At 66.0% G+C, this 57,529-nt stretch carries 50 protein-coding genes (1 of these 50 cut by a window edge); 19 read left to right on the top strand and 31 right to left on the bottom strand.

Annotation, left to right across the window (positions count from 1 at the left end):
- The 3 genes in view from XnspCFBP7698_RS19690 to XnspCFBP7698_RS19680 are tightly spaced (at most 60 nt apart) and all read right to left on the bottom strand, a layout consistent with a single transcriptional unit that may run on beyond the window.
- On the bottom strand, positions 1–203 hold the beginning of the coding sequence (locus tag XnspCFBP7698_RS19690) for a hypothetical protein (protein ID WP_104581290.1). 682 nt of this gene lie to the left of the window's left edge; only the first 203 of its 885 coding nucleotides appear in the window; the start codon lies at positions 201–203; its stop codon lies off the left edge, out of view.
- 60 nt (positions 204–263) lie between these two features.
- Complete coding sequence (gene aceK / locus XnspCFBP7698_RS19685) at positions 264–2,003, bottom strand: bifunctional isocitrate dehydrogenase kinase/phosphatase (RefSeq protein WP_047694618.1); 1,740 nt, start codon at positions 2,001–2,003, stop codon at positions 264–266.
- Positions 2,000–2,947, bottom strand: a complete 948-nt coding sequence (locus XnspCFBP7698_RS19680) for a LysR substrate-binding domain-containing protein (protein WP_123137711.1) — start codon at positions 2,945–2,947, stop codon at positions 2,000–2,002. The genes aceK and XnspCFBP7698_RS19680 overlap by 4 nt, the downstream gene beginning before the upstream one ends.
- A gap of 102 nt (positions 2,948–3,049) precedes the next feature.
- On the opposite strand from XnspCFBP7698_RS19680, the gene XnspCFBP7698_RS19675 reads away from it, so the two are divergent.
- Positions 3,050–3,310, top strand: coding sequence for a hypothetical protein (locus XnspCFBP7698_RS19675; RefSeq protein WP_123137710.1), 261 nt, complete (start codon positions 3,050–3,052; stop codon positions 3,308–3,310).
- Between the two features lie 73 nt (positions 3,311–3,383).
- Here the strand turns inward: XnspCFBP7698_RS19675 and XnspCFBP7698_RS19670 are convergent, their stop codons facing one another.
- From XnspCFBP7698_RS19670 to XnspCFBP7698_RS19650, 5 genes are all read right to left on the bottom strand, one after another.
- On the bottom strand, positions 3,384–5,615 hold the full coding sequence (locus tag XnspCFBP7698_RS19670; protein ID WP_123137709.1) for an NADP-dependent isocitrate dehydrogenase: 2,232 nt from the start codon (positions 5,613–5,615) through the stop codon (positions 3,384–3,386).
- A gap of 350 nt (positions 5,616–5,965) precedes the next feature.
- A complete protein-coding gene (locus XnspCFBP7698_RS19665) occupies positions 5,966–6,526 on the bottom strand; it encodes a hypothetical protein (RefSeq protein WP_047694610.1) in 561 nt (186 codons plus the stop codon).
- An 82-nt stretch (positions 6,527–6,608) separates the two neighbouring features.
- Positions 6,609–6,902: a LysM peptidoglycan-binding domain-containing protein gene (locus XnspCFBP7698_RS19660; protein WP_123137708.1), complete on the bottom strand. Its 294-nt coding sequence runs from the start codon at positions 6,900–6,902 to the stop codon at positions 6,609–6,611.
- A gap of 102 nt (positions 6,903–7,004) precedes the next feature.
- Entirely contained in the window at positions 7,005–7,820 is an 816-nt protein-coding gene (gene queF / locus XnspCFBP7698_RS19655) for an NADPH-dependent 7-cyano-7-deazaguanine reductase QueF (protein ID WP_123137707.1), read from the bottom strand.
- A gap of 170 nt (positions 7,821–7,990) precedes the next feature.
- On the bottom strand, positions 7,991–9,298 hold the full coding sequence (locus XnspCFBP7698_RS19650; protein WP_123137706.1) for a M20 family metallopeptidase: 1,308 nt from the start codon (positions 9,296–9,298) through the stop codon (positions 7,991–7,993).
- Positions 9,299–9,555: 257 nt separating this feature from the next.
- Here XnspCFBP7698_RS19650 and XnspCFBP7698_RS19645 point away from each other — a divergent pair, with 257 nt between their 5' ends.
- The 3 genes from XnspCFBP7698_RS19645 to XnspCFBP7698_RS19635 all read left to right on the top strand — a co-directional run bounded on the left by XnspCFBP7698_RS19645 (position 9,556) and on the right by XnspCFBP7698_RS19635 (position 17,422).
- The gene (locus XnspCFBP7698_RS19645; RefSeq protein WP_123137705.1) at positions 9,556–10,797 is read left to right on the top strand and encodes an efflux RND transporter periplasmic adaptor subunit; all 1,242 of its coding nucleotides are present in this window, start codon (positions 9,556–9,558) and stop codon (positions 10,795–10,797) included.
- 99 nt (positions 10,798–10,896) lie between these two features.
- The gene (locus XnspCFBP7698_RS19640) at positions 10,897–14,145 is read left to right on the top strand and encodes an efflux RND transporter permease subunit (protein WP_123137704.1); all 3,249 of its coding nucleotides are present in this window, start codon (positions 10,897–10,899) and stop codon (positions 14,143–14,145) included.
- Positions 14,146–14,278: 133 nt separating this feature from the next.
- Positions 14,279–17,422, top strand: a complete 3,144-nt coding sequence (locus XnspCFBP7698_RS19635) for an efflux RND transporter permease subunit (RefSeq protein WP_047694601.1) — start codon at positions 14,279–14,281, stop codon at positions 17,420–17,422.
- Between the two features lie 52 nt (positions 17,423–17,474).
- On the opposite strand, the gene XnspCFBP7698_RS19630 is transcribed toward XnspCFBP7698_RS19635, so the two are convergent.
- The 10 genes from XnspCFBP7698_RS19630 to XnspCFBP7698_RS19585 all read right to left on the bottom strand — a co-directional run bounded on the left by XnspCFBP7698_RS19630 (position 17,475) and on the right by XnspCFBP7698_RS19585 (position 25,001).
- Positions 17,475–18,842, bottom strand: coding sequence for a VOC family protein (locus XnspCFBP7698_RS19630; protein ID WP_123137703.1), 1,368 nt, complete (start codon positions 18,840–18,842; stop codon positions 17,475–17,477).
- Positions 18,843–18,984: 142 nt separating this feature from the next.
- Entirely contained in the window at positions 18,985–19,602 is a 618-nt protein-coding gene (locus tag XnspCFBP7698_RS19625; RefSeq protein ID WP_039405385.1) for a hypothetical protein, read from the bottom strand.
- A gap of 31 nt (positions 19,603–19,633) precedes the next feature.
- Positions 19,634–20,203 carry a hypothetical protein gene (locus XnspCFBP7698_RS19620; protein WP_104581282.1) on the bottom strand — a complete coding sequence of 190 codons (570 nt, stop codon included), beginning with the start codon at positions 20,201–20,203 and terminating at the stop codon, positions 19,634–19,636.
- Positions 20,204–20,452: 249 nt separating this feature from the next.
- The gene (locus XnspCFBP7698_RS19615; protein ID WP_104581281.1) at positions 20,453–21,211 is read right to left on the bottom strand and encodes an HAD family hydrolase; all 759 of its coding nucleotides are present in this window, start codon (positions 21,209–21,211) and stop codon (positions 20,453–20,455) included.
- A gap of 37 nt (positions 21,212–21,248) precedes the next feature.
- Positions 21,249–21,656, bottom strand: a complete 408-nt coding sequence (locus XnspCFBP7698_RS19610; protein ID WP_184384903.1) for an EF-hand domain-containing protein — start codon at positions 21,654–21,656, stop codon at positions 21,249–21,251.
- A 236-nt stretch (positions 21,657–21,892) separates the two neighbouring features.
- Positions 21,893–22,270: an EF hand domain-containing protein gene (locus XnspCFBP7698_RS19605; protein ID WP_047694591.1), complete on the bottom strand. Its 378-nt coding sequence runs from the start codon at positions 22,268–22,270 to the stop codon at positions 21,893–21,895.
- Between the two features lie 220 nt (positions 22,271–22,490).
- Entirely contained in the window at positions 22,491–22,874 is a 384-nt protein-coding gene (locus XnspCFBP7698_RS19600) for a hypothetical protein (RefSeq protein WP_123137701.1), read from the bottom strand.
- Between the two features lie 193 nt (positions 22,875–23,067).
- Positions 23,068–23,262 (bottom strand): CPXCG motif-containing cysteine-rich protein, encoded by a 195-nt coding sequence (locus XnspCFBP7698_RS19595; RefSeq protein ID WP_039405377.1) that lies wholly within the window; start codon positions 23,260–23,262, stop codon positions 23,068–23,070.
- 143 nt (positions 23,263–23,405) lie between these two features.
- Complete coding sequence (locus XnspCFBP7698_RS19590) at positions 23,406–24,089, bottom strand: M15 family metallopeptidase (RefSeq protein ID WP_123137716.1); 684 nt, start codon at positions 24,087–24,089, stop codon at positions 23,406–23,408.
- 105 nt (positions 24,090–24,194) lie between these two features.
- Positions 24,195–25,001, bottom strand: a complete 807-nt coding sequence (locus XnspCFBP7698_RS19585) for an N-acetylmuramoyl-L-alanine amidase (RefSeq protein ID WP_123137700.1) — start codon at positions 24,999–25,001, stop codon at positions 24,195–24,197.
- A 353-nt stretch (positions 25,002–25,354) separates the two neighbouring features.
- On the opposite strand from XnspCFBP7698_RS19585, the gene XnspCFBP7698_RS19580 reads away from it, so the two are divergent.
- The 7 genes from XnspCFBP7698_RS19580 to XnspCFBP7698_RS19550 all read left to right on the top strand — a co-directional run bounded on the left by XnspCFBP7698_RS19580 (position 25,355) and on the right by XnspCFBP7698_RS19550 (position 33,096).
- Positions 25,355–26,767: an SH3 domain-containing protein gene (locus XnspCFBP7698_RS19580; protein ID WP_123137715.1), complete on the top strand. Its 1,413-nt coding sequence runs from the start codon at positions 25,355–25,357 to the stop codon at positions 26,765–26,767.
- Positions 26,764–27,861 carry a dipeptide epimerase gene (locus tag XnspCFBP7698_RS19575; protein ID WP_123137699.1) on the top strand — a complete coding sequence of 366 codons (1,098 nt, stop codon included), beginning with the start codon at positions 26,764–26,766 and terminating at the stop codon, positions 27,859–27,861. Before XnspCFBP7698_RS19580 ends, XnspCFBP7698_RS19575 begins: the two co-directional genes overlap by 4 nt.
- Before the next feature lie 274 nt (positions 27,862–28,135).
- On the top strand, positions 28,136–28,912 hold the full coding sequence (locus XnspCFBP7698_RS19570; RefSeq protein ID WP_123137698.1) for a L,D-transpeptidase family protein: 777 nt from the start codon (positions 28,136–28,138) through the stop codon (positions 28,910–28,912).
- Entirely contained in the window at positions 28,909–30,216 is a 1,308-nt protein-coding gene (locus XnspCFBP7698_RS19565; RefSeq protein WP_047694581.1) for an APC family permease, read from the top strand. Before XnspCFBP7698_RS19570 ends, XnspCFBP7698_RS19565 begins: the two co-directional genes overlap by 4 nt.
- Positions 30,217–30,303: 87 nt before the next feature.
- Positions 30,304–30,801: a hypothetical protein gene (locus XnspCFBP7698_RS19560; RefSeq protein WP_039408598.1), complete on the top strand. Its 498-nt coding sequence runs from the start codon at positions 30,304–30,306 to the stop codon at positions 30,799–30,801.
- Between the two features lie 144 nt (positions 30,802–30,945).
- A complete protein-coding gene (locus XnspCFBP7698_RS19555; protein WP_047694578.1) occupies positions 30,946–31,275 on the top strand; it encodes a hypothetical protein in 330 nt (109 codons plus the stop codon).
- A gap of 642 nt (positions 31,276–31,917) precedes the next feature.
- A complete protein-coding gene (locus tag XnspCFBP7698_RS19550) occupies positions 31,918–33,096 on the top strand; it encodes a PQQ-dependent sugar dehydrogenase (RefSeq protein ID WP_123137697.1) in 1,179 nt (392 codons plus the stop codon).
- A gap of 126 nt (positions 33,097–33,222) precedes the next feature.
- On the opposite strand, the gene XnspCFBP7698_RS19545 is transcribed toward XnspCFBP7698_RS19550, so the two are convergent.
- The 3 genes from XnspCFBP7698_RS19545 to tsaD form a co-directional block, all read right to left on the bottom strand.
- Positions 33,223–35,394: a glycoside hydrolase family 3 N-terminal domain-containing protein gene (locus XnspCFBP7698_RS19545; protein WP_123137696.1), complete on the bottom strand. Its 2,172-nt coding sequence runs from the start codon at positions 35,392–35,394 to the stop codon at positions 33,223–33,225.
- Positions 35,395–35,611: 217 nt separating this feature from the next.
- Entirely contained in the window at positions 35,612–35,968 is a 357-nt protein-coding gene (gene folB, locus XnspCFBP7698_RS19540) for a dihydroneopterin aldolase (protein ID WP_039408607.1), read from the bottom strand.
- 84 nt (positions 35,969–36,052) lie between these two features.
- Positions 36,053–37,111 (bottom strand): tRNA (adenosine(37)-N6)-threonylcarbamoyltransferase complex transferase subunit TsaD, encoded by a 1,059-nt coding sequence (gene tsaD, locus XnspCFBP7698_RS19535; protein ID WP_123137695.1) that lies wholly within the window; start codon positions 37,109–37,111, stop codon positions 36,053–36,055.
- Between the two features lie 280 nt (positions 37,112–37,391).
- Between tsaD and rpsU the strand changes: the two genes are divergently transcribed.
- The 6 genes from rpsU (at position 37,392) to XnspCFBP7698_RS19505 (ending at position 44,479) form a co-directional block, all read left to right on the top strand.
- Positions 37,392–37,607, top strand: coding sequence for a 30S ribosomal protein S21 (gene rpsU / locus XnspCFBP7698_RS19530; protein ID WP_002808376.1), 216 nt, complete (start codon positions 37,392–37,394; stop codon positions 37,605–37,607).
- A 226-nt stretch (positions 37,608–37,833) separates the two neighbouring features.
- The gene (locus XnspCFBP7698_RS19525) at positions 37,834–38,280 is read left to right on the top strand and encodes a GatB/YqeY domain-containing protein (RefSeq protein ID WP_039408646.1); all 447 of its coding nucleotides are present in this window, start codon (positions 37,834–37,836) and stop codon (positions 38,278–38,280) included.
- A gap of 513 nt (positions 38,281–38,793) precedes the next feature.
- A complete protein-coding gene (locus XnspCFBP7698_RS19520; protein WP_104581268.1) occupies positions 38,794–39,750 on the top strand; it encodes a YihY/virulence factor BrkB family protein in 957 nt (318 codons plus the stop codon).
- A 92-nt stretch (positions 39,751–39,842) separates the two neighbouring features.
- The gene (gene dnaG, locus XnspCFBP7698_RS19515) at positions 39,843–41,591 is read left to right on the top strand and encodes a DNA primase (protein ID WP_123137694.1); all 1,749 of its coding nucleotides are present in this window, start codon (positions 39,843–39,845) and stop codon (positions 41,589–41,591) included.
- A 152-nt stretch (positions 41,592–41,743) separates the two neighbouring features.
- The gene (locus tag XnspCFBP7698_RS19510) at positions 41,744–42,745 is read left to right on the top strand and encodes a bile acid:sodium symporter family protein (RefSeq protein ID WP_123137693.1); all 1,002 of its coding nucleotides are present in this window, start codon (positions 41,744–41,746) and stop codon (positions 42,743–42,745) included.
- Between the two features lie 153 nt (positions 42,746–42,898).
- A complete protein-coding gene (locus XnspCFBP7698_RS19505) occupies positions 42,899–44,479 on the top strand; it encodes a thioredoxin family protein (protein WP_123137692.1) in 1,581 nt (526 codons plus the stop codon).
- Between the two features lie 70 nt (positions 44,480–44,549).
- On the opposite strand, the gene cyoE is transcribed toward XnspCFBP7698_RS19505, so the two are convergent.
- Genes cyoE through XnspCFBP7698_RS19485 form a run of 4 tightly spaced genes read right to left on the bottom strand, consistent with a single transcriptional unit; the run spans position 44,550 to position 47,946 of the window.
- Entirely contained in the window at positions 44,550–45,446 is an 897-nt protein-coding gene (gene cyoE / locus XnspCFBP7698_RS19500; protein WP_104581265.1) for a heme o synthase, read from the bottom strand.
- A gap of 2 nt (positions 45,447–45,448) precedes the next feature.
- Entirely contained in the window at positions 45,449–46,612 is a 1,164-nt protein-coding gene (locus tag XnspCFBP7698_RS19495; protein WP_123137691.1) for a COX15/CtaA family protein, read from the bottom strand.
- 5 nt (positions 46,613–46,617) lie between these two features.
- Positions 46,618–47,193 carry a hypothetical protein gene (locus XnspCFBP7698_RS19490; protein WP_123137690.1) on the bottom strand — a complete coding sequence of 192 codons (576 nt, stop codon included), beginning with the start codon at positions 47,191–47,193 and terminating at the stop codon, positions 46,618–46,620.
- A 27-nt stretch (positions 47,194–47,220) separates the two neighbouring features.
- The gene (locus XnspCFBP7698_RS19485; RefSeq protein WP_123137689.1) at positions 47,221–47,946 is read right to left on the bottom strand and encodes an SURF1 family protein; all 726 of its coding nucleotides are present in this window, start codon (positions 47,944–47,946) and stop codon (positions 47,221–47,223) included.
- Positions 47,947–48,006: 60 nt separating this feature from the next.
- Here XnspCFBP7698_RS19485 and XnspCFBP7698_RS19480 point away from each other — a divergent pair, with 60 nt between their 5' ends.
- Positions 48,007–48,225: a twin transmembrane helix small protein gene (locus tag XnspCFBP7698_RS19480; protein WP_123137688.1), complete on the top strand. Its 219-nt coding sequence runs from the start codon at positions 48,007–48,009 to the stop codon at positions 48,223–48,225.
- A gap of 102 nt (positions 48,226–48,327) precedes the next feature.
- On the opposite strand, the gene XnspCFBP7698_RS19475 is transcribed toward XnspCFBP7698_RS19480, so the two are convergent.
- From XnspCFBP7698_RS19475 to XnspCFBP7698_RS19450, 6 genes are read right to left on the bottom strand one after another with little or no spacing between them, the layout of a single operon-like run.
- The gene (locus XnspCFBP7698_RS19475) at positions 48,328–49,203 is read right to left on the bottom strand and encodes a cytochrome c oxidase subunit 3 (protein WP_039408675.1); all 876 of its coding nucleotides are present in this window, start codon (positions 49,201–49,203) and stop codon (positions 48,328–48,330) included.
- Positions 49,204–49,239: 36 nt separating this feature from the next.
- Positions 49,240–49,848 carry a cytochrome c oxidase assembly protein gene (locus tag XnspCFBP7698_RS19470; protein WP_104581261.1) on the bottom strand — a complete coding sequence of 203 codons (609 nt, stop codon included), beginning with the start codon at positions 49,846–49,848 and terminating at the stop codon, positions 49,240–49,242.
- Complete coding sequence (locus tag XnspCFBP7698_RS21850) at positions 49,845–49,979, bottom strand: hypothetical protein (protein WP_008577456.1); 135 nt, start codon at positions 49,977–49,979, stop codon at positions 49,845–49,847. Before XnspCFBP7698_RS21850 ends, XnspCFBP7698_RS19470 begins: the two co-directional genes overlap by 4 nt.
- Before the next feature lie 19 nt (positions 49,980–49,998).
- Positions 49,999–51,603 carry a cytochrome c oxidase subunit I gene (gene ctaD / locus XnspCFBP7698_RS19460; protein WP_123137687.1) on the bottom strand — a complete coding sequence of 535 codons (1,605 nt, stop codon included), beginning with the start codon at positions 51,601–51,603 and terminating at the stop codon, positions 49,999–50,001.
- A gap of 41 nt (positions 51,604–51,644) precedes the next feature.
- Positions 51,645–52,604 (bottom strand): cytochrome c oxidase subunit II, encoded by a 960-nt coding sequence (gene coxB, locus XnspCFBP7698_RS19455; RefSeq protein ID WP_047694549.1) that lies wholly within the window; start codon positions 52,602–52,604, stop codon positions 51,645–51,647.
- A gap of 16 nt (positions 52,605–52,620) precedes the next feature.
- Positions 52,621–53,097, bottom strand: coding sequence for a DUF2244 domain-containing protein (locus XnspCFBP7698_RS19450; protein ID WP_039408691.1), 477 nt, complete (start codon positions 53,095–53,097; stop codon positions 52,621–52,623).
- A gap of 276 nt (positions 53,098–53,373) precedes the next feature.
- Here XnspCFBP7698_RS19450 and putA point away from each other — a divergent pair, with 276 nt between their 5' ends.
- Positions 53,374–56,574, top strand: coding sequence for a bifunctional proline dehydrogenase/L-glutamate gamma-semialdehyde dehydrogenase PutA (putA, locus tag XnspCFBP7698_RS19445; RefSeq protein WP_123137686.1), 3,201 nt, complete (start codon positions 53,374–53,376; stop codon positions 56,572–56,574).
- The last annotated feature ends 955 nt before the right edge of the window (positions 56,575–57,529 follow it).

Below are 57,529 nucleotides of genomic sequence, written 5' to 3'. Positions count from 1 at the left end.
CGAACGACTGGCGGCAACGTTGCTTCATCGGTAAGTTTTACTGCGGTAACAGTGCCATCCGGGGTCAGCGTCAGTTCGCCCGCGACATTCATGCTGGCCTCCATCTGCGCCTGCATTTGCGCGGCGCTGGGACGCGCCTGCACGCCGCTGACACTCGCCATTGCCAACAACATCCCCAGACCCAGGCATTGCTTCCACTGCATGACCGCACTCCATCCTTATTGAGTTCTCGTTGTACCAGCTTGGTGCATACGCGTAAATCGTCAGGCGAGCCTGCGCGACTCCGCATACGGCGGCGTGTCCGGGTAATCGTCTTCGCGCAGCCGGGCCTGCAGGTTGCGCCACCATTGCGGGTCGAACAGCTCGGGGTGGATTTGCTTGACCGCTTCCAATTGCGAGGGGGGCAAGCCCATGAACAAGGCGAAACGTTCGGGGAAGACGTCGCGCGGGCCGACGTGGAACCAGGGCTCGGCGGCCATCTGTTCTTCGTAGGTGGTGGGTGCAGGCCAGTCGCGGAACGTGCATTCGGTGATCAGGCACAGCTCGTCGTAGTCATAGAACACCGCGCGCTGGTGCCGGGTGATGCCGAAGTTCTTCAGCAGCATGTCGCCGGGAAAGATGTTGTTGCGCGCCATGTCCTTGATCGCCTGGCCGTAGTCCAGTGCGGCCGCATGCGCGGCCTCGGGCAGCTGTTCGCGCAGGTACAGATTGAGCGGGCGCAGGCGCCGTTGCACGTAGCACAGCGCGATCAGCACATCGTCGCCATCTTCGCTCAGGCTCATCGCGCAGCTGGTCTGCAGCTCTTGCAGCAGCGCCGGTGAAAAGCGCGACCTGGGAAACCGCAGGAACCGGTAAGGCTGTGCGTCGAGCAGGCGGCCGATGCGATCGAGCTGGAACACCAGCTCGTATTTGCCTTCCACCTGCGCGCGGCTCATGGTCTTGGGATAGGCAAAGCGGTCGCGAATGAGCTTGAACACCAGCGGATAACTGGGCAGCGTAAACACGACCATGACCATGCCGGGCGTGCCGTCGGCATGCACCAGCTGCTCCGACGGCTGCGCCTGGAAATGGCTGAAGAACGTGCGATAGCGCTCGGTCTTGCCCTGCTTGGCACGGCCCAGCATCGTGTACAGCTCGTCGACCGGCTTGTGGGTGAGCAGGCTGCGCAGGAACACCACCGCATCGCCTACCGTCGACAGGTCGGCCTGGAAATAGCTGCGCGAATTGCTGAACAATTGCGCGACATCGCTGCGCCGGGTCAGCACCGCTTCGGCGCGCAGGCCGGCATCGTCGTTGATCAAGGCGATCACGCACGGCGAAAAGCGATGCTCGCCGAAGACGCGCCCGACCAGATAGGCGCGGCGCTCGCGATAAAACACGGTCTCCAGCAGCTCCACGCTGCGTACCGGATGCTCGCCCCAGTGCGCAAGATCGTCGAGCAGGCGCACCGCAATCGCAGCAGCGCAGCGGGTGCGATGCGCATACGGCACGGCGAATGCGTAGTCGCCCAGCACCCGCACCAGCATGTCGGTCAAGCGGCCTGGCGAGACCGCATAGGTGTGCCGAGCCACAGGCACGGTAATGGCATCGGTGGGCTCGATATCCAGCGCAATGAACTCGATATCGGCGTCCACGCCATGGGTGCCGAAGTAGCGGCGGGTCAGGGTGTTGTAGAAGGTCTTGTACAACTCCTGATCGATCAACCCGCTCAGCAACGCGGCGTAATGATCGCGCGCGCGCATCCACAGCGCACGGTCGTGCGCCTGGCCCAGCAGTACTGCACGCAGACGCAGCATGCATTCGGCGATGTATTGATCGTAGAGCGCGATGCGTGCAACTGCGTCGTCGCGCGCGCCGCTCCAATCGCGTGTTTCGAACCGCTGTTTGGCGCGTGCGGTGATCTCTGAAAACCGCGCGTGATAGTCCTCGAATGCTTCATACACGGCCTGGGCGATCGCCAGCGCGCGGCGCTCGGATTGCGGCGGCAACGGTGGGTGGCTCATGGTTGCACTGTCCTCGCGCGCTTGCGGCCACGCGCGGCAGGTGGCACGGCAGTGGCCTGTTGCGCGTGCGCGGCGTGTTCGCGCGCCTGGCCCTGTAGCCACGTACGAAATGCAAGAAACCCGCCATGCGTACTGGAACGCGGCGGATACACCAGGTAATGCGACCAACTGGTCTTGAGCCGTTGCGTGGACAGCGCCACCAGTTGGCCGGACGCCAGCAACAGGCGCGCACGCGTCACGCGGCCCAAGGCAACGCCGACGCCATCCAGCGCAGCACGGTGATGCGCCTCGGATTCGTCGAGCACGGCGACATAGCGCCGCGGCGCATCACCGCCGAACGCGGCAAACCAGCGCAACCAGGCATCATCCGGGTCGCCCAGCAATGGCCAGTGGTGCAATGGCGGCGCCTCCACGCCGCCCATGCGCGCGATCAGCGCCGGGCTTGCCATCGGCACCAGCCATTCGTCGAACAAGGGTTCGGCGATGACGCCCGCCCATTGCCCGGCACCGATGCGCATGGCGGCGTCCACCTGCTGCTGGCGTTCGAAATCCACCAGTCGCTCGCTCGACAGCAGGTTGATTTCGATGGTGGGATGGACCGCCAGGAATTCGCCCAGCCGCGGCACCAGCCAGGCCGACGCCATCGACGGCGTGATACTGAGCGTCAGCGTATCTTCGCGGCGCGCACCGAAGGGCTCGAACGCTTCGGCAATCGCATCCAGATGCGGTGCGATGCGATCGAGCAACTGCTGCCCCTGCGGTGTAGCGGTGACGCCACGCGCATGCCGCTGCAGCAGTGGATACCCCAGCCGTTGTTCAAGCGCGCGCATCTGATGACTGAGCGCGCTGACGGTGAGATGCATTGCGCTTGCGGCGCGCGACAGGTTGCCCAGGCGCACCGCGCTGACGAAACCCTGCAATGCGTGAAGCGGAGGACGCGCCATGGCCAACCCTTGAATAGGATTCAACACTCACTTGCAAAAGCATCGCTTTTACGCCCCCTAGCCTGCACCTACTGTGGGTTTCACTCAAGTGGAGGCCAGGGCATGCGCATCTTTACCGACTTGTTGTTCCAGCACGGCCACATTGCCGACGCGGCGCTCGCTCGATGCCTGGCAGAAGCCGACGCGCCAGTTGAATCGGCTGAATCGGTTGAGTCCGTGGAATCAACGACGCCCCTCGCGCCGACAGTGCAAGGCGCCCAGCTGACGGCCGAAGCACGCCAGCGCCTCCGGCGCGAACGGCGCATGGCGCGGCTCAGCCGACGCCTGCTTCGGGCCATGACGGCGCTGTCGCCATTCCGTTGAAACGACAAAGCCCGCCTCTGACGAGACGGGCCTTGATGGCAGCGTGCTCCGCACCGACAGGCGGTGCGGGGACTCAGGCCTTCAGCGTCGCCAGCACATCATTGAAGGTCTTGCTCGGGCGCATCGCTTCGCTGACCTTGGCCAGGTCCGGATGGTAATAACCGCCGATGTCCACCGGCTTGCCCTGCGCGCCGTTGAGCTCGGCCACGATGGTGGCTTCGTTCTCGGTCAGGGCCTTGGCCAGCGGTACGAACTTGGCCTGCAATGCGGTGTCTTCGGTCTGTGCGGCCAGGGCCTGCGCCCAGTACATCGCCAGATAGAAGTGGCTGCCGCGGTTGTCGAGCTCGCCCACCTTGCGTGCCGGCGACTTGTTGTTGTCCAGGAACTGCCCGTTGGCCACATCCAGCGCCTTGGCCAACACCGTAGCCGACGGATTGTCGTAGCGATTGCCCAGGTGTTCGAGCGAGGCCGCGAGCGCCAGGAACTCACCCAGCGAATCCCAGCGCAGGCAGTTCTCTTCGACGAACTGCTGCACATGCTTGGGTGCCGAGCCACCGGCGCCGGTTTCGAACAGGCCACCACCGGCCATCAACGGCACGATGGAGAGCATCTTGGCGCTGGTGCCCAGTTCCATGATCGGGAACAGGTCGGTGAGGTAATCGCGCAGCACGTTGCCGGTGACGGAGATGGTGTCCTGGCCCTTGCGGATGCGCTGCAACGAGAAGGTGGTCGCTTCCACCGGCGGCAGGATGCGGATATCCAGGCCGTTGGTGTCGTGATCCTTCAGGTAGGTCTCGACCTTGGCGATCACCTGCGCGTCGTGCGAGCGGGCCTTGTCCAGCCAGAACACGGCCGGCGTGTCGCTCAGACGTGCGCGCTCCACGGCCAGCTTCACCCAGTCCTGGATTGGCGCGTCCTTGACCTGGCACATGCGCCACAGATCGCCAGCCTCCACTGCATGTTCGAACACCGTCTCGCCATTGCCATCGGTGACCTTGACCGTGCCGGCAGCAGCGATCTGGAAGGTCTTGTCGTGCGAGCCGTATTCTTCGGCCTTCTGCGCCATCAACCCCACGTTGGGCACCGAGCCCATGGTGGCCGGATCGAACGCGCCGTGCGCCTTGCAGTCGTCGATCACCGCCTGATACACGCCGGCGTAGCAACGATCCGGGATCACCGCCTTGGTGTCCTGCAGCTTGCCGTCGGCATTCCACATCTGGCCGGAATCGCGAATCATCGCCGGCATCGATGCGTCGACGATCACGTCGCTGGGCACATGCAGGTTGGTGATGCCCTTGTCCGAATTGACCATCGCCAGGCCTGGGCGCTGTGCGTATTCGGCCTGGATATCGGCTTTGATCTGCGCCTGCTGGTCTTCCGGCAGCGTGCCGATGCGTGCGTACAGATCGCCGATGCCGTTGTTGGGATCGAAGCCGACCGACTTCAGCGCATCGGCATGCTTGCTCAGCGTGTCCTTGTAGAACTCGCCGACCACCACGCCGAACAGCACCGGGTCGGAGACCTTCATCATGGTGGCTTTCAGATGTACCGAGAACAGCACGTTCCTGGCCTTGGCATCGGCAATCTGCGCATCGATGAAGCTGGCCAGCGCGCGCTTGCTCAACACGGCGGCATCGACGATCTCGCCGGCCTTGACCGCCACCTTGTCTTTCAGCACGGTGCTGCTGCCATCGGCAGCGACGAGCTCGATCTTCAGGCTGCCGGCCTCGGACAGCGTGGCGGACTGCTCGCTGCCGAAGAAGTCGCCATCGTCCATGTGCGCCACGTGAGATTTGGACTCGCCACTCCACTTGCCCATGCGGTGCGGATGCTTGCGGGCATAGTTCTTCACCGACAGCGGTGCGCGGCGGTCGGAATTGCCTTCGCGCAGCACCGGATTCACCGCGCTGCCCTTGACCTTGTCGTAGCGCGCCTTGATGTCTTTTTCCGCGGCATCCTTGGGCTCGTCCGGATACGCCGGCAGTTCATAGCCCTGCCCTTGCAGTTCCTTGATCGCGGCCTTGAGCTGCGGCACCGACGCGCTGATGTTGGGCAGCTTGATGATGTTGGCTTCCGGCGTGGTGGCCAGTTCGCCGAGCTCGGCGAGGTCGTCGGCGATTTTCTGCTGCTCGCTCAGGTGCTCGGGAAACAGCGCCAGGATGCGACCTGCCAGCGAGATGTCGCGCGTCTCGACCACGATCCCGGCGGTGTCGGTGTAGGCATCGATGATCGGCAGCAGCGACTGCGTGGCCAGGAAGGGAGCTTCGTCAGTGAGCGTGTAGAGGATCTTCGGTGTCTTCGACATGAGGTGCGATGGCTCTTGTGGTCGGGAGGAGCGCCGACGTCCAGCGATGGCGAGGTTGGCGTGCGCGACGGGGGTCGGTGATGGCACGCTGCTCGGCCAGCGCACTGAACGCGGCATTGATCAGCACGGCATTGTCGCGTCTGAGCCGCGCCCGGGTAAAGCGACCACGGGCGGACGCTTCATCCCGCCACGTGGTCAATGGGATGGATGCAGCTGTAACGAATGCGACGTGCATGGAAAAGGCGCGACCTTGCGGCCGCGCCCTGTCTGGTGCCCTGCAGAACCGGGTGTCTGCTACGAAGGTGTGCAATACAGCGCTGCACACCATCCGATGCCTCAACCAGCGCCGCTTACTTGACGGTGATGGTCTGCGGATTGCCTGCAGGCTTGCCATCCACCATCACCTGCGCGGTGTAGGTGCCGGCCGGCCAGCCATCGGGCTTGCTGAAGCTGAGATTGGTGGTCTCGGCCCCGGACGTGGTCAAGGTGGCGTTCTGTTCGCCCGCCACCTGACCATCCTGATAGGTGAGCTTGGCCGATACCGGCACGTTGCTCGCACTGCCGTCGGTCTTGACCGAGACGATGATGGTGTCCTTGGTGCCGATGTTGGCAGATGGTGTGACTGTCTTGTCGGCAGCTGCCTTGGTTCCTACCGCAACGCTGGAGACGGTGACGGCAGCGCCGGTGCCCGTTGCGGTATCGGTGCTTGCAGCGCCGGTCGCGGTGCTCTGCCCGGCCTGGTCGCTGGCCGGCGGCGTCGCGGCCGGGCCCGGCATGGCGTCGGTGGCAGCGCCGGAGGTGGGATCCTTCGATACGTTGGAATCGTCGTTGGCTTCTTTACGGCAGCCCGACAAGGCCAGGACGCCGGCAAGGGCGAGCACGAGGGAGCTGGAAACGGCTTTGCTACGCATGGATCATTCTCCAAAGAGCGAATGGGTGGTGACGAATGACTCGCCTTGTCTAAATCGAATGCATGAATGACGCGGTAGCTGCTTAAGCCTTCGGTGGCAAGTGCAGCACCTGACCCGGGAAGATCTTGTCCGGGTCCTTGAGCGTTTCGCGGTTGGCTTCGAAAATACGCGGCCACAATGCGCCATCACCCAGGTGACGTTTCGCGATGCTGGATAGCGTGTCGCCTGCCTGCACGGTGACCGACTCGTCGACCAGCTGCGCTGTGCTTTGCACGCTGGTGCGCACGTTGGAAAAATCCGCTGCCGGCCTTACCTCGGCCGTGCTGTCGACCGATGCGGTGACGTTGGAAAAATCTGCTTTTTTATCGGCGCTCATTGCTGCAACCCTTGTGCCTCACGATGGCTGCAGGGTGCGCGGGCGGCTGTTAAGCGTGGATCGCGCCACCGTGAAGCCGGCGCGATCCTGTGCAGGCGCGACTTACTGGCGCAGGTCGCGGAAGATCGACAGCGGTGCTGGCACGCTGGGCGAGCTGCGCAGGGGGTTGATGTCCAACCCACCGCGACGTGTATAACGCGCTTCCACCACCAGCCATTCGGGTGCGCAACGGATCAGCACGTCATTGAAGATGCGCTCCACGCACTGCTCATGAAACTCGGCGTGGTCGCGGAAACTCACCAGATACCGCAGCAAGCCTTCGCGATCGATTGGCGCGCCGCGATAGCGCAGCGTGACGCTGGCCCAATCCGGCTGGCCGGTGACCGGGCAATTGGATTTGAGCAGCGCGGAGGTCAGCACTTCGTCCACTGCAGCGCCTGCATGCGCACGCAGATAATCGGCGTTGGGCGGGCCGTAGTCGTCGATGCTGACATCCAGCGTATCGATCGACTCACCCTCGCCCACCGCATCGATCGGCGGCAGCCCGAACTCCACCGATACATCGGCACCTGCGCGCGTGGACAGGTCGGTGGCGATGCGTGTGCGTACCGCTTCGGCGCTATTGAAGCGGGTGGCATTGAGCGAGTTGAGATACAGCTTGAGCGACTTGGATTCGATCAGCGATGGCGAATCGCAAGGCACATGCACGGTGGCCGTGGCCACGCACGGCTTGCCTTGCGCATCGAGCCAGCTCAACTCATATGCATGCCAGCGATCACGGCCGATGAACGGCAGTGCGCCGGTCAGCCCGATCGCCTCGCGCCCGGCCGCACGCGGAATCGGAAACAGCAAGGACGGGTCGTAGCCGCTCGGGTAGGCAACCTCGCGACCAAGGGTGGAATCTTCTGGGGTATTCATGCCGCCATTTTAGGCCGCACGGGCTGGCCGTGAGGTGTATGGCAGCCGCTGGAACACCGAGCCGACGAAAGGAGCAGCTGACCTCTTCACGCAGCCCATCGCCCTACTTGATCGCCAACGGAGTGGGGAATCGCGCAACTGCACCCGATTCCCGATTCCCCATTCCCGATTCACCCCTGCTGCAGATAATCCAGCGACACCTGCAACAGCGCACGCAAGCCCACATCCAGCGAGGACTCATCCAGCAGGAACTGCGGCGAATGGTTGCTGGGCGCGGTGGCCGGGTCGATGCCCTTGGCGGTGGAGCCGACGAAGAAGAACATCGACGGCACCTGCTGTGCATAGAACGAGAAATCTTCCGCGCCCATCTGCAACGGCGGCTCGTACACATTCTCGGCGCCCACCACGGCCTGCAGGCTGGGCAGCATCCTGGCAGTCAGTGCGGGGTCGTTGACGGTGGCCGGGTTGCCGGGCTGGTCCGGCACCTGCGCCTCGACCTTGGCGCCATGGGCAGCGGCGGTGTGTTCGGCCACGTTCTTGAGATCGGCAAAGATCTGCTGGCGCATGCCCTCGTCGAAGGTGCGGATGGTACCGACCATGTCCACATCGTCGGGGATGATGTTGTAGCGGATACCGCCCTTGATCGCGCCGAAGCTGAGCACCGCCGGCTGCTTGGACAGGTTGGCGCGGCGGCTGATCACCGTTTGCGCGGCGCCGATCATGTCGGCGCTGGCCACGATCGGGTCGATGCCGTTCCAGGGCGCCGAGCCGTGGGTCTGGCGGCCGATCATCTTGATCGCAAACCGGTCCGAGGCCGCCATCAGCGGGCCGCTGCGCACCGCGATCTTGCCGGCCTGCACGCTGGAGAACACATGCAGGCCGAACACCGCCTGCGGCTTGAAGTCGGCGAACAGGCCTTCCTTGAGCATCAGCGAGGCGCCGCCTTCCTCGTTGCCGGGCGCGCCTTCTTCGGAGGGCTGGAAGATCAGCATCACTTCGCCGGGCAGCTGCTCGCGCATACCCACCAGCGCCTCGGCCACGCCGAGCAGGATGGCGGTATGGGCGTCGTGGCCGCAGGCGTGCATCACCCCGACCTGCTCGCCGCGGTACTCGGCGGTGGCCTTGGAGGCAAATGCCAGCCCGGTCTGCTCTTTCACCGGCAACGCGTCCATGTCCGCGCGCAGGGCGATCTTCGGGCCGGGCTTGCCACCCTTGATGATGGCCACCACGCCGTGATGGGCGACGCCGGTGCGCGGCTTGAGGCCCAGCTTGCGCAGCTGCGCGGCCACGGTGGCGGCGGTGCGCTCCTCGCGGTTGGACAGCTCCGGGTGCTGGTGGAAGTCGCGGCGCCATTGCACCACCTTGGCCTGCAGCGGGGCGGCGGCGGCCTGAACTTCGGGCCGTTGCGCAGTCTGCGCGGCGGCGAGCGTGGGCAGGGCGAGCAGCAGCGCGCTGGTCAGCAGGCGGGAGTGGCGCATCGGCAATCCTCTCAAGGTGGTTGCTTAATGTAGTGCAGGTGCGCGCCCGATGGGCTGCAGTGGGGCCCGATTCAGCCCGGCGGTCAACCGCCGCGGCCGTGGCGCGTTGCCGCTGCAGTGCCTCCATGACCGTTGCGGTCGTTTCGCCGGCCGAGCCGTTACTTCAGTAACGCTCAATTGGTGGAACGCAACGATATGCTGCGCACAGCCGCCCCACGGTCGCACCACGCGCCCGGCCCGCCATCAGGAGTTGTCGCATGTCGCGTTTTTGGAAGATCACACTGCTGGTTGTAGCGGTGCTTGTCGTGGTGTTCGTCGCAATGCGGATGATGGGTGGGGGCGACCAGGGCAAGCGCGCAGGCGCGCCGGACGGCACCGGCACCGAAAACAGCGGCCCGGTGCCGGTGACGGTGGTGGCCGCCACCACCCAGGATGTGCCGGTGTATGCCAGCGCGCTGGGCACGGTGACCGCGCTCAACACGGTCACGGTCAGCCCGCAGGTGGGCGGCCAGCTGATGAGCCTGAATTTCAAGGAAGGCCAGGAAGTGAAGAAGGGCGAGGTGCTGGCGCAGATCGACCCGCGCACGCTGCAGGCCAGCTACGACCAGGCGCTGGCGGCCAAGCGCCAGAACCAGGCGCTGCTGGCGACCTCGCGGGTAAATTACCAGCGCTCCAACGACCCGGCCTACAAGCAATATGTCTCGCGCACCGATCTGGACACCCAGCGCAACCAGGTGGCGCAGTACGAGGCCGCCGTGGCCGCCAACGATGCGCAGATGCGCTCGGCCCAGGTGCAATTGCAGTTCACCCGCGTCACCGCGCCGATCGACGGCATCGCCGGTATCCGTGGCGTGGACGTGGGCAATATCGTCAGCACCAGCTCCACCATCGTGACGCTGACCCAGATCCGCCCGATCTACGTGTCCTTCAACCTGCCCGAGCGCGAGCTGCAGGCGGTGCGCAGCGGCCAGGCGGCGGCACCGCTGGGCGTGGCGGCGCTGGACCGTGGCGATGCGCATGTGATCAGCGGCGACGGCAAGCTGGATGTGATCGACAACCGCATCGCTGCCGACAGCGGCACCTTCGGTGCGCGTGCGATCTTCGACAACACCGACAACGCGCTGTGGCCGGGCCAGTTCGTCAACGTGCGGTTGCAGCTGCGCACCATCTCCGGCGGCACCGTGGTCCCGACCCAGGCAGTGCAGCGCGGCCCGGATGGCGATTACGTCTACGTGGTGGGCAACGACAACACCGCACAGATGCGCACCGTGGTGCAGGGCGTGGAAGTGGACGACAGCCATGTGCAGCTCACCAAGGGGCTCAAGCCCGGCGAGCGGGTGGTGACCGAGGGCCAGTTCCGGCTCAAGCCAGGCAGCAAGGTCAGTGCGCTCAAGCCGGGCGAAACCCCGCCGGAGCCGACCGAAGCCGAGCTCAAGGCCGCCCAGAACAAGCAGGAGCGCGGCGGCGGCGGTGGCCGTCGCGGCGGCGGCCCGCGTTGATGCCGGCCTGACCGCTGGCGACGGGCCTGCCCCGTCGCCAGTGCGCGTCGGCGCCGTGTGCGCCGGCATCGATTGACGTCTTCAGCAAGGACACCCCCCGTGGGCTTTTCGACCATCTTCATCCGCCGCCCGATCGCCACCTCGTTGTTGATGGCGGGCGTCCTGCTGCTGGGCATCCTGGGCTACCGGCAGTTGCCGGTCTCGGCGTTGCCGGAAATCGACGCGCCCAGCCTGGTCGTGACCACCCAGTACCCCGGCGCCAACGCCACCACCATGGCCTCGCTGGTGACCACCCCGCTGGAGCGCCAGTTCGGGCAGATCTCCGGCCTGCAGATGATGACCTCCGACTCGTCGGCGGGGTTGTCCACGATCATCCTGCAGTTCTCGATGGACCGCGACATCGACATCGCCTCGCAGGACGTGCAGGCCGCGATCCGCCAGGCCACGCTGCCCTCGTCGCTGCCGTACCAGCCGGTCTACAACCGGGTCAATCCGGCCGATGCGGCGATCCTCACACTCAAGCTCACCTCCGATTCGCTGCCGCTGCGCGAGGTCAACCGCTACGCCGATGCGATCCTGGCCCAGCGCCTGTCGCAGGTGCCGGGCGTGGGCCTGGTGTCGATCGCCGGCAACGTGCGCCCTGCGGTACGCATCCAGGTCAACCCGGCGCAGCTGTCGAACATGGGCCTGACCATGGAGTCGCTGCGCAGCGCGCTGACCCAGACCAACGTCAGCGCGCCGAAAGGCTCGCTCAACGGCAAGACCCAGTCCTACAGCATCGGCACCAACGACCAGCTGGTGGACGCCGCGCAATACCGCGACACCATCATCAGCTTCGCCAATGGTCGCCCGGTGCGGCTGGCCGATGTGGCCAAGGTGGTCGACGGGGTGGAGAACGACCAGCTCGCCGCCTGGGCCGATGGCAAGCCGGCGGTGCTGCTGGAAATCCGCCGCCAGCCCGGCGCCAACATCGTGCAGACGGTGGAGCAGATCCGCAGCATCCTGCCGCAGCTGCAGTCGGTGCTGCCGGCCGACGTGCATCTTGAGGTGTTCTCCGACCGCACCGAAACCATCCGCGCCTCGGTGCACGAGGTGAAGTTCACCCTGGTGCTGACCATCGCGCTGGTGGTGGCGGTGATCTTCGTGTTCCTGCGCCGGCTGTGGGCCACCATCATCCCCTCGGTGGCGGTGCCGTTGTCGCTGGCCGGTACCTTCGGGGTGATGGCATTTGCCGGCATGTCGCTGGACAACCTGTCGCTGATGGCGCTGGTGGTGGCCACCGGTTTCGTGGTCGACGATGCGATCGTGATGATCGAAAACATCGTGCGCTACATCGAGCAGGGCAAGAGCGGGCCGGAAGCGGCTGAGATCGGTGCCAAGCAGATCGGCTTCACCGTGCTGTCGCTGACCGTGTCGCTGGTGGCGGTGTTCCTGCCGCTGCTGCTGATGCCCGGCGTCACCGGCCGGCTGTTCCACGAGTTTGCGTGGGTGCTGTCGATTGCGGTGGTGATCTCGATGCTGGTGTCGCTGACGCTGACGCCGATGATGTGCGCCTACCTGCTCAAGCCCGATGCGCTGCCCGAAGGCGAAGACGCGCACGAGCGCGCCGCAGCCGCCGGCAAGACCAACCTGTGGACGCGCACCGTCGGTACCTACGAGCGCAGCCTGGACTGGGTGCTGGCGCATCAGCCGCTGACCCTGGCGGTGGCGATCGGCGCGGTGGCACTGACGGTGGTGCTGTATGTGGCGATCCCCAAGGGCTTGCTGCCCGAGCAGGACACCGGCCTGATCACCGGCGTGGTGCAGGCCGACCAGAACGTGGCGTTCCCGCAGATGGAGCAGCGCACCCAGGCGGTGGCTGCAGCGCTGCGCAAGGACCCGGCGGTGACCGGCGTGGCCGCCTTCATCGGCGCCGGCACCATGAATCCGACCATCAACCAGGGCCAGCTGTCGATCGTGCTGAAGACACGCGGCGACCGCGATGGGCTGGATGAGGTGCTGCCGCGCCTGCAGAACGCGGTGGCCCGCATCCCCGGCGTGGCGCTGTTCCTCAAGCCGGTGCAGGACGTCACCCTGGACACGCGCGTGGCGGCCACCGAATACCAGTATTCGATGTCGGATGTGGACAGTACCGAACTGGCCACCTGGGCCGGGCGCATGACCGAGGCGATGCGCAAGCTGCCCGAGCTGGCGGATGTGGACAACAACCTGGCCAACCAGGGGCGTGCACTGGAACTGAGCATCGACCGCGACAAGGCCAGCATGCTCGGCGTGCCGATGCAGACCATCGACGATACCTTGTACGACGCGTTCGGCCAGCGCCAGATCTCCACCATCTTCACCGAGCTCAATCAGTACCGGGTGGTGCTGGAAGTGGCGCCGGAATTCCGCAGCAGCACCGCGTTGATGAACCAGCTGGCGGTGGCCAGCAATGGCAGCGGCGCACTGACCGGCACCAATGCCACCAGCTTCGGCCAGGTGACCTCGTCCAACTCGTCCACTGCCACCGGCGTGGGCGCGCAGAACACCGGCATCGTGGTCGGCGCCGGCAACATCATTCCGCTGGCCGCGCTGGCCGAAGCCAAGGTCACCAACACGCCGTTGGTGGTGAGCCATCAGCAGCAGCTGCCGGCGGTGACCATCTCGTTCAACCTGGCGCCGGGGCATTCGCTGTCGCAGGCGGTGGCGGCAATCGAGAAGGCACGCGAAGATCTCGAGATCCCCAGCCAGGTGCATGCGCAATTTGTCGGCAAGGCGGCCGAATTCACCGGCAGCCAGACCGACATCGTGTGGCTGCTGCTGGCGTCGATCGTGGTGATCTACATCGTGCTGGGCGTGCTGTACGAAAGCTACATCCACCCGCTCACCATCATCTCCACGCTGCCGCCGGCCGGTGTCGGTGCATTGCTGGCCCTGATGATGTGCGGGCTGAGCCTGTCGGTGGACGGCATCGTCGGCATCGTGCTGCTGATCGGCATCGTCAAGAAGAACGCCATCATGATGATCGACTTCGCCATCGACGCACGCCGCGAAGGTGCGAACGCGCACGATGCGATCCGGCGCGCCTGCCTGCTGCGCTTCCGCCCGATCATGATGACCACCGCCGCCGCCATGCTGGGCGCGCTGCCGCTGGCGCTGGGCACGGGCATCGGCTCGGAACTGCGCCGCCCGCTCGGCATCGCGATTGTGGGTGGCCTTCTGCTCTCGCAGCTGGTGACGCTGTACACCACCCCGGTGATCTACCTGTACATGGAACGCGCCGGCGAGCGCATGCGTGCCTGGCGCGCGCGGCGTGCAGCGCGCCATGACGGCGCAACCCCGGCATCCACCTCGGAACGATCGGCATGACGACTGCTGACGTCTTCGCTGATCGCTGTGCCTGCCCACGGCATCGCCTGCCCACACGCACGCGTGGAGGCCGCGCTGGCTGTTGCCTGTACCGATTCCCGAATCCCGATTCCCGATTCCCGGCACCACACCCATGAACATCTCCGCGCCCTTCATCAAGCGCCCGATCGGCACCTCGCTGCTGGCGATCGGTTTGTTCGTGATCGGATTGATGTGCTACCTGCGGCTGGGCGTGGCGGCGTTGCCGAACATCCAGATTCCGGTGATCTTCGTGCACGCCACGCAGTCCGGTGCCGATGCCAGCACCATGGCCTCCACCGTCACCGCGCCGCTGGAACGCCACCTGGGCCAGTTGCCCGGCATCGACCGCATGCGCTCCTCCAGTTCGGAGAGCAGCAGCATGGTGTTCATGGTGTTCCAGAGCAACCGCAACATCGATTCGGCCGCGCAGGACGTGCAGACAGCCATCAATGCGGCGCAATCGGATCTGCCGTCCGGGCTTGGCACGCCGATGTACTCCAAGGCCAATCCGAACGACGACCCGGTCATCGCCATTGCGCTCACCTCGGACACGCAGTCGGCCGATGAGCTGTACAACGTGGCCGACTCGTTGCTGGCGCAGCGGCTGCGCCAGATCACCGGCATCAGCTCGGTCGACATCGCCGGCGCCTCCACCCCTGCGGTACGCGTGGACGTGGACCTGCGTGCGCTCAACGCGCTGGGGCTGACCCCGGACGATCTGCGCAACGCGGTGCGCGCGGCCAACGTGACCTCGCCCACCGGATTCCTGTCCGATGGCAACACCACCATGGCCATCATCGCCAACGATGCGGTGGCCAAGGCAGCCGACTTTGCGCAGCTGGCGATCTCCACCCAGTCCAACGGACGCATCGTGCGGCTGGGCGATGTGGCCACCGTCTACGACGGCCAGCAGGATGCGTATCAGGCGGCCTGGTTCGACGGCAAGCCGGCGGTGGTGATGTACGCCTTCACCCGCGCCGGGGCCAACATCGTCGAAACCGTGGACCAGGTCAAAGCGCAGATTCCCGAGCTGCGCAACTACCTGCAACCCGGCACCCGGCTCACGCCTTACTTCGACCGCACGCCCACCATTCGCGCGTCGTTGCACGAGGTGCAGGCCACGCTGATGATCAGCCTGGCGATGGTGGTGCTGACCATGGCGCTGTTCCTGCGCCGGCTGGCGCCGACCTTGATTGCCGCGGTGACCGTGCCGTTGTCGCTGGCCGGTTCGGCACTGGTGATGTACGTGCTCGGCTTCACCTTGAACAACCTCAGCCTGCTGGCGCTGGTGATCGCCATTGGGTTCGTGGTCGACGATGCGATCGTGGTGATCGAAAACATCATGCGTCATCTCGATGAAGGCATGCCGCGCCTGGACGCGGCACTGGCCGGTGCGCGCGAGATCGGTTTCACCATCGTCTCGATCACCGCCTCGCTGGTGGCGGTGTTCATCCCGATGCTGTTTGCCAGCGGCATGATCGGCGCGTTCTTCCGCGAGTTCACCGTGACCCTGGTGGCCGCAATCGTGGTGTCGATGCTGGTGTCGCTGACCTTGACGCCGGCGTTGTGCAGCCGCTTTCTGTCGGCACATACCGAGCCGGAAAAACCCGGCCGTTTCGGCGCCTGGCTGGACCGCATGCACGCGCGCATGCTCGCGGTGTACACGGTGGCACTGGATTTCTCGCTGCGGCACGCCTTGCTGCTGTCGCTGACGCCGCTGCTGCTGATCGCCGCCACCATCTTCCTGGGTGGCGCGGTCAAGAAGGGGTCGTTCCCGCCGCAGGACACCGGCCTGATCTGGGGGCGCGCCAATTCCAGCGCCACGGTGTCGTTTGCCGACATGGTCAGCCGCCAGCGCCGCATCACCGACATGCTGATGGCCGACCCGGCCGTCAAGACCGTCGGCGCGCGCCTGGGCTCCGGCCGGCAGGGCTCCAGCGCGTCGTTCAATATCGAGCTGAAAAAGCGCGACGAGGGCCGCCGCGATACCACCGCGCAGGTGGTCGCGCGCCTGAGCGCCAAGGCCGACCGTTACCCGGACCTGGACCTGCGCCTGCGCGCAATCCAGGACCTGCCCAGCGACGGAGGCGGTGGCACCAGCCAGGGCGCGCAGTACAAGGTGTCGCTGCAGGGCAACGACCTGGCGCAGCTGCAGGAATGGCTGCCCAAGGTGCAGGCCGCGCTGAAGAAAAACCCGCGTCTGCGCGATGTGGGCACCGACGTGGACACCTCGGGCCTGCGCCAGAACATCGTGATCGACCGCGCCAGGGCAGCACGCCTGGGCATCTCGGTGGGCGCCATCGACGGCGCGCTGTACGGCGCGTTCGGCCAGCGCTCCATTTCCACCATCTATTCCGATCTCAACCAGTACAGCGTGGTGGTCAACGCACTGCCCTCGCAGACCGCCACGCCCAAGGCGCTGGATCAGGTCTTCGTGCCCAACCGTGCCGGTCAGATGGTGCCGATCACCGCGGTCGCCACCCAGCTGCCCGGGCTGGCGCCGCCGCAGATCACCCACGACAACCAGTACACCACGATGGATCTGAGCTACAACCTCGCACCGGGCGTGAGCACCGGCGAGGCGGACCTGATCATCAAGAACACGGTGGAAGGCCTGCGCCTGCCGGATGGCATCCGCATCAGCGACGGTGGCGGATTCAACGTGCAGCTGAGCCCCAATTCGATGGGCGTGTTGCTGCTGGCTGCGGTGCTCACCGTCTACATCGTGCTGGGCATGCTCTACGAGAGCCTGATCCACCCGGTGACCATCCTGTCCACGTTGCCGGCCGCCGGCGTCGGCGCGCTGCTGGCGTTGTTCCTGAGCAACACCGAGCTGTCGGTGATCTCGATGATCGCGTTGGTGCTGCTGATCGGCATCGTCAAGAAGAACGCCATCATGATGATCGACTTTGCGCTGGTGGCGCAGCGCGTGCACGGCATGGATGCACGCGCGGCCGCACGCGAAGCCTCGATCGTGCGCTTCCGCCCCATCATGATGACCACCATGGTGGCGATCCTGGCCGCGGTGCCGCTGGCAGTGGGCCTGGGCGAAGGCTCGGAACTGCGCCGCCCGCTCGGCATCGCGATGATCGGCGGGCTGGTGTTCTCGCAGGGCCTGACCCTGCTCAGCACGCCGGCGTTGTACGTGATCTTCTCGTGCCTGAGCGAACGCTGGAAGGCGCGTCGCGCACGTGCGCGTGCACGCCGGGCAGAGCGCGCGGCGGCACGGCGCCCGGCTGCGTCGTCGGCGCACTGAGGCGAGGCAGCACACCAGCCGCCGCCGCACCGCGCGGCGACGTACGGGGGGTTCAGGCCACCAAGGCCTGCAGCGAGGCGCGCTCCAGCTGCGCGTATAACGCGAACTCGTCGTGCACCTGGGCGCCAAGGGCCTGCTCAAAGCTGCGCTTGCTCGAATGCGCGGCATAGGCGCGCTGCTCGGCCCCACCCAGGTTGGACTGGAAGATGCCGGCCGCGCTGACCGGCAGGAAGTCTTCGTAGATGATCGGGTCGGCACTCACCAGCCCCAGCGCGATCGCGGTTTCTGCCGGCATCGCGGCCACCTGCGCCGGATCGGCACGGCCGGCCTCGGTCAGGGTGTAGCGGAAATAGCCCAGCCCTTCCTGGCGCAGCAGCGCCTCGTCATCGGGAAAGGCCACAAACGCGGTCTGCAGGCGGGTGGCGTAATCGCTGCCCGTGCTGCCGGCACCATCGGCATCGCGCGCCTGCGCCAGCAGCGCGTCGTACAGCGCGCGTCCCTTGGGCGTCAGCGCAAGCCCGCGTTGCTCGATCTCGCCAAAGCGCGCTGTATGCGTGCCGTGTTCGGGCTGCCCGCCATCGCCGACAAACCGCACCGGCTCTTCTAGTGCCTTGAAGCTGGTCTGGCGCAGCAGGATCGGCACGCGTCGACGCGGCGGGCCTTCGATCACCGCCTTCGCATCGATGCCGGCGTGCTGCATCTGCGCCTGCGCCGCATCGATATCCAGCGTGCGCGGAGTTAGATGGTTGATGTGCGGGCCGTGGAAGCTCACCACATCGGCAATCAACTTGTGCGCCTCGCTCAGCGCGCGATAGGTCGGCAGCGACACCGTGGCATCGCCATGCCAGCGGAAGGTCTCCAGCGCTTCGGCGACGAACTGCTGCGCCTGTGCGGCGTCCAGGCCGCCTACCTGTTCGCAGTGGTCGATCAGCTCCAGCGCACCTGCGGTAAAGATCTGCCGTTGCTGCAGGATCTGCGCAGCCTGCGCGCGCAGCGCGGCATCCTCGATCAACTCCAGGCGCAGCAGCGAGGTGAACACACGGAACGGGTTGGCCGACAGCGCCGCATCGTCGATCGGGCGGAACGCGGTGGAATGCACCGGCACGCCAGCCACCGACAGGTCGTAATACCCCACCGGGTGCATACCCATCACCGCAAACAGCCGACGCAAGGTGGCCAGTTCTGCGGCCGTGCCGACCCGGATGGCGCCATGCCGCTCCAGATCCAGCCGTGCCCGCTCGTCGTTGCGCTGCAGCCGCGTTGCCAGCGCGGGATCGGCCTGCAACGTCTGCGCGTTGACCTGCGCCACCAGCGTCATCAGGTCGCCGTATAACGGCACCTCGGCGCGATACATGTCCGACATCGCCTGGGCGAACAGGCTGCGGATGTGATCGGGAGAGACAAACACGGTATCGCGCATGGGCTGGTCTTGGCAGAGGCCGGCCAACGCCGGCGTTGGTCGCATTCTCGCCGACCGTGCCCTGCGGCGACCAGCTGCATGGCAGCATCGCGTGCGCGCGTTGGCATGCAGACAGCCCTGCGCGAGGTGCGCGCCGCCGGCGTTACAACCCGGCCTGCGCCGCCGCCTCGGCCGCTTCGCTGGCCTGACGTGCGGCCTCCAGCCGCTGCGCATGGTCGCCGAGCTGGCGACGCAATAGCGCGTCCAGGGTGATCGGCCGCTCCCACCGGTCGTAGCTGGCAACGATGGCGTGCCGCAACGCGCGCATGTGGGCATTGTCCGGCGCCACCGCCAGTCGCGTGATCACGCCTTGCCACCCATCGTGATGATCGCGGCTATAGGCCCGCACGCTGTCGCGACACGACAGCTGCACCGTCTGCGCCCATACGCAAGCGAAGTAGATGTCTCCCGCGTGCCAGCCATGCACCTGCAGCAGCGCCTGCACGTAACCGCGCGGCGTGCCGGTGTAACGCGCCACCTCGTCGATGAAGCTGTCCGGGTAGCGTTGCGCGTAGCTGCCCATGTCGGCCAGATGCTGGTCCACCCACGCATCACCGGTGCCGGGCATCACCGCAGGCACTGCCGCGTCCTGCGCGCCGCCGGCTGCCGGCGCAGCGGCAGCCTGGGCAAGCGCCAGCGACGGAACCAGCAACGCGGCCAGCAACGGCAGCGATCGCAACAGCAAGTAGCGCAAGGCAGACATGCCGCGATGATGCCGCATGCCCGTGCCGGTGTCAGGCATGCAGAGCAGGTCAGCGCAGGTCGTAGATGCCAAGGTAGTGCACCTCGCGGCAGCCGTTCAGATCGCAGGCGCCCACATAGCCGGGCCCGAGATAACGCTGGCGTGCATCGCGGTTGTGCGGGCTGCTGTACGGATCCGGGCCATACAGGCCGTTGCCGTAATAGATCTGGCCGTAGGGGCGGTTGCGCGACGCACCCAATCGCAGTGCGGAGCCGTAACCGTAGCCGCTGTAGGCACCGACATTTCCCCCGTCGCGGTCGCCCACGAACGCAGTGCCGCGGTCACTTGCCCGTGGTCGCGACTGCAGGGTGGCAATGCTCTGCCCCTGCGCATCCACATAGCCTTGTTCGCGATCGAAGCGCACCGTGCGGAAATACACCACGTCATCGCCCACCCGCCGCGTGTGCAGGCGGACATGCTGGCCTGCATCGTCGTAATACGGCTGGCCATTGCGAAAGATGACCTCGCTGGGATTGATGACTTCTTCTTCCAGTTCGGCAGCCGCCAGCGGCGCGATGCACGCCAGCGCACCCAGCGCGACGGCCAGCCCTGCACGACGGATCACGGACAACATGTTCATGGGCATTCCCTCCAAGGTCGGCCATGCGTGCTGGCCGGAACGTCCTGTTACCGGGCGCCGTCGGGCGCCCGCATCGTCACTACATCAGCAATGGGCACTTCGCGCCAGAGCCGCCGGCCAGGCGCCAGTCTTGCGCGGCCGGTCCGCCGACGTTGCACCTTGCCAGGCCGGCGCGCAGGTAGCCGATGAAGACCACCGGCGTGCACATGCCGGCCCTGCCTCGGCCGCCTGACGCAGCCGCCGCAGCCCTCAGCCTGGCAGCTGCTGCCGCGCCACCGCATCCAGTGCCTGCACCGCCGCCGGCCAGCCTGATGCATCGGGCACCTCGCGCATGCGCGGCTCGTCTGCAGCGACACCGTGCTCCTGCTCATGCGCCCAGGTCACCGCGTACGGTGTGTAAATCCCCCAGCCGCCGATCGCCAGCACCGGCTCCACATCCGAGCGCAACGAGTTGCCGATCATCACGAAGCGCTGCGCCGGCAGGTCGAATTCGCCCAGCACGCGTGCGTAGGTCTTGGGGTCCTTTTCGGACACCACCTCGACCCGCGGAAACAGGTCGGCCAGACCGGACTGCTCGATCTTCTGCTCCTGGTGAAACAGGTCGCCCTTGGTGATCAACACCACCGCACAGTGGGCGGCAATGGCGCCAACCGCCTCGCGCACACCGGCAATCACCTCCACCGGGTGCTGCAAGGTGGCGCGGCCGATCTCAACGATGCGCTGGATGTCGCGCGCATCGATGCGCGCGTCGGTGAGTTCGATGGCGGTTTCGATCATCGACAGCGTCATGCCCTTGGCACCGTAGCCGAACACCTTGAGGTTGCGCCGTTCCACCGCCAGCAGATGCTGCTGCATGCGACTGTCGCCCAGGTCGAGATAGCGGGCCAGGATCGCTTCGAAATCCGCTTCGGCGGTGCGGTAGTAGTCCTCGCTTTTCCAGAGGGTATCGTCGCCGTCGAAGCCGACCAGTTGGATCGCCTGGCCGTCGCGCTGTGCAAGAGAAGTCATTGCGCAAGTCTAGCAGCGCGCTGAAGCGCAGCTGCAGTCAGTCGCCTGCCGCGTCGCCGGGGCCGGGCTGATAGCTGGCAAATTCGTCACGCGACAGGCGCCCATCGCCGTTGCTGTCGAAGCCGGCAAAGTTCTCGCGCAGGATCGGGTCGGCGCCGGCTTCGGCCGGCGTCAGCGAGCCGTCGGCATCGCTGTCCAGGCTGTCGAAGCTGCGCGGCGCCAACGTGCCGGCGGTGGGTGCCCCCGAGGGCGCGGCGCCCCCCTTGCCGCGGGACGACCCGGACGGGTCGGCGGGCAACAATGGGGTGGTGGCAGGTGGCGGCGGCTCGATGGGCAAGGGCGCCATGCCCGCAGCGTTGGTGCCGCCGGTGAACGGTGCTGCCGTCTGCTGGGTGGCGGGCGGCAACTCCGGTGGCGCGGCAGACGCGAGCAGTGGACTGCACAGGACGGCGAGCAAGCTGAGGCGCGTTTGCAGCATGAAGACAGGACCAGAAGCGAATGGTGTCACCGTAACGCGCGCCACGTAAAGAAAACGGGAGCGGCCCTGGCAGGCCGCTCCCGTGTGTCCATCCTGATCATTCACGCGTGCCCGGCGTGCAGACCCGCGCTGTTGCGATGCCGAGCCCTTCGCAGCTCCGTATCCGGAGCGCTACGGACGGCGACGGCCTTCAAGATATTCGATCAGTTACCTTGCGACCCCGTTGCGCCGCCGCTCTGCTGCTTGGCGACAAAGGCCTTGTATTCGTCCGGCGTCAGCTTGCCGTCGGTGTCGCCGTCGGCCTGGTCGAAAATCTGGACCAGCCCCGCGTTGACCTGCGCTTCCTGCTTGCTGATGGCGCCGTCGCTGTCGGTGTCCACGCTGGCCCAGGTCTGCCCGCCGCCGGAGCTGGCACCGCCCTGGGCAGAGGTCGCAGAACTCCCCGACTGTGCCGAGGCAGCAGGGCTGCCCGCCTGCGCTGCGGCGTCCTGCGAGGTGCTCTGCGCCATGGCCGGCAGCGCCAGGGCGGCGGCAAGAGCGGCGGTGGCAGCGAGCAGCGAGGTGCGGTTGCGATTCTTCATTTGGGTGGTCTCCTTGGGCGTTGGAATGCGCGGTGTCGCCGCACATGGCACTACCGTACCGATCGCAAATGAACGCCCAACCCGGCGCAATTTCCTGCAAAACGTCCTCTTAACCACAACCTGCAACGTTGCCGCTAGCCGGGTGTTAGGCATGGGTGAGTCAAACAGAAGCAGAGCATTCAAGAAGGAAATTTATGCGAACCACGCCGCCTTTTTTCAGCTATGGCTGCGCGCCGGGCGCCTCATCGTCCCAGCTTCCGGAACTGAACAGTTTCCAACCCACCACCACGCCTGCAAGTGCGCCGGCAATCTCGAGGATGACGCGCGAGCCCAGTTCGTTCGGGTCATGGATCCTGGCCAGTGCCAGACGTGCATACAACGGCGATTCCAGTCGCACGATGCTGGTGTACACCAGGTGCCAGATGTCGTAACCGGCGCCGACCGCCACCGCCAACAGACAGGCAATCCCCAGGGTGTGGCCATGGGTGAAGTGCAGACGCCGCCCGACATGTTCGATGACGGCGAAGATCAGGACACCGAGCACCAGCGCAATCAGGCCGGCCTCCAGCGAACCGAGCAGGCCGAAGTGCAGGGGCAGATTCATCGTGTTGATCCGGGCAGCTGGCGTGCCAGTCTAGCCGCTACGGCCATGGATCCGGCTGCAATCCAGATCGACACACGAAGGCGCGAACAGGCCAGCCGCCCTGGCCGCGCGCACCGCCGCATGACGACGCTCACGCCGGGGAACGAGCGCTGCACCATGCGCATGCAATCAACTGGAGGCCGTGAGGTGCGCCCTAATCGTCCTGCCCGCGCGCAGTCACCTGCGCCTCGCCCTCTTCATCCCAGCCCACGTTGACCGAGATCGGCTTGCAGCACACCTGGCAATCCTCGATGTACTGCTGATCACCGCCGCTCAGGTCCAGTGTCAGCGTGATCCACTCCCCGCAGTACGGGCAGGCGACATCCACAAAGCGTTCCGGATCGGACATGAGGGGTTCCTCGGCAGCGGGCAGGCCGGATCGGATGCGCCAGATCGGCAATCACGACACGGGAGCGCAAGTGTACGAGCGTTCGGGCAGGTGCAGGCATCGGGCGCGCGCACACTGCAATGCGAGCAGGAAGGCCGCCGCGATCACTCCACCGGCACATCGTAGGCGGTGTCCGGCGTGGGCTCCGACCGGAAGGTGAAGTGCCACCACTCCATCGGATAATTGGCGAATCCCTCGGCCGCCATGGCGCGTAGCAGGCGCCTGCGCTGGGCACGCTGCGCGTCGGTGATCTCGGGCGCATCGGTGTGTGCCCGCGTATCGAAAAAATCGAACGCGGTGCCCATGTCCACCGCCGCACAGGCGCCGTGCCGGCAGTCCAGCAGTCCAAGATCCAGCGTCGCGCCACGGCTATGCCCTGACGTTTCGGCGATGTAGTCGCCCAACAGCGCGCGCTTGTCCACGCGCGGGTAATACTGGGCCTTGGTCGATTGATCGCCCAGGTCCGCCGCCCAGGCCACGAACGCCTGCACAGCCCGCACCGGCCGGTAACAGTCGAACACCTGCAAGCGGTAGCCATCGGATTCGAGCCGCTGCGCCACCCGCGCGAGCGCTTCGGCAGCCGGACGCAGCAGATAGCACCGCGGCGCAAGATATCCAGGCACCACGCGCCCGGTAAAGTTGTTGCTGCCCGCGTAGCGCAGGTCCACCGCGAGGTTGGGTGCAAGGCGCTGCACATCGATCAGCCCGGCTTGTGCAGCAGTCGTTGCACGTGAGACGTGCGGCTGTGCCGCGCCCACGCCCGACAGCAGCAAGGCCAGAAGCACCACTACGGCGCGGGCACTGGAGCGCGGCAGGCCAGCTGCACGCTGGTTGTGGTGGATGTGATGCACGGCTGCTCCTCTATCGGGCCAGACACTCTTGCCGTCGTGGCGCTACGGGCTCTCGCCCTCGCCTGACGCCACACTACCGGGTGACGGCGAGGGCCGCAGTGGCCCGGTCAACGCATGCAGGATCCGCAGATCCTCGGCATCCAGCGTGCTGGCGCTGTTGCCGCGATAGTGATGGTGGAAGGCCTGCAGGGTGGCGGCAGGGTCGTCGAGGCTGTAGCCAAGCAGGGCAAGCGCCTGCCAGGGATCGAAGCCTTCCGGTGCGGGTGGCGCATCGGCAGCCGGCCAGCGGCCAAAACCGGCGTCGGCCAGGCGCTTCCAGGGAAAGCGTGGGCCGGGGTCGTTCTTGCGTGTCGGGGCCACGTCTTCATGGCCGACGATCTGCGTGCGTGGAATCCGCAGGCGCGTGCACAGGTCTTCCAGCAGGACCAGCAGGCTGTCGATCTGCGCCGGTGCGAACGGTTCGCTGCCGTCGTTGTCCAGCTCGATGCCGATCGAGGCCGAGTTGATATCGGTGATGGTGCCCCAGCGGCCGGCGCCGCCATGCCAGGCGCGTTGCTCGTCGCTGACCAGCTGGTAGCGACGCCCGTCCTCGCCGATCAGGTAATGCGCGCTCACGCGCCCCCCGCTGTTGCGCCCACGCAGCGTGCCCAGGCTCTGCCGGACCGAGTGCTGGTCGGTGAAGTGCAGCACGATCAGGATCGGGCGCCGGGCATCGAAGTTCGGCGACGGCACCCACTCGGCCAGGGCGTTGCGCTGCGGCGCATGGGCGCAGGCACCCAGCGACAACGCCACCGCGCAGATGGTTGCGCGCAGCCAGGCCGATGGGCGTAGAGGGAAGCTGGACAGCATCGTTGTCTCCTGGAGGAATCGCGCGGCCCGCGCCGTCGCTGTTGGCCGCGCTACGTCCGGCGCGGCCATTATCTGCCGAGTGTCGCCGCTGTGGCCGGCAACGCGGGCCTGCGCGTGGCGACGCTGCAACGCGCCGATTGCGCCGTACCCGCATCGCCGTTGATGGCGTGGCCGTGCACTGCGTCGGGATATCGGCCAGCGGGGTCGGCGCCCGCATCCGCCTGCGCTGCGTTCGCAGCGCCAGGCGCCCCGCGTACACTGCGCCATGGTCGCCACCGCACAGTGCGGCCGTGCTGCCGCTTGCGTCACGTGCCTTGCAGTTCGCCAACGCCTGCCCTGATCCCGAGCTCTTCATGTTCCTGCCGCGCTGCCTGCTGACGTTGCTGTCGATCGCCCTTGCCCTGCCCTGCAGCGCAGCGACCACGCGTGCCAGCGTGCAGGCGCCGCCGGCCGCACCGTTTGCAGTCAGCGATGCGCAGCTGACGCCCGACTACTGGATCCAGCGCAGCCCCGACGCGCAGCGGCCGCATCTGAACGCTGCACAGATCGACGCGTTCACCACACGCTTGCTGCGCGACGATGCCTCCATGCGCGATCTGGCGCAGCTGCCCGCGCTGCTGACCCGCGCGACGGTGCGCGCGCAGATCGAGGCGCTGTCGGCGCTACCGACACGCACGCTCTACGCTGCAGACGGGCAGCTGATCCAGCCAGCGCAGTTGACGGAGCTGCGCCGCCTGCTCGCACTGGACACGCTCCCGGCCCAGGTCGCGCCGCGCTTTGCGCTGGTGGTGAAGCGCGCCGCGCTACGGACCTTCCCCAGCGCGCTGCGCGTGTTCAGCGGCCCCGACGAGCATGACATCGACCGCTTCCAGGAATCGGCGCTCTACCCCGGCACGCCGGTCGCGGTCCTGCACAGCAGTGCCGATGGCGCATGGGCGTTCGTGCTTGCGTCCAACTACGCCGCATGGATCGCCAGCGACCAGATTGCCGAAGGCCCGCGCGCGGACGTGTTGCAGTACGCCCAGCGCCGCCCACGCCTGATGGTGACCGGCGCACACGTAGAGACGGCCTACACGCCAGAGCTGCCGGCCGCCTCCGCCCTGTCGCTGGACATGGGCACCAGCCTGCCCTTGCAGCGCACCTGGCCACCGCAGCAGCCGGTCAACGGGCAGTTACCGCTGGCCTCCCATGTGGTGCAGCTGCCGCTGCGTGGCAGCGATGGCCGCTTGCAGTTGGTCCCTGCGCTGGTGCCGCGCGGTGCCGACGTGCGCATGGGTCCATTGCCGGCCACCGATGAAGCATTGCTGCGCCAGGCGTTCAAATTCCTTGGCGAGCGTTACGGCTGGGGCAACGATTACCACGCGCGCGATTGCAGCGGGTTCGTGCTGGATGTCTATCGCAGCGTGGGCATTGCGCTGCCGCGCAACACCGGCGACCAGGCACGCAGCCGCGTCCTGCGCGGCGTCGCGTTCACCGCCGACGCACCGCTGGAACAGCGGCTGCAACAGCTGGCGCAGTTGCGTATCGGCGACCTGATCTATATTCCCGGCCACGTGATGATGGTGATCGGGCACGCACACGGTGTGCCCTGGGTGATTCACGATGTCGCCGGTGCCAGCTACCGCGCAGCCGATGGCAGCGTGCAGCGCGCGCGCCTGAATGGCGTGTCGGTGACGCCGCTGCTGCCCCTGCTGGCCACCGACGGCACCGCCTTCATCGACCACATCACCCGCATCCAGCGCATCGGACCGATCGATTCCCCATGAAGATCACCGGCTTCACCCTCGGCATGCTGCGCGTGCCGCTGCACACCCCGTTCAAGACCGCGCTGCGCACCGTGCACGCAATCGAGGACGTGGTGGTGCTGCTGCAGACCGATAGCGGCCGGATCGGCTACGGTTCCGCTCCGGCCACTGCTGCGATCACCGGCGAAACGCACGGCAGCATCGTCGCCGCGATCCGGCAGTGCATCGCCCCGCGCCTGATCGGCCAGGACGTGGCCGATTTGAATCGCCTGTGCGGGCTGGTGCAGCACGCACTGGAACGCAACACCAGCGCCAAGGCTGCAGTGGAGATCGCGCTGTACGACCTGTGGGCGCAGGCCTATGGCGCCCCGCTCTACCAATTGCTGGGTGGCGGCACGCCACAGATCACCACCGACCTCACCATCAGCGCCGATGCCATCGACATCATGGTCGCGCAGGCGCAGCAGGCGCTTGCACGTGGCTACCGGGCGCTGAAGATCAAGGTCGGCAAGGACAGCGCTTCGGATGTCGAACGTATCAAGGCGATCCATGCGGCCGTCGATGGCCGCGCGACCTTGCGCCTGGATGCCAACCAGGGGTGGACGCCCAAGCAGGCGGTGCGCAGCATGCGGACGTTGGAAGACGCCGGCATCGCGCTGGAGCTGCTCGAACAGCCGGTCAAGGCAGCCGACGTCGACGGGCTCGCGTTCGTCACCGCGCGCATCGACACCCCGGTGATGGCCGACGAAAGCGTGTTCTCGCCATCGCAGGTGATCGACCTGATCCAGCGCCGCGCCGCCGATATCGTCAACATCAAACTGATGAAGACCGGCGGCCTGTCCAACGCGATGCGCATCGCCGATATCGCGGCGGTGTACGACGTGCCGTGCATGATCGGCTGCATGATCGAATCCAGTGTCAGCGTGGCCGCCGCCGTGCATCTGGCCGTGGCCAAGGCCCACAGCATCACCCTGGCCGACCTGGACGCGCCGGCACTTGGCCAGTTCGACCCCACCGATGGCGGCGTCCGGTTCGACCACGCGCAGATCCACATCGACGATTCGCCGGGGCTGGGCATCCGCCGCATCCGCGGGCTGGAGCTGTTGCCGGACTAAGCGCGTCCTCGGCGAGGGTCGGTCATGCCGATATGGGCGCCCGTCAGCCACCAGCGCGGGCAGCGGGCAAGACGGGGCCGTGCCAGCCGCATGCCCGCCTGCGCGGCAAACCACGCGTGCACGATGCACGGGCATGCGCCACGCGGCCGCATTGCTGGGTACAGTAGCGCTCATCGGCACCTGCCCTGCGCGGTCTCTGCCTCGCGCGATCACACGGCGATCGGCACGGACGCACCGCGTTCGTTTCAGCTCACCCCTAGCCTCCGGAGCCTGCATGCGTCTTGCCATCCTGTTGCGATCCACCCTGTTGATGGCGCTGACACTGTGCGGCAGCGCCGCCCACGCCGGTGAACCGATGCAGGCGCTGCAGCAGGCACGTGCACTGATCGTAGTGACCACTCCCGACTGGAACAGCACCCAGGCGCGCCTGCAGACCTTTACGCGAGTGGACGGTGGATGGGCACCGGCCGCGCCGGCATTCGCGGTGGCGCTCGGCCGGCACGGCAGCGCCTGGGGCGATGGCCTGCACCCCGCCCAGCCGCAGGGCCCGCAGAAGCGCGAAGGCGATGGCCGCAGCCCGGCCGGCGTCTTCGCCATCGGCCCGGCATTCGGTGATGCGGCCCGCATCGACAGCGCCATGCCGTATCAGGCGATGAGCGCCACCCATTACTGCATGGATGTGCCCGACTCGCCGCTGTACAACCGCATCGTCGACGCCGCGCAGGTCGGCGAACGCGCCGTCGCCGGTTCCACCGAGCCGATGCGGCTGGACCTGCGCCAACCCGGCGATGCGCGCTACCGCGAGGGCTTCGTCATCGCGCACAACCCCGGCAACGTGCCCGGCCGCGGCAGCTGCATCTTCGCGCATCTGTGGCGCACGCCGGGCCAGTTCACCGCCGGCTGCACTGCGATGGCGCCTGCCGACATGCAGCGCCTGCTGGCGTGGTTGAAACCGGAAGACCACCCGCTGTTCGTGTTGTTGCCGCGCGCCGACTACGCGCGCCTGCAGGCGCAGTGGCAGCTTCCCGTGCTGGCCGAGGCCGCACCATGAGCACGCCGCCCCCCGCACCCGATGCCACCGGCCTGGTACGGGTGGTCAGCCGTTGGCAGATCGTCGGCTTGTCGATCAACGACGTCATCGGCAGCGGCATCTATCTGTTGCCCGCGGCCACGGCTGCGCTGCTCGGTCCGATGAGCCTGTGGGCGGTGATGCTGGCCGGCCTGGCGGTCGCGCTGCTGGTGTTGTGCTACGCGCAGGCGGCGAGTTATTTCGACACGCCCGGCGGCAGCTATCTCTACACACGTGAAGCCTTCGGCCCGTTCGTCGGCTTCCAGATCGGCTGGATGATCTGGCTGACCCGCATCAGTTCGGCGGCAGCACTGAGCAATGGATTGGCCGATGCGGTCGCGCGGTTCTGGCCGACCGCGTCCACCGAGACCTGGGCGCGCACGCTGGTGGTGGTCGGCTCGCTGGGCGTGCTGACCGCGATTAATGTCATTGGCGTCAAATCGGCCGCGCGCACCGGGATCGCCCTGGTGATAGGCAAGCTGGTGCCGTTGCTGCTGTTCGTGGCCATCGGCCTGTTCTATGTGGACTGGTCGTGGGCGTTTGCCGGCACTGCGCCGGACCTGCGCGACATGGGCAATCTCGGCGAGGCCGCATTGCTGCTGCTGTTTGCCTATGCCGGCTTCGAGAACATCCCCGCCGCAGCGGGCGAATACCGCAACCCGCGCCGCGACGTCCCGTTCGCCCTGATCACCATGATCGTCACGGTCACCTTGATCTATGCCGCCGTGCAGGTGGTGGCGCAAGGCACGCTGCCCAATCTCGCCGCTTCGCCCACGCCGTTGGCGGATGCGGCCAGTGGCTTCGGTGGCGAGGCACTGGCGCTGATCCTTACCGTGGGCGCCACCATTTCCATCCTGGGAACCACCAGCAATACGGTGATGCTGGGCCCGCGCTTCCTGTTTGCGCTTGCGCAGGACGGGTATGGGCCGGCATTTCTGGCCCGTGTGCACCCGCGCTTCCACACCCCGGCGGCGGCCGTGCTCACCCAGGGCGTGCTGTCGCTGGCACTGGCGTTGTCGGGCTCATTCACGCAGCTGGCGCTGTTGTCGATGGTCACGCGCCTGTTCGCCTACATCGGCACTGCCGCCGCCGTCATCGTGCTGGCGCGCCGCTATCGGCACCGCACCGACACCTTGCGCTTGCCGGGGGGCCCACTCATTCCCGTCGCCGCGCTGGTGCTCTCGCTTGGGCTGCTGGCCAGCGCCAGCTGGCAGAATCTGGCAGCGGCCGGTGCGGCAGTGCTGGTGGGGTGGGCGTTCTACCTGTTCCCGCGCACACCTGCATGACAGCTTCGCAATGCACTCGCGCCGCGCTCACGCACGCCTAACCACGCACGCCCAACGCTGCGGCTCTTACCTGCCTGGGAGCTTGCGATGAAACTGCGCCGCGTCTACAGCACACCCGATCTTGAAAGCGCGCAACGCGTGCTGCAGTCAGCGCGCAGTGCCGGTATCGACAACGATGCGCTGTCGCTGATCGCGCGTGCCGATATCGAACTGCACGATGTCCCGGACGAGCGCAAGGACGCCAAGACCGATTTCGTTCCGGCTGCGGCACGTGGCGCTGCAACCGGCGGTGCTGCCGGGCTGGTGGCAGGGCTGGTGGCGGTCGCCGTGCCGCCGATCGGGTTGACCCTGGCCGGCGTGGGGGTCATGGCATTGGCGGGCGCACTGGTGGGCAGCTGGTCGTCGGCACTGGTCGGTGCCACCGTGCCCGACCCGGTACGGCGTCAATTCGAAGATGAAATCGAATCCGGCCGCGTGTTGGTGGTCATCGACGCCGACGAGCAGACACTCCACGCGTCCGAGCCAGCGCTGCTGACCGCCGGAGCAACTCCCCTGCCGTATGAAGCGGCGTCTGCTGCGGTCTGACGCCGATTCCGGAGCTGGCTAACAAGGTGACGGCTGTCCGCCTGCAGTGCATCGCAGCCTTGATCCCGTCGTCACCTGGCGTGCCGCGCTGTTAACACCTCGCTGCCTAAGTTGATCTGCACATTCGCATTGATGGAGACGAGCATGAACGTGCCGTACCAGATTCCGGGCCGCGCACCGGACGAAGACCGCAGCCAGAACGTATCCAACTATTGGCGCGAGCGCTTCACCGAAGAACCGTATTACACCGAAGGCGACCGGTACGAAGATTATGAGGGCGCCTACCTGGCCGGGCACGAAGCGCGAATTCGCGAAAACGCCCGCGCCTATGATCAGGTGGAAGCCGAACTGCACCGTGATTGGGAAGCCAAGCGCGGTACCGAAGGCCTGAGTTGGAGCAAGGCCCGTCACGCGGTCAAGCGTGCCTGGGAAAATGCAACCGACTTCGTCACCGGCGACAAGTCAAAACCGTAGACAGACACCGCCACCGTCGAGGTGGCGTTGTTTTTTTGCGCGTAAGAGCATCCCAGTCTTGGCGGCGCCACAGGTGAGTTGCACGTGGCGCCGCCGGCCTCGATTGCATCGCATTGCAGGTGTCGTTTTGCACTGCTACTCCCGCGGGCAGATTCGGCACTATGCAGTGCATGAAATCTTGTTCTGCTCGGCAGCAAGATCGCATTGAGAGCCTCTCGCCAGCGGCACCCGCGAGATGCTCAGTGAGCCAGCAATCGCAGAACGCAGCCCGGCTGTTGGAATTTCATCACACGAGCACACGTTCTTGTTGCAACACAGGGGCACACAGGCCGAACCGGCATTGGACGAGGCCGTGGGCTTTTAACCAAGCAACACCATGCATTCCCATGCGGACCGAATCGGCAGCGTGATCGCGCAACGTGGCATGCAGCCGGACGGCGACAACGCATACAGGTTTGTACCGCTGTCAGAACTGCTTTATGAACTATCCGTTCGTGAACAACGATGTGCGACGTGCCTGCCCTGCAGAGAGTGATCTGCGACAAGGGTGAGCCGCGCAGCGTCGTGTAAGGTAATGAAAACCCGACGCGGAACACGTTGCGGGAGGGCTGCAGCGTGACCGTCCCACCCCTGGAGGACCTCATGTCTATCCGTCGTCTGCTTGCCTTGGCCTGCTCGGCCACCCTGTTTACCTCCGCCGCCGCGCTGGCCGCGCCTGCCGCCGCACCGGCAGCATCCATTCCCAAGGCGCAATGGCCGTTCCAGGCCGCCACCGTTGCCGATTTCGACGAACCCTGGGCGATGACCTTCCTGCCCGATGGCACGCTGCTGGTCAGTGAAAAGCGCGGCGCATTGATGCGGTTCGATCCAAAGACCAAGCGCAAGAGCGCGGTCGCCGGCGTGCCTGCAGTCGCCTATGGCGGCCAGGGCGGATTTGGCGATGTGCTCGCGCACCCGCGCTTTGCGAAAAACGGCCTGGTCTATGTGAGCTACGCCGAGCCGGGCCAGGGCGACACGCGCGGAGCGGCGGTTGCGCGTGCCAAGCTCACGCTGGATGCCACCGGTGGCGGCACCTTGTCCGGCCTGAAGGTGATCTGGCGACAGGAGCCCAAGGTTTCCGGCAACGGTCACTTCGGTCATCGGCTTGCGTTCGACTCGAACGGAAAGCTGTGGATCACCTCCAGCGAGCGGCAGAAGTTCGATCCTGCGCAGGACATGAAGGCCAATCTCGGCAAGCTGATCCGCCTCAACGACGACGGCAGCGTGCCGGCCGACAATCCGTTCGCCGCGCAGGGTGGAGTCGCTGCGCAGGTCTGGTCGCTGGGTCACCGCAATATCCTGGGCATCGCCTTCGACAGCAAGGGCCGCCTGTGGGAACACGAGATGGGCCCGGCCGGCGGCGATGAGCTCAACCTGATCCAGCGCGGTGCCAACTATGGCTATCCGATCGTTTCCAACGGCGATCATTACGACGGCACGCCGATCCCCGACCACAACACCCGCCCGGAGTTTGCCGCGCCCAAGATCAGCTGGACCCCGGTGATCTCGCCGGCCGGCTTTGTGATCTACAGCGGCAAGCAATTCCCCGCGTGGCGCGGCAACGGCTTCATCGGTGGCTTGTCATCGATGGCGCTGGTGCAGGTCTCGTTGGGCGACCAGCCGCGCGAGGTTGCCCGCTACGACATGGGCGCACGCATCCGCGAAGTGGAACAGGGACCGGACGGCGCACTGTGGTTGCTGGAGGACGAAGCCAGCGGCAGCACCGGGCGCCTGCTCAAGTTGACCCCCAAGAGCAAGGCAGCAGTCGAGAACGACGCGTAAGCGTGGTGGAGTGCGGTCGTGCAACACGCACCGCGCGCATCCATGATTGCCTTGCAGCATCACCAGCGCTCGCTGAGCGCTGGTGATGCCGATGCAGGCGCGTACACCTGCACCAGTTGACGCGCCTCAGGCGTCCAGCAGCTCGAACGTGACCGCGTCACCGCTGGTAGCCGATGCACAGACCCACACATCGAACAGGCCCGGCTCTGCGCCGAACACGCCCTTGTGATTGGTAAATGCCAGCGCATCGCGCGCCAGCGCAAATGCCACGTCCACGCTCTCGCCCGGCTGCAGCAATATCTTGCGGAAGCCCTTGAGCTCGCGCACCGGCCGCACCCGGCTAGCCACGCGATCGTGCACGTACAGCTGCACCACTTCCTCGCCTGCCACCGCACCGGTGTTGGTCACCTGGGTGGTGATGGTCAGCGTATCGTCCCAGCCCAGTTTCACGGTGCTCAGTTGTGGCTGCGCGTAGGCAAAGGTGGTGTAGCTCACGCCATGACCGAACGGATACAACGGCTCATTGGGCATCTCGCGCCAGCGCGCCTTGTACTCGGACAACGTCGGCAACTCCGGGCGGCCGGTGCGCAGATGGTTGTAGAAGTACGGCTGCTGGCCGGTCACCTGCGGAAAGCTGATCGGCAGCCGCGCCGACGGGTTGTAGTCGCCGAACAAGACATCGGCCACGGCGGTGCCGGTCTGGGTGCCCAGATACCAGGTCACGGCAATCGCATCGGCATCGCGCACGGCACCGCTCAGCGCCAGCGCGCGGCCGTTGCGCAGCAATACCACCACCGGCGTACCGGTCGCGGCCACCGCTTCTGCCAGCGCCTGCTGCGCGGGCGGCAGGGTGATTTCGGTCCGCGACTGCGCCTCGCCGCTGAAACGCTGCGGCTCGCCCAGCGCCAGCACCACCACATCGGCAGCCTGTGCAGCGTCGATGGCCGCCGAGATCCCGCCCGGCAATGCCTCTTCCAGGCCACAGCCGGCCACCACGGTCAGGGACTCGGCACTGACCACGGCGCGCACGCCCTGCTCCAGCGTCACATAACGCGCCTTGTCGCCGAACAGCGTCCAGCAGCCTTCGATATTTTCGCGGTCCTGCACGAACGGGCCGATCAAGGCGATGCGCTGGCCGTTCTTTTTCAGCGGCAGCACCGCGCCTTCGTTCTTGAGCAACACGATCGAGCGGCGCGCAGCATCGCGCGACAATGCGTCGTGCGCCGGCAGATGCGCGGTGTCGGCTTCGCGCGCCGGGTCCAGCGAGCGGTACGGATTGTCGAACAAGCCGATCGCCTCCTTGAGCTGCAGGATGCGTCGCACGCTGGCGTCCAGGGTGGCCATCGGCACCTCGCCGCTGTCCACCAGCGACGGCAGATGCGCGGCATAAAACCCGCTCTGCATGCTCAGGTCCAGCCCGGCCAGGAACGCCTTCTTGGTCGCATCGCGCTCATCGGCGGCGTAGCCGTGCGCGATCAGTTCCATGTCGGCGGTGTAATCGGAAATCACCACGCCGGGAAACTGCCACTCGCCGCGCAGGATCTCGGTCAGCAACTCGTGGTTGGCGCTGGCCGGCACGCCATTGATGTCGTTGAAGGACGACATCACGGTCAGTGCGCCGGCATCGAAGGCCGCCTTGAACGGCGGCAGATGCACATCGCGCAGGGTCTGCGGCGCAATATCGACGGTGTTGTATTCCATGCCTGCGGCCACTGCGCCATAGGCGGCAAAGTGCTTGGGCGTGGCCAGCAACGCATTGTCGGCGGTGAGGTCGCTGCCCTGAAAACCGCGCACGCGCGCGGCGGCAAACGCCGCGCCCAGCACCACGTCTTCGCCGGCACCTTCGGCACCGCGGCCCCAGCGCTGGTCGCGCGCGATGTCCACGGCCGGTGCGTAAGTCCAGTGCAGGCCGGCGGCGGTCGCCTCGATCGCGGTGGCGCGCGCGGTGCGCTCGGCCAGCTCCGGCTCGAAGCTGGCTGCCTCGCCCAGCGGGATCGGGAACACCGTGCGCATGCCGTGGATCACGTCCGCCGCCAGGATCACCGGGATGCCCAGCCGGCTTTCTTCCACGGCGACTTTCTGGATCTGCACGCCCAGGGCGGCGCCCACGCCATTGAACAGCGAGCCGACCCGGCCCTCGCGCACCTGCTGCAATACCTCGTCGGCATTGCGCACATTGGCTTCGGGATTCACGTCCGGCGCAAACGGCCGCACCATGTCGGCGAACACACCCAACTGTCCGACCTTCTCTTCGACGGTCATCCGGGCAATCAGGGTTTCGATGCGATCAGCAGCCATGAGATCCTTGAGAAAACGTTTACATGGCCGGCAATTCTAGCCTGACGCGACTGCGGGGGGGCAAGTTTTGCAGGCCGGGATTCGAGATTCGGGATTTGTAGAGGCCGGTTGTACGGTATGTTGCCCGCCGGAGCGGCAACGGCGCAGCGCCTGGTCCGCCGCGACCTTCGATGCTCCGGGATCCAGGCATGCAAGCCAGGCGGGCGGTTCGCGACAATCAGGCGGCGCGTCCCCGCTCGATGATCACGCCCACTGCCTGCGCGCCACGCACCGCACCGGGCTTGCTCAGCTTCAGCCGCAGCCACTGCACGCCGAATTCGTCCAGCACGATCGCCGCGCAGCGCTCGGCCAGGGTTTCGACCAGCCCGAAATCCGACGCCTGCACGAACTCGATCAGCCGCTTGCTCACTGCCTTGTAGTTCAGCGTGTCGGCGATGTCGTCGCTGGCGGCCGGGATGCGGTTGTCGAACCCCATCTCCAGGTCGAACCGCAGCGTCTGGCGGATGCGCCGCTCCCAATCGTAGATGCCGATCAGCGCATCGATGTCGAGACCTTCAATAAACACTTTATCCATGGGGAATCGGGAGTCGGGAATGGAGAATGGGGAGAAGCAAGGGCAACAACACACGATACGGACAGGATCGGGGTAACGCTCTTCCTATTCCCGATTCCCCATTCCCGATTCCGCCGCCGCCAACAGCGGCAAGCTCGCCATATCCCAACGCGGCGTCACCTGCACCGCCGCGTCGGCGCGTTCGCCGGCCTCCAGGCGCAGCGCGCCGGCGAAGGCGATCATGGCGCCGTTGTCGGTGCACAAGGCCGGCCGCGGGAAGCAGACCCTGCCCCCACGGCGCTGCGCGGCCTCCTGCAGCTGCGCACGCAGGCGCTTGTTGGCGCCCACCCCGCCGGCCACCACCAGGGTGTCGCAACCGGCTGCATCCAGCGCGCGCAGGCATTTGATGGCCAGCGTCTCCACCACCGCGTCCTCGAAGCCGCGCGCGATGTCCGCCCGGGTAGTGTCTGACTGGTCGCTGTTGCGCCAGGCCAGCAGCACCTGGGTCTTGAGCCCGCTGAAACTGAAATCCAGCCCGGGCCGGTCGGTCATCGGCCGCGCAAACTTGTAGCGCCCCGGCGTGCCGGTTTCGGCCAGCGCCGCCAGCTGCGGGCCACCGGGATACGGCAGACCCATCATCTTGGCGGTCTTGTCGAAGGCCTCGCCGGCCGCATCGTCCAGCGTCTCGCCCAGCACTTCGTAGCTGCCCAGCGCCTTCACCGACACCAATTGGGTATGCCCGCCCGACACCAGCAAGGCCACGAACGGCGGCTGCGGGGGGTCGTCTTCCATCAGCGGCGCCAGCAGATGACCTTCCATGTGATGCACGCCGATCGCCGGCACGTCCAGCGCCCAGGCCAGCGACCGCGCCACCCCGGCACCGACCAGCAGCGCGCCGACCAACCCGGGTCCAGCCGTGTAGGCCACGCCATCCAGTTCGTCGATCCGCAGCCCGGCCTCGCCCAGGGTCTGGCGGATCAGCGGCAGCAGCTTGCGCACGTGGTCGCGGCTGGCCAGCTCGGGCACCACGCCGCCATACTCGGCATGCAGCGCAATCTGGCTGTAGACCGCGTGGGCGCGCAGCGCCGGCACGCCGGACAAGGCCGTGTCATAGACCGCCACGCCGGTCTCATCGCACGATGATTCGATCCCAAGGACTTTCACGGCAACTCGGCAGACAAGGAACAGGCCCGTATTTTCGCAGCTTTTGGGTTGCGCAGATGCGCCGACCCGCAGGTGCGCAGCCGCCGCGTGGGCTGCCGGGAAACGCGCGCCGACGCACGCTCTGCCGCACCGTTCCCGGCAATTTTCACCCGGGGCTTGCAGGCCGCTTGCAAGTCGTTATAATGCGCGGCTCGCCGGGGCAACCCGGAAATTCCGTCACGCGAGTCCGCTCGCACCCGCCCGGGGCTCCCGGACGGAAATCCCATTTTCTGGAGAACACATGCCCAGCGTTAAAGTCCGCGAGAACGAGCCCTTCGAATTTGCGCTCCGCCGTTTCAAGCGCACCTGCGAAAAGGCCGGCGTGCTGGCCGAGACCCGCAAGCGCGAGTTCTATGAAAAGCCGACCCAGGAGCGTAAGCGCAAGGCTGCCGCTGCCGTGAAGCGTCAGCTGCGTCGTTCCTCGCGCGACGTCACCAAGCGCCAGCGCTTGTACTGATCGAACGCGGTTCCTTGCCGCCGGGCATGCGCTGTAGGCGCGGCCCAGCGGGATTGAACCCAAGAGCCGGCACGCGCAAGCGTTGCCGGCTTTTTGTATTGGCCTGTGGCCGTCCCGCCAAGTACTCGGCGCGGGACCAGACGCCGCCGCCCCATTCCCTCTATGCCGACGCAGGCGCCCGACAGCGCGCGTCGACACCTCTCACCTGCCACCCAGGAGTCACCCCATGCCCCTCAAGCAGCAGCTCACCGATGACATGAAGGCCGCGATGAAGTCCGGCGACAAGCACAGCCTGGGCGTGATCCGGCTGATCAACGCCGCGATCAAGCAGAAGGAAGTGGACGAGCGCATCGAGATGGACGATGCCGCCGTCATCGCCGTGCTCGACAAGATGGTCAAGCAGCGCAAGGACTCGGTCACCCAATACGAAGGCGCCGCGCGCGAAGACCTGGCGCAGATCGAGCGCGAGGAAATCGTGGTGATCGAGCGTTACCTGCCGGCCAAGATGGGCGAAGCCGAGATCGTGGCGGCCATCCAGGCCGCCATCGCCGAAACCGGCGCCAGCAGCCCGGCCGATATCGGCAAGCTGATGGGTGCGCTCAAGCCCAAGCTCGCCGGGCAGGCCGACATGGGCCTGGTCTCCACGCTGGTCAAGCAACAGCTGGCCGGCTGAGCCATGCCGTGTCGTGGTCGTTCGGCCGCGACACGGCACGATCGTCGCGACACTCGCCGGACGGTTGCAGGGTGCGTCTGCAATTGATGCGCAAGGCGTGATGCGCAGCGCACCTCTGCAGCCGATGCACGCGCCGTTGTAGCTGGGTGCCCCTGCGCGCAGTCCACCGGAAGGCGCAGCGCAGTGTTGCCCCGCGGCTGCGTGTAGCGTTGCGCGTAGATCGCGTGCAGATTCCCTCACGGCTCATCCAGAACCGCCCCATCGCGACAATGCAGGCGCAGTGCAGCGGATCGACGCTGCCGTCTGCGCGCGCCACAGCCGCGACGTGCAACAGGCAGGTTGCAGGCATGCTTGCGTACGCACACAGCAACACCACTGCCGGCGCTTTCACCAGACCTTCGATAGTGCCCTGTTAGAACGGGTCGCCAGTGCAGACGCGGGCGAGGCATGCCGCACCCGGGACTGCCTGACGACCTCTGTGCGCATGACCGTCTGCCTCAAGGACCCTCGCCGGTGACGAAGCTCTCGACCGAACACCTGCAGAAACATCTGGGCCGCCTGCAACGCAGTCTGCCGATGGCGCTGCTCAATCGCTTTCTCGAAATCGACGTGATGACGCAGGCCGCGTCGCTGTCGTTCTATGCCTTGTTGTCGCTGGCACCGCTGCTGGTGCTGCTGTTGTGGCTGACCGCATCGCTGTATCCGCCGGCGCAGGAAGCACTGGTGCAGCAGATCGCGCAATTGGCCGGCGGCAGCGCCGCCGAAGTGGCCGATACGGTGATCCGCAACGCCACCGATCAACCCGGGGTCGGATCGTTGGCGGGTCTGTGGAGCACGCTGTTGCTGTTCGTCGGTGCCACTGCGGTATTCGCGCAGCTGCAGAACGCCTTGAACCTGATCTTCCGTACCGACAAACAGCGCCTGGAAGGGCTCATGGCGTGGCTGAAGAAGCGCGTCTTTTCGTTCGGCGTGATCCTGGCGCTGGGCTTCCTGTTGATCGTGTCGATGATTGCGACCACCGCATTGCAGGTGGTGTTCGCGCGGCTGCCCTCGGTGCTGCCAGCAGTGGGGTATGTCACCACGCTGGCGCTGTACTCGCTGGCCTTTGCGTTCCTGTATCGCTACCTGCCCGATCGCACCGTGAACTGGCGCCAGGCCTTTGTCGGTGGCGTCATCACGGCCTTGTTGTTTGCGCTGGGCCGCTATGCCATCGGCGTGTACATCGCCAAGGCCGCGCCCGGCAGCGCCTACGGGTCGATGGGTACGCTGGTGATCCTGCTGGTGTGGATGTACTACGCCTCGGTGGTGTTCTTCGTCGGCGCATTGCTGACCGCGGTGATCGACGAGCGCGTGCGCTCGCATCGCAAGCTGCGCGAGGCCGGGGTCGACCCGGAGCATCCGCCGCAGGTCATTGCAACGCCGGATGCCGTGGTGCCGCCGAACCCGCCACAGGCAGCGCCGCGCCCCTGAGACCGCGCCGCACGCTGCCTCACGCCTGACTGCTGCGCCACCGGTAGACCGCTGGCGCCAGCCGGTGCCAGCTGCTGGGATATCCTAGCGGGATGGCCCGCATCCCCGACGCATTCATCGACGAACTGCTCGCACGCACCGACATCGTCGAGGTGGTGGGCGGCCGGGTGCCGCTCAAGCGCCAGGGCAAGGAATACTCGGCGCGCTGCCCGTTCCATGACGAGCGCTCGGCGTCGTTCACGGTCTCGCCCACCAAGCAGTTCTACCACTGCTTCGGCTGCGGCGCGCACGGCACCGCCATTAGTTTTCTGATGAATTACGACCGCCTCGAGTTTCTCGATGCGGTCGACGAGCTGGCCAAGCGTGCCGGCATGGACATCCCGCGCGACACCCAGCAGCGCACGCCGCAACAGCAGGACGACAGCCGCGAGCTGTATTCGGCACTGGAAGCGGCCACCAAGTTCTTTCAGCGCCAGCTCGAAGGCAGCGACCGCGCCCGCGACTACCTGGACGGGCGCGGCGTGGACGCCGACAACCAGGCACGCTTCCAGATCGGCTACGCCCCCGACGGCTACAGCGCCTTGAAGGACACCCTGGGCACCGATGCGCGCCGCATGAGCGTGCTCGAACGCGCCGGGCTGTTTTCCAAGAACGATCGCGGCCACGTCTACGACAAGTTCCGCGACCGGGTGATGTTCCCGATCTTCGACCGCCGCGGCCGCGTGATCGCCTTCGGCGGCCGCATCATGGGCGCGCCGACCGACGGCCGCGACCCGGGCCCGAAGTACCTCAACTCGCCGGAAACCGCACTATTCCACAAGGGCCGCGAGCTGTATGGCCTGTGGCAGGTACGCCAGGCCAATCAGAAGATCGAACGGCTGATCGTGGTCGAGGGCTACATGGACGTGGTCTCGCTGTTCCAGTTCGGCGTCACCCAGGCGGTGGCCACGCTGGGCACCGCCACCACGCCCGAACATGCCGAGCTGCTGTTCCGCAACGCGCCGGATGTGTACTTCTGTTTCGACGGCGACAACGCCGGGCGCAAGGCCGGCTGGCGCGCGCTCGAATCGGTGCTGCCGCGCATGAAGGACGGCCGCCAGGCGTTTTTCCTGTTCCTGCCCGATGGCGAAGACCCGGACACCATCGTGCGCAAGGAAGGCGCGCAGGCGTTCGATCAGCGCCTGAAACAGGCCACCCCGCTGTCGCAGTTCTTCTTCGACGAGATGTCGCGCGAGATCAACCTGCACACGCTGGACGGCAAGGCACGCCTGGCCGAACGCGCACGTCCGATGCTGGCGCAGATCCCCGAAGGCGCATTCGGCGATCTCATGAAGCAGGAACTGGCGCGCATGACCGGCGTCGGCGCGAGCACCGCTGCGCAACAGTCCCCGGCCAAAGCGCGGCCACCCGCGCGCATGGTGGCCCCCACGCAGAAGCGCAGCCTGGTGCGTGCATCGATCGCGATCCTGCTGCAACAACCGTCGCTGGCGATGAGCCTGGAAGGCGACCACGATTTTTCGGGCCTGCGCCTGCCCGGCATCGAGTTGTTGATGGAGCTGCTGGCGCTGGTGCGGCAACGCCCGGAAATCAGCACCGGAGCGCTGCTGGAGCATTTCACCGACCGCGACGAGCTGCCGGCCCTGCAGAAACTGGCCGCGCAGGAGCTGCCCGGCGACGAGCACAGCTGGGCGATCGAACTGCACGACGTCGTTGCCCAGCTCGACAAGCAATTGCTGCGTCAGCGGGTGGAAGAACTGCAGGCCAAACAGCGCGCGCAAGGCCTGGACCACACCGATAAATACGAAATGCGCGAGTTGCTCAAGGCGCTCGCCGCACTGTGATGTCGTGGCTGCCGGCGTCGTGGCAGGGGACGCAGGGCGCATCACTGCACTGGCGCGCGTAGACGATGGTGACGCGGCGACACAGGCTGCGCCCGCACGCGTCGTAGAATGGCCCGCTCCAGGCGCGTGATCGCGCGACACCTCCCACCTCGATGAAGAAGCTGCTGGCGCGGTTGCGCATTGATCCCTTCACCCTCGCGCTGCTGTGCACGGTCACGCTCGCCTCGTTTTTACCGGTCTCGGGCACGGCCGCTGCGGTCATGGACGATGTCACCGATGTCGCCATCGCCGCGCTGTTCTTCCTGCATGGCGCGCGGTTGTCGCGCGAAGCGGTCAAGGCCGGCGCGCTGCACTGGCGGCTGCATCTGGTGATCCTGGCCTGCACGTTTGTGCTGTTTCCGCTACTGGGGCTGCTGTTCAAGCCGTTGGCGCATCTTGCGCTGACGCCGGAGCTGTACATCGGCGTGCTGTTCCTGTGCGCGTTGCCGTCCACGGTGCAATCGTCGATCGCCTTCACCTCGATGGCGCGCGGCAACGTGCCCGCCGCGGTCTGTGCGGCCTCGCTGTCCAGCCTGCTGGGCGTGTTCTTCACGCCCTTGCTGATGGGCGCGCTGGTCGGCAGCCAAGGGGCCATGGCGCATCCCGCCGAAGCCATCGGCAAGATCCTGCTGCAGTTGCTGGTGCCGTTTCTGGCCGGCCATTTTCTGCGCCCGTGGATCGGTGGCTGGGTCGAGCGGCATCGCGCCGTGCTGCGCTACACCGATCAGGGCACCATCCTGCTGGTGGTCTACACCGCCTTCAGTGCATCGGTGAATGAAGGGCTGTGGCAGAAGACCCCGCTGCCGGCATTGCTCGCCGTCCTGGGCGCCGCCGCGCTGCTGCTGGCGGTGGCGATGCTATCGATCACCTTCATCGCACGGCGCCTGCGCTTCAACCGCGCGGACGAAATCGCCATCGTCTTCTGCGGCTCGAAAAAAAGCCTGGCTACCGGCGTGCCGATGGCCAAGGTGATGTTTGCCGGCGGCGGTCTGGGAGCCATCGTGCTGCCGATCATGCTCTACCACCAGTTGCAGCTGATCGTGTGCGCCTTCGTGGCCGCCCGCTATGCGCGTACCGCGCCGGACCCCGCGCAGGGCCAGGCCGGCCATCATTGAGGATGCTGGGCGCGGCCCACTGCGCATTGCATGACACCGGTTCGCCTGGCCGACTGCTGCCGGTTGTCAGCACAGATACAACGGTTATGACGCCCACGCGCCAGCGTGCGCTAGCGTAGGCGATCGACATTTGCCAACCCCACGGTGACTGCCATGACGTTGTCGTTCCGACGCCCATCCCCGCGCGCGACCGCGCTGCTGGCAGCACTGGCGCTCCTGGCGGGATGCAACAAGCCCGCGCCCCCGGCGGCACCGGCGACAGCGCCCAAGGCAGCCACAACGCCTGTTCCCGCGTCCGGCATCGCCTGGCGCGAGGGCGACGTGGACGATGCCTTCGCCGAAGCCAAGGAGAGCGGCAAGCCGGTCCTGCTGTACTGGGGCGCAGCCTGGTGCCCGCCCTGCAACCGCCTCAAGGCCACCTTGTTCAAGGACCCGGCGTTCATTGCGCGTACCCAGCAGTTCGTTGCCGTGCACCTGGATGGCGATTCGGAAGGCGCGCAGGCCTGGGGCGAGCGTTTCGGCATCAAGGGCTATCCCACCATCATCGTGCTGCGCCCGGACCGCAGCGAGATCACCCGCCTGGCCGGCGACGCCGACACTGCCCGCCTGGTCGACGTATTGCGCGTGGCTGCACGCAGCACCAGCACCGCCAGACAGCTGCTGGACACCGCCCTGCATGCGCCACAGACCCTGACTCCAGACGACTGGTCGGTGCTCGGCAACTACGCCTGGGGCACCGACGACCGTCTGCTCAAGCGCGAGGAGGCAGCGGACGTGCTGACCCGGCTGTCCAAGGTGGCGCCACAGCCGGCGCTGCAGCGAAGCTTTGCGCTGGCGGCACTCACTGCCGCCAAGGACCCGCCCGCCCCCGCTCCGGGCTATCGCACGTTGCTCGAGTCGGTGCTGGCCGATCCGGCAGAGGTGCGCGCCAATCTCGGCACGCTGAACTACATGCCGGCACGCCTGGTCGCTGCCGCCAGCGCCGATGCCGGCGAACGCGCCACCCTGTCCGCCGCGGTGGTCAACGCCCTGGACAAGGCCTACGCCGACCCAACGCTGCCGGTCTCCGACAGGCTCGGCACTGCCTTCGCACGCATCCAGTTGGCCCGCCTGGCGCAAGGCCAGCCAATCGAGACCGAGCCCAAAGATCCGCCGCCGCTTCCGCAGGAGCTGGTCGATAGCGTTCGCCAGCGCGTGCAGTGGGCCAGCGAAACCGCCAGGACCGATGAAGAACGTCAGTCCACCATCAGCACGGCTGCGGCCCTGTTGAGCGAGGTGGGCGACCACAACGGCGCCGAGCAGCTGCTGCTGGCAGAGCTCTCGCGGACCCGGACGCCGTACTACTACATGCCCGAACTGGCAGATCTGGCCGAACACCGTGGCGACAAGAAGACCGCGCTGGCATGGCTCAGGAAGGCCTACGAGGGCGCGCAGGGCCCGGCCACCCGCGTGCAATGGGGCGTGCTGTATGTCGATGGCCTGATCCGGCTCAGCCCGGACGACACGGCAGCCATCGAGACCGCCGCCACGCAGGTGATCGGCGAGCTGGCCGGGCAACCGGACGGCTACCGCCAACGGACCCGGCAACGGTTCGACACGCTCGCCGCTGCCCTGAAAGGCTGGAGCAAGCAGCATCGCCGGGACGGCAGCGCGGTCCTGGCCAGGTTGCAGAAGAAGATGCAGTCCAGCTGCGACAGCAAGAATGCCAGCGACTGCGCCGGCTGGCTGAGCTGAGAGCGGATGCCTGCAACAGCCTGCTGCCTGCCGCCTGCCGCAGGCAGGCTGCAGGCCTGGCGCATGCCCTTTAGCGAACCCAGGGCAGCAGCAGGTGATCGACCATCAGAAACGCGAACAGCGCCATCAGGTAGACGATGGAATACCCGAACATCTTCATCGAAAACAGCTCGTCCGGTGGGTCCAGCATGCGCCACGCATACCAGAGGAACACCGCGTTGAGCACCACCGCCCCGCCGAGATAGAACACCCCGCTCATGCCCACCGCCACCGGTAGCAGGGTCACGATGGCCAGCAGCACCGTGTAGACCAGGATCTGCTTGCGCGTGTGCGGCACGCCGTGGGTCACCGGCAACATCGGAATCGCGGCCTTGGCGTAATCGGCGCGCCGGAAGATCGCCAGCGCCCAGAAATGCGGCGGCGTCCAGATGAAGATGATCAGCACCAGTAACGCGGAGTTGATCCAGTCGGCGCTGGTCGGCAGCCCGGTCACCGCCGCCCAGCCCAGCATCGGCGGCGTGGCACCCGCCAGCCCGCCGATCACGATGTTCTGCGAGGTCGCCCGCTTCAGGTAGACGGTGTAGATCACCGCGTAACCGATCATCGATGCAAAGGTCAGCACCGCAGTGATGACGTTCACCCACACCACCAGAATGGTCATGGAGATCACGATCAGCACGCCGGCAAAGACCAGCACCTGCCACGGCCGCACCTTGCCCACCACCAGCGGCCGCCACGAGGTGCGCGCCATCTGTGCATCAATCTTGGCATCGAGCAACTGGTTGATCGCCGCTGCCGCCGAGGCGGCAAGCCAGATGCCCAGGAAACCCAGCGTTCCGGCGCGCACTTGCGCCCAGGTGGGCAGGCCGGGAACGGCCAGGAACATGCCGACCAACGCGGTGAACACGATCAGTGCCACCACTTTCGGCTTGGTCAGATCCCAGTAATCGCGTGCACTGACAGCCATGCTCACTCCGGCGCGCGCAGCCGCGCCAGCAGCGACACCAGCACGAACAGCAAGGCCACCGCGCCGCCGTTATGCAGCACCGACACTTCCAGCGGCAGCGCTAGCTTGACGTTGAGCATGCCCAGCGTCACCTGCACGGCCACCAGCACCGCCAGCGCGCTGGCCCACACCCGCATGCCCGGCGAGCGCGACAGACGCCACGCCAGCCACCACAGGTACAGCGCGGTCGCCATCGCCCATAGCCGGTGCGCCATCTGGATGGCGATCCGCGCCGCGCCATCGAGCACGCCGCCTTCGTAATCCACGCCGATGCCGCGCCACAGCGTGAAGCCCTCGCGGAAGTCATGCGGTGGCCACCACTGGCTGACACAGCGCGGGAAGTTGTCGGCCGACCAGCTGCCGCCACCGCAGGCCAACGCCGCATAGTTGGCACTGACCCAGCCGCCCAGCGCGATCTGCAGGCCCAGCACTGCCACACCCAGGCGCAGCAGCCATTTCAAGCGCGACGCGTCGGCCAACGTGATCGGCAGGTGCGTTGCGCGCCACGCCATCCACACCAGCAGCGAAAACATCAGCATGCCGCCGAGCAGATGGCCCATCACCACGATGGGCTTGAGCAGCAAGGTCACCGTCCACATGCCCAGCAGCGCCTGGAAGATCACCACCGCCAGCGTCAGCACGGCCGCGCGCGCCAGATCGATATTGCTCCAGCGCAGGGCCGCCAGCAGCAGGATCGCCTCACCGGCAATCGCCACACCCATCGCCGGGATGTGCCAGCCGGACATGTACAACGGGATCGACAGCGCCACCAGCACCGCGGCCGAGACCACCTGGGCGATGCCCATGCGACGTCGGCGCGCTGCCAGCAGCGACAGCACCAGCACCTCCACACCCAGCGCACCGGCCAGGAAGCGGTGCACCTGCTCACGCCAGGCCTTGTGCGATTCCAGCGGGCGGATCTTGCTGGCCACGTGGGTGTTGGCTTCGTCGGTGGTCTGCGGCCAGGTCACGCGGCCGTAGCAGGTCGGCCAGTCCGGGCAACTCATGCCGGCATCGGACAGGCGCACGAACGACCCGAACAGGATCGTGCTCGCAGTGAACAACGCCGCCAGCCAGGCCATGCGGTGGAAGTGGCGGAACAACGCCGGTGGCGCAAACAGATTCATCGGGCTCACATCAGTTTCAGCAGCTTGACCAGATCCGCGCGCAAGCCCGCCGGGGCGAACCCGGGGGCGTAGCGCAGGATCACGAAGCCATTGGGGTCGATCACATACACCGGCACGCCGGCGGCATCGTTGGCGCGCGGCAGCGCTTGCCGCAAGTGCGCGTCGTCGCGCAGTACACGCAGGGCGGGCATCGGCGGCAGGCCAGCCGGTGGCGCGCCGATCCACAGCACCTCCACCTTGTCGGCGCGATGCCCGAGCAATTGCCACACCTTGTCCAGCTCGGCGGCCAGCGCCACGCAGCGCTGCGCACAATCTGCCGGCGGCGCAAGCGCAATCCGCCAGATGCGCTCGCCCGGCGCCCACAGGTACGGCCGCCCGTCCGCGCGCAACGGCGTCATCGCCCGCAGGTCGGCAGGCGGATGCAGCAGTTCGCCGTTGTTGCGCATCGCCGCTGGCTGCCAACCGGAGAAGCGCAGCACGCCGGCCAGCAACATCGAGCCGAAGAACAGCACTGCCAGCGCAATCAGCATCCTGCGGCCGCGTTTGACCGAGTGCGGCGTGGCCGATGTGGAAGAGGTCATGGCGGCGATTTTCTCATGCCGCAGGCGTCAGTGCCCGCGCAGACGGCGGCGTCGCGCACGCCATGTCAGCAGCGTGGCCGTGGCCAGCACGGCAGCTGCCAACCCGAACCATTGCACCGCGTAACCCAAGTGCCGCGCGGGTGGCAGCGTGTTTGGCAGCACATCCAGATCGCGCACGTAGCCCACCGGCAACGCCGGATCCAGGCGCAGGACCTGCGACGAAATGTCGCGCCTGCCCAACGCATCGCGCAGCGTCTGCGTATCCAGGCGCGTGGCCAGCCAGGTGTGCGCTGTCGCGGTGGGCGCCAGTGCAGGACCGATGGCCAGGCCCGCCGATGGCGGCGCGCTCAACAGACCCTGCACTGCCTGCACCCCCTCATATGCCGCGATGGGCGGCAACTGCCGATCGGCCGGCAGCGGCAGCCAGCCCAGATCGACCAACAGCGTGCTGGCGGTGCCCTCTACGGCGGCCAGCTGATAGACGCGCAGGCCGGCACGCCCCGCATGTAACTGGTTGTCCAGCAACACCTGCGCCGGCAAAAACCGCACCCGACCGCTTACCCAGCACAACCCGGGCTGAGCCTGCACGGCCTGGCGCAGGGTCAGCGGCCTTTCGCGTACATGCGCGGCACGTTCCAGCAGTGCTTCCTTGCCGTGCATGCGGTGCAGCTGCCACTGCCCGAGCGCTGCGAATCCGGCACTCAGCAGCAGCGCCAGCACCCACCCGATCGCGGCGGTGTGCTTGCGCGTCATGACAAGCGGCGCAAAAAGGCGTGCAATGCCCACACCACGCCGACGACTCCCGGGGCTGCTGTGAACGATTCGCTCAAGACGCTGCTGATTGTCGCCTTCCTGATCGTGATCCTGTGGAACCTGGGTGCCGGTCTCTACTACCTGTTGACCGACCGCGGCCAGACCAAGCGCACCGTCAACGCACTCACCTGGCGCATCGGCTTATCGGTCGCGTTGATCGCCATCGTGATCATCGGCATCTACACCGGCTGGATCAAGCCGCATGGACTAGGCCGCTAGCGCGGCCGGGAATGGGGAATCGGGAGTAGTGAATCGTAAAAGCAAAAGCGGGCTTGCTATTGCTATTGCGATTCCCGATTCCCGATTCCCGATTCCCGACTCTCAAAGTACATACACGAACAGGAACAGCGCCAGCCACACCACGTCGACGAAGTGCCAGTACCAGGCAGCCGCTTCGAATGCGAAATGGTTGTCGCGACTGAAGTGTCCCTTGGCAGCGCGTAGCCACATCACCGCCAGCATGATCGTGCCCAGCAGCACGTGCATGCCGTGGAAGCCGGTGAGCATGAAGAAGGTCGAGCCGTAGATGCCCGACCCCAGGGTGAGATTGAGTTCGGTATAGGCGTGGATGTATTCCTCTGCCTGCAGGAACAGGAACACGCAGCCCAGCAGCACGGTCAGGCCCAGCCACAACAACAGCGCCCCACGTCGACCACCCTTGAGTGCGTGATGGGCGATGGTCAAGGTCACACCGGAGCTCAGCAGGATCAGTGTATTAATCAGCGGCAGGCCCCAGGCGGGAATGGTCTGGAATTGCCCGCCGATCGTGCCCGGGCCGTTGGTCGGCCATGCAGCGGAGTAGCCGTTCCACAACAGCTCGTTGGTCATCACCCCATCGCCTTCGCCACCCAACCAGGGCAGCGTCAGCACGCGTGTGTAGAACAAGGCGCCGAAGAAGGCGCCAAAGAACATCACCTCGGAAAAAATGAACCACACCATCCCCATGCGGAACGAGCCGTCCACCTGGCGGTTGTAATTGCCGGCGTTGGACTCGCGAATGACATCACCAAACCACATGAACAAGGTCGCCAGCAACATCGCCATGCCGGCGAAAAAGGTCCAGCGCCCCCAGGCCGCATCGTTGAGCCAGCTGGCCACGCCAATCATCATCACGAACATCGCAATCGAGCCGACAAAGGGCCATTTGCTTTGCGTCGGGACGAAATACGCATCGGCGTTGGGACTGTGATCGGCCATGGCGTTGCTTCCGTGTCGTGGAGCGGTGGATGAAGGCTACGGTGCCGCGCGCGGCGCGCCGGATGCACTGCCGCCCGGCAATTGCGAAGTCAGCGCGTCGTTGCGGTAGAACGTGTACGACAAGGTGATCGTGGTGACTTCCGGCGGCAACGCAGGGTCGACGATGAACCGCAGCGGCATGTCGCGCGTTTCACCGGCCTGCAGGGTTTGCGCGGTAAAGCAGAAACATTCGGTCTTGTTGAAATACCCGGACGCACGCGCAGGCGCCACCGACGGCACCGCGCTGCCGACCACCGCCCGCTTGCTGTCATTGCGCGCGAAATACAACGCCTCGTTGAGTTCGCCGGGCACCACATCCATCGTCATCTGCTCAGGATGGAAGGTCCACGGCAACTTCGAATTGACCCCCGCATCGAACTCCACGCGCACCGTGCGCCTGCCCGGCACCGCGACTGCACCACCTGCGCCAGCAGCACTCGCGCGCGTACTGCCCGGCGCACGCTCCATGCGGATACCGAACACCTTCTCGCAGGCGATGCGGTACAGCGGCACCAACGAAAAGGTCAGCACGAACACGCCCAACACCACGCCCAGCAGCTTGAACAAGCCCGCTGTTGGCACAGGTGCTGGCGCGCGCGCATTCATCGCCCGATGACTCCCGACGCGATGAAGCCCGCATAGATCAGCAACGCGATGATCCCCACCGTGATGGCAGTGCGGCGCACGGCACGGCGTTGCTGCGCCTGCCGTTCGGCAGCCGACAGCAGGCGCGTCACCGCCGGCTCCGATGCAGACTCAGTGGCCGATGTCTTCATGCGCAAGATCTCCAGGCTTGATCACCGGCGGCACGGTGAAGGTATGCGCCGGCGCCGGCGATGGCACCGTCCATTCCAGCCCCTTGGCACCTTCCCACGCACGCGCATCGGCACGGGCACCGCTGCGCAACGAAGAGAACAAGATCGCCGCCATCAGGAACGGGGTGGCGAACATGCCGAACGCACCGATCGAGCTGACCAGGTTCCAGTCGGCAAACACCACGTTGTAATCGGGAATACGCCGCGGCATGCCGGCCAGGCCCAGGAAGTGCTGCGGGAAGAACAGCAGGTTGACGAAAATCATCGTCCACCAGAAATGCACCTTGGCCCAGTTCTCGTTGTACATCCGGCCGGTCCATTTCGGCCACCAGTAGTACACCGCCGCAATCAACGCGAACACCGCGCCGGTCACCAGCACGTAGTGGAAATGCGCGACCACGAAATAGGTGTCGTGATACTGGAAGTCGGCCGGCACGATTGCCAGCATCAAACCGGAGAACCCACCGATACTGAAGAGGATCACGAACGCCACTGCCCACAGCATCGGCGATTCGAACGTCAGCGAGCCCTTCCACATCGTGCTGACCCAGTTGAACACCTTCACTCCGGTCGGAATGGAGATCAGCATGGTGGCGAACATGAAATAGATCTCGCCGCCCAGCGGCATGCCCACCGTGAACATGTGGTGCGCCCACACGATGAAGCTCAGGAACGCGATCGCCGCAATCGCATATACCATCGCCTGGTACCCGAACAGCGGCTTGCGGCTGAAAGTGGGGATGATTTCGCTGACCACGCCGAACGCCGGCAGGATCATGATGTAGACCTCCGGGTGCCCGAAGAACCAGAAGATGTGCTGGTACATCACCGGGTCGCCGCCGCCGGCCGCGTTGAAGAAGCTGGTGCCGAAGAACTTGTCGGTCAGCAACATGGTCACCGCACCGGCCAGTACCGGCATCACCGCAATCAACAGGAAGGCGGTGATCAGCCAGGCCCAGCAGAAGATCGGCATCTTCAGCAGATCGATGCCCGGCGCACGCATGTTGAGCACGGTGGCGATGATGTTGATCGCGCCCATGATCGAACTGACACCGGCCACGTGGATCGCAAACACGCTGAAGGCCACGTTGTAGCCGCCCTGCAGCGACAGCGGCGGATACAAGGTCCAGCCACCGGCTGGCGCACCACCCGGCAAAAACAGCGTCAGCAACAGCAGGGTAAAGGCGACGGGCAGCAGCCAGAACGACCAGTTGTTCATGCGCGGCAGCGCCATGTCCGGCGCGCCGATCTGCAGCGGGATCATCCAGTTGGCCAGGCCGACGAACGCCGGCATCACCCCGCCGAAGATCATCACCAACGCATGCACGGTGGTCATCTGGTTGAAGAATTCCGGCTTGACGAACTGCAAGCCGGGCTGCATCAGTTCGGCGCGGATCACCACGCTCATCGCCGCGCCGATGATGAACATCACGAAGGAAAACAGCAGGTACAGCGTGCCGATGTCCTTGTGATTGGTCGAAAAGAACCAGCGCTCGACGAAGCCGGGCTGGTGGTGTCCGTGGTGATCGACTGCGGTATGCGCCATGACGGAACGACCTCTACGAAGCGGTGCGGTTGCGAGCGGTGTTAGAGAGCGGCGGTCGGTGCGGCAGGTTGCGCTGCCGGCGCCGCGGCAGGCGCGGCTTCACCAGCAGGTGCGGCCGCTGGTGCAGCGGGTGTCGGGGCGCCCGCGGGCACGGGCGCTGCCGCGGGTGCGGTACCGGCAGCGCGGCGCGCCGCCAGCCAACGCTGGAATTCGGCCTTGGGCAACGCCTCGACCACGATGGGCATGAAGCCATGATCCTTGCCGCACAATTCGGCGCACTGGCCGCGATACACGCCCGGTTGCTCGATATTGGTCCAGGCCTCGTTGACGATGCCCGGGATCGCATCCTGCTTCCAGCCAAGCGCCGGCACCCACCAGGCATGGATCACGTCGTCGGCGGTGATGACAAAGCGGATCTTGGTGTTGACCGGCAGCACCAGCCGATTGTCGACATCCAGCAGGTAGTGCGGCTGCGAAGCGACTGTGGGCCGCTCGCCGCTCTGGCGGATGCGGTCCGACTCACGCGCCAGGCGGCTGGTGAATTCCACCCCCTGGCCCAGATATTCGTACTTCCACATCCACTGGTAACCGGTCACCTTGACGGTCATTTCCGATTCGCGGGTGTCGTACATCGCAATCAACTTGGCGGTCGCCGGCCACGCCATCGCAATCAGCACCAGCACCGGAATCACGGTCCACAATACTTCGGCCTGCGTGTTGTGACTGAACTGCGCAGCGACGGCCCCCTTGGACTTGCGGAACTTGAACATCGCATAGCCCATCGCCGCAAACACCAGCGCGCCGATCACCACGCACACCCACAGCGCCACCATGTGCGCCTCGTAGGCCATGCGCGCAGTCTGGGTGACGCCGCGCCCCATATTGAGCTGCCACTCCTTCGGATCGGCCGACTGCGCCCACACGGCGGGTGCGCACGACAGCGCCGCCATCGCCAGGCCAAAGCGTGAATACGTCGACTTCCAGCTGCTGCGTTGCGTCATTGCCTAGACCCTTACGTCATCGGTGACGGCCATTGGCGGCCGCGAGCAAGCGTTTCAGCGTATCTGCCAGTTCCACACGTTCGGCCGGCCCGAGAAAACTTCCGATCTCGATCTGCCTGCCGCTGCTCACCAGCAGCACCCTGTCGTCGCGCTCCATGCATAGCCGCACCCAGTGCGGATGTGCCTGAAACGCTGGTGGCGCCTGTCCGGACGGAAACACCTCAACGGCGGTCTCCCCCACCCGGATCGCTTCTTCGCGCTCGCCACTTCGCCACAACTGACGTAGCGCCAGCGCCACCACACCACTGTGCAACAGGGCGAATACCGGCGCGAATGCATTGCCGGTCCACCACCCCAGGCCCGCAAACAACCACATCGTTCCTGCCAGCACCGCAAACAACATCACGAATTGCCTGGCCGACAGCGCCCGCGGAGGTCGCAACCGCAATTGCGTCCCGACCCCTTCGGACATCAACGGCAGCACTTCGATCATGGCAACACGCAGCGGACTGCGGGAATAGCCCGATGGTAGACCCGCGCGAACGCATGCGGCAAGCATTTCCGGCGATCAAGAATTTGCTGCAGTGCAGCTAAAAACACGCGTAAATCAATCACTTCCGAAAACCCACGACGGCACAACCCAACGACGGGGCCTGCGGTCACAGCCAGTGGCGACCTGCACAAAACGGCGGGAAAGCTGCCGCTTCCACACAAGTGCGCACGCACCCTCGCTCTCTAGAATGGGCATGGATCTCCAGGCATCTTTCGCATGAACGCTCAGCTCGACCCGCTTGCCTCCGCCGCCGTTCCACATCCGCTGCTCGCCCCCGAATTGCCGGCCGCATCCGGCGCCTTGCGCGCCGCCATCACCGCTGCCTGGCTCAAGGACGAGGCCGAACACGTCCGCGAACTGCTCGACCAGGCGCGCCTGCCCGCCGCCGAGCAGGCCAAGGTGCAGGCGCTGGCCGCCGATCTGGTCACCCGCGTGCGTGCACGTGCGCAGGACCAGGGCGCGATCGAAGCCTTCATGCGGCAGTACGATCTCGGCAGCGAGGAAGGCGTGCTGCTCATGTGCGTCGCCGAAGCGCTGCTGCGCATTCCGGACCAGGAGACCGCAGACAAGCTGATCCGCGACAAGCTCGGCGATGCGGACTGGAAAAAGCACATGGGCGGCAGCGATTCGGTGCTGGTCAATGCTTCGACCTGGGGACTGATGCTGACCGGCAGGCTGGTGCAGCTCAACGACCTCACCCGCGCCGATGTGCCCGGCGCCTTCAAGCGCTTGATCGGCCGCGTCGGCGAGCCGGTGATCCGCCTGGCAGTGCGCCAGGCAATGAAGATCATGGGCCACCAGTTCGTCATGGGCCGCACCATCGGCGAGGCGCTGTCGCGTTCGCGCAAGGGCGACAACGCCGACTACCGCTATTCGTTCGACATGCTCGGCGAAGGCGCGCTCACCATGAAGGATGCACAGCGCTACCTGCAGGCATATCGCGATGCCATCCATGCGATCGGCCGCAGCGGCAGCTTTGTCGGCACCGATGTGTTCGCTGCACCCAGCATCTCGATCAAGCTTTCCGCGCTCTACCCGCGCTACGAACACGCCAAGCGCGCGCGCGTCATGGCCGAACTGGTTCCAGGCGTGCTGGAACTCGCCCAGCTGGCCAAGTCCTACGGTATCGGCTACACCGTCGACGCCGAAGAGGCCGACCGTCTGGAGCTGTCGCTGGACATCATCGAAGCCACCTTCTCCGACCCGTCGCTGGAGGGCTGGGAAGGATATGGCCTGGCGGTGCAGGCGTATCAGAAACGCACGCCGTACACGATCGATTTCCTGGCCGACCTGGCGCGTCGCGTTGGCCGCCGCATCCCGGTACGGCTGGTCAAGGGCGCGTACTGGGATGCGGAGATCAAGCGGGCCCAGATTGAAGGCCATTCTGGCTACCCGGTGTTTACCCGCAAGCAGAACACCGACGTGTCCTACCTGGCCTGCGCACGTCGCATGTTTGCGCACAGCGATGCGCTGTACCCGATGTTCGCCACACATAACGCGCAGACGATTGCTGCCGTGCGCGCCATTTCCGCCGGCAAGACCTACGAGCACCAGAAGCTGCACGGCATGGGCGACGACCTGTATGCCGAAGTGATCCCAGCCGATCGCCTGGGCCTGCCGTGCCGTGTGTACGCGCCGGTCGGCTCGCACGAGGATCTGCTGCCTTACCTGGTTCGTCGCCTGCTCGAGAACGGCGCGAACTCCAGCTTCGTCAATCGTATTACCGATGAGGACGTTGCCATCGAAGACCTGATCCGCGATCCGGTCGAGGCTGTCACGTCGTTTGCATCCATCCCGCATCCAAAGATCCCGCTGCCGACCGATCTGCTGCGCAGCCAGAACCAGAACAGGAAAAACTCCATGGGCGCCAACCTCGCCAACGACAACGATCTGCGGCAGCTGGCCGAGCAACTCAACGCCGCAATCAAGCCATGGACAGCCGCACCGCTGGTTCCAGGTGCGGTAATCAGCACGCCGCGCGAAGCCGTGCTCAATCCTGCAGATCGCCGCGAGACGGTGGGTCACTGGCAGCCAGCCGATGCGGCCACGGTCCAGAAGGCACTCGCTGCGGCCGCGGCTGCACAACCTGGGTGGAACCGCACGCCCGCGGCCAGCCGCGCCACCATCCTGGAGCACGCCGCCGACCTGCTGGAAGCACGCATGCCCGAGTTCATGGCCATCTGCGTCAAGGAAGCGGGCAAGACCCTCCCGGATGCCGTGGCCGAAGTGCGCGAGGCGGTCGACTTCTTGCGTTACTACGCCGGCCAGGCGCGCGCGCAATTCGGCGCGCCCGAACGCCTGCCCGGACCGACCGGTGAATCCAACGAGCTGCAATTGCATGGCCGCGGCGTCTTCGTCTGCATCAGCCCCTGGAATTTCCCGCTCGCGATCTTCCTTGGCCAGGTGGCGGCCGCCTTGGCGGCCGGCAACAGCGTAATCGCCAAGCCCGCCGAACAGACCAATCTGATCGGCTATGCGGCAGTGAAGTTGCTGCACGACGCTGGCGTCCCGGAAGCTGCAGTGCAGTTTCTGCCTGGAGATGGCGCCACCGTCGGTGCAGCCTTGACCAATGACCCCCGGGTGGCTGGCGTGGCATTCACCGGCTCCACCGAGACCGCGCGCATCATCAATCGCACCCTGGCCGCGCGCGATGCGGCCATCGGCGTGTTGATTGCCGAGACCGGCGGGCAGAACGCCTTTATTGCCGATTCCTCCTCGCTGCCCGAAGCCGTCGTGAAAGACGCCATCTCCAGCGCGTTCATCTCAGCCGGACAGCGTTGCTCGGCCGCACGCGTCCTGTTCGTCCAGGACGACATCGCCGACAAGGTCATGACCATGCTGGCCGGTGCCATGGGCGAGCTGAAGATCGGCGACCCGGGCCTGCTCTCGACCGACGTTGGACCGGTGATCGACGCCGATGCGCTCAAGATCCTCGACGATCACGCGGCACGCATGGACCGTGAGGCGCGCCTGATCGGAAGTACCAAGCTGGATGAAGCTACCGCCCACGGCAGCTTCTTCGCCCCGCGCGCCTACGAGCTGGGCTCGCTGGCCCAGCTGCAGCGCGAGATTTTCGGGCCGGTCTTACATGTCATCCGCTGGAAGGCCGACCAGCTCGATGCTGTCATCGATCAGATCAACACGACTGGCTACGGCCTGACCCTGGGCGTGCATTCGCGCATTGATGAGACCATCGAGCGTATTACCTCGCGGGTTGCAGTCGGCAATGTCTACGTCAACCGCAACCAGATCGGCGCGGTGGTCGGCGTCCAGCCGTTCGGTGGCCAAGGCCTGTCAGGTACCGGCCCCAAGGCCGGCGGCCCGCATTACCTGCTGCGCTTTGCAACCGAAAAGGTCGTCACCGTGAATACCACCGCAGCAGGTGGCAATGCATCGTTACTGACCCTGGGCGATTGATCAAAAAAGCCGCACGCAAAAAAACCCCGCCTGGTGCGGGGTTTTTTGTGTGTGCATGGCGGTGTGGAAACCGGGTGACTGATCAAAACCCATTCCCGTTGTCGAACAATGACAGATCCATGCACATTCCCTGCCGATCAGTAGTGCAGGTCGCCGAACGCCACGTCAGAACAGAGCACAGATAGCACCGCACTGGGTGGATGTATCCAGTGCATCGCTTCTGTTGCAACAGCAGCTCTTTACGCCGGAATGCATCCAGCAAGGGCAAGGAGTAACTTCGGCTGCCGCCCTCCCCCCCTGCTAGCAGAGGTAACAGTGATCAGACCCGTGTGCTGGCACCAACTGCGAGCCATTCAGCGCTGACGTCCTCCGCTCACGACCTCCACCGATGCCCATCGTGTTTTAACGCATGCCCCCTCTATCGGCTTCGGCTCGATAGGTTGTCACCAAGATCCGGTCCCAAGCGATCAGGCGAGCATCTATTGGCCGCTCACCACGGCACCTATGGCAGCCCCAGACCAGCGGTCCTGCGGTCGCCGCTCTCGATGCACGCAGTTTTCCACTCACAACTTCTGCCGGTGCCCGATGACGCTTAGCGACGCCTTTCAACATCAGCCCCTCTGGTGCCCGCGGAGGCGGTTGTCGCTGTTTCTTAGCGGAAGTCGCGCACCGGGCGAAGCATCGTAGATGCGTATCAGCATGCTGCAATTACCGCTATCTGAGAGGCGGCCTAGCCGAAGAGGCGGCATGCTGCGGTATGCGCGGAGCAGGCGATGCGCAGGCAATCAGGCGTCCGTTGGACGCTGCGGCGGCGTTGATTTGAAGGCTCACATGTCGCAGCCACCGCAGTGCGCTAAAAGACGGAGGCTGTGCCCAACATTCGGGCAAAAAAGAAACCCTCAGTCCAGTTGGACTGAGGGTTTCGGGTAAAGCCCCTGGCGATGACCTACTCTCG

Source organism: Xanthomonas sp. CFBP 7698, assembly GCF_003600855.1.
GTDB classification, from domain to species: domain Bacteria; phylum Pseudomonadota; class Gammaproteobacteria; order Xanthomonadales; family Xanthomonadaceae; genus Xanthomonas; species Xanthomonas cannabis.
Note: the sequence above shows the minus strand (reverse complement) of the source record. Positions and strands in the feature narration are given on the sequence as shown.

Coding starts and splice junctions, on each gene's coding strand:
- aceK (WP_047694618.1), bottom strand. CDS start 2,003: ATGAGCCACCCACCGTTGCCGCCGCAATCCGAGCGCCGCGCGCTGGCG.
- XnspCFBP7698_RS19680 (WP_123137711.1), bottom strand. CDS start 2,947: ATGGCGCGTCCTCCGCTTCACGCATTGCAGGGTTTCGTCAGCGCGGTG.
- XnspCFBP7698_RS19675 (WP_123137710.1), top strand. CDS start 3,050: ATGCGCATCTTTACCGACTTGTTGTTCCAGCACGGCCACATTGCCGAC.
- XnspCFBP7698_RS19670 (WP_123137709.1), bottom strand. CDS start 5,615: ATGTCGAAGACACCGAAGATCCTCTACACGCTCACTGACGAAGCTCCC.
- XnspCFBP7698_RS19665 (WP_047694610.1), bottom strand. CDS start 6,526: ATGCGTAGCAAAGCCGTTTCCAGCTCCCTCGTGCTCGCCCTTGCCGGC.
- XnspCFBP7698_RS19660 (WP_123137708.1), bottom strand. CDS start 6,902: ATGAGCGCCGATAAAAAAGCAGATTTTTCCAACGTCACCGCATCGGTC.
- queF (WP_123137707.1), bottom strand. CDS start 7,820: ATGAATACCCCAGAAGATTCCACCCTTGGTCGCGAGGTTGCCTACCCG.
- XnspCFBP7698_RS19650 (WP_123137706.1), bottom strand. CDS start 9,298: ATGCGCCACTCCCGCCTGCTGACCAGCGCGCTGCTGCTCGCCCTGCCC.
- XnspCFBP7698_RS19645 (WP_123137705.1), top strand. CDS start 9,556: ATGTCGCGTTTTTGGAAGATCACACTGCTGGTTGTAGCGGTGCTTGTC.
- XnspCFBP7698_RS19635 (WP_047694601.1), top strand. CDS start 14,279: ATGAACATCTCCGCGCCCTTCATCAAGCGCCCGATCGGCACCTCGCTG.
- XnspCFBP7698_RS19630 (WP_123137703.1), bottom strand. CDS start 18,842: ATGCGCGATACCGTGTTTGTCTCTCCCGATCACATCCGCAGCCTGTTC.
- XnspCFBP7698_RS19625 (WP_039405385.1), bottom strand. CDS start 19,602: ATGCGGCATCATCGCGGCATGTCTGCCTTGCGCTACTTGCTGTTGCGA.
- XnspCFBP7698_RS19620 (WP_104581282.1), bottom strand. CDS start 20,203: ATGAACATGTTGTCCGTGATCCGTCGTGCAGGGCTGGCCGTCGCGCTG.
- XnspCFBP7698_RS19615 (WP_104581281.1), bottom strand. CDS start 21,211: ATGACTTCTCTTGCACAGCGCGACGGCCAGGCGATCCAACTGGTCGGC.
- XnspCFBP7698_RS19605 (WP_047694591.1), bottom strand. CDS start 22,270: ATGAAGAATCGCAACCGCACCTCGCTGCTCGCTGCCACCGCCGCTCTT.
- XnspCFBP7698_RS19600 (WP_123137701.1), bottom strand. CDS start 22,874: ATGAATCTGCCCCTGCACTTCGGCCTGCTCGGTTCGCTGGAGGCCGGC.
- XnspCFBP7698_RS19595 (WP_039405377.1), bottom strand. CDS start 23,262: ATGTCCGATCCGGAACGCTTTGTGGATGTCGCCTGCCCGTACTGCGGG.
- XnspCFBP7698_RS19585 (WP_123137700.1), bottom strand. CDS start 25,001: ATGCTGTCCAGCTTCCCTCTACGCCCATCGGCCTGGCTGCGCGCAACC.
- XnspCFBP7698_RS19580 (WP_123137715.1), top strand. CDS start 25,355: ATGTTCCTGCCGCGCTGCCTGCTGACGTTGCTGTCGATCGCCCTTGCC.
- XnspCFBP7698_RS19575 (WP_123137699.1), top strand. CDS start 26,764: ATGAAGATCACCGGCTTCACCCTCGGCATGCTGCGCGTGCCGCTGCAC.
- XnspCFBP7698_RS19570 (WP_123137698.1), top strand. CDS start 28,136: ATGCGTCTTGCCATCCTGTTGCGATCCACCCTGTTGATGGCGCTGACA.
- XnspCFBP7698_RS19565 (WP_047694581.1), top strand. CDS start 28,909: ATGAGCACGCCGCCCCCCGCACCCGATGCCACCGGCCTGGTACGGGTG.
- XnspCFBP7698_RS19560 (WP_039408598.1), top strand. CDS start 30,304: ATGAAACTGCGCCGCGTCTACAGCACACCCGATCTTGAAAGCGCGCAA.
- XnspCFBP7698_RS19555 (WP_047694578.1), top strand. CDS start 30,946: ATGAACGTGCCGTACCAGATTCCGGGCCGCGCACCGGACGAAGACCGC.
- XnspCFBP7698_RS19550 (WP_123137697.1), top strand. CDS start 31,918: ATGTCTATCCGTCGTCTGCTTGCCTTGGCCTGCTCGGCCACCCTGTTT.
- XnspCFBP7698_RS19545 (WP_123137696.1), bottom strand. CDS start 35,394: ATGGCTGCTGATCGCATCGAAACCCTGATTGCCCGGATGACCGTCGAA.
- folB (WP_039408607.1), bottom strand. CDS start 35,968: ATGGATAAAGTGTTTATTGAAGGTCTCGACATCGATGCGCTGATCGGC.
- rpsU (WP_002808376.1), top strand. CDS start 37,392: ATGCCCAGCGTTAAAGTCCGCGAGAACGAGCCCTTCGAATTTGCGCTC.
- XnspCFBP7698_RS19525 (WP_039408646.1), top strand. CDS start 37,834: ATGCCCCTCAAGCAGCAGCTCACCGATGACATGAAGGCCGCGATGAAG.
- dnaG (WP_123137694.1), top strand. CDS start 39,843: ATGGCCCGCATCCCCGACGCATTCATCGACGAACTGCTCGCACGCACC.
- XnspCFBP7698_RS19510 (WP_123137693.1), top strand. CDS start 41,744: ATGAAGAAGCTGCTGGCGCGGTTGCGCATTGATCCCTTCACCCTCGCG.
- XnspCFBP7698_RS19505 (WP_123137692.1), top strand. CDS start 42,899: ATGACGTTGTCGTTCCGACGCCCATCCCCGCGCGCGACCGCGCTGCTG.
- cyoE (WP_104581265.1), bottom strand. CDS start 45,446: ATGGCTGTCAGTGCACGCGATTACTGGGATCTGACCAAGCCGAAAGTG.
- XnspCFBP7698_RS19495 (WP_123137691.1), bottom strand. CDS start 46,612: ATGAATCTGTTTGCGCCACCGGCGTTGTTCCGCCACTTCCACCGCATG.
- XnspCFBP7698_RS19490 (WP_123137690.1), bottom strand. CDS start 47,193: ATGACCTCTTCCACATCGGCCACGCCGCACTCGGTCAAACGCGGCCGC.
- XnspCFBP7698_RS19485 (WP_123137689.1), bottom strand. CDS start 47,946: ATGACGCGCAAGCACACCGCCGCGATCGGGTGGGTGCTGGCGCTGCTG.
- XnspCFBP7698_RS19475 (WP_039408675.1), bottom strand. CDS start 49,203: ATGGCCGATCACAGTCCCAACGCCGATGCGTATTTCGTCCCGACGCAA.
- XnspCFBP7698_RS19470 (WP_104581261.1), bottom strand. CDS start 49,848: ATGAATGCGCGCGCGCCAGCACCTGTGCCAACAGCGGGCTTGTTCAAG.
- ctaD (WP_123137687.1), bottom strand. CDS start 51,603: ATGGCGCATACCGCAGTCGATCACCACGGACACCACCAGCCCGGCTTC.
- coxB (WP_047694549.1), bottom strand. CDS start 52,604: ATGACGCAACGCAGCAGCTGGAAGTCGACGTATTCACGCTTTGGCCTG.
- XnspCFBP7698_RS19450 (WP_039408691.1), bottom strand. CDS start 53,097: ATGATCGAAGTGCTGCCGTTGATGTCCGAAGGGGTCGGGACGCAATTG.
- putA (WP_123137686.1), top strand. CDS start 53,374: ATGAACGCTCAGCTCGACCCGCTTGCCTCCGCCGCCGTTCCACATCCG.